Source organism: Legionella sp. 39-23 (genome assembly GCF_001897665.1).
Lineage (GTDB): Bacteria > Pseudomonadota > Gammaproteobacteria > Legionellales > Legionellaceae > Legionella > Legionella steelei.
On the sequence record NZ_MKTO01000025.1, the window covers coordinates 1 to 57,671 of the forward strand.

Below are 57,671 nucleotides of genomic sequence, written 5' to 3' on the forward strand. Positions count from 1 at the left end.
TCAATGTCATGGTCTTATTTTGGGGGGAAAGGTCACACTCAATAATCGTATTAAATGAGTTCTATTTTCAGTAATGGCTTGTCCTCTTAATTGGTCTGGTTTATTCAGGAAAAAACCTTGAAAGTAATCAAATCCCAATTCGACACAATCATTAAATTGACTTCTATTCTCTATTTTTTCAGCAAGCAATTTACCATTGAAGTGTTGCAGTAGAGTAAGTTGCTTGCGGATTTGCTGTTTATTTTGATGTAATACATCTATTTTAATAATATCAGCAATTTGAATCAGTGGAATAATTTGTTCTGTATAGATGAAGTCATCCAAAGCGATCTTATATCCCTCTTTGCTCAAATCAATCAAGTTATGAATTAATTGATCATTGATAGGCATATCCTCAATTACTTCAACAATGATTCTATTTTTGGGGAGTAATTTAGGAATTTGATTGATCAAATGATTGTAAGTAAAATTAATAAATGCTAGTTTGTCACCAATCACGTCATTCAGGTCTAAATTTGCAAATAATTGTGTGATCACTGACGAAGTAGCATGATCCCCTGCTTTCAAATCCTTGTTATCCACATGAGCAGCTTTGGAGCTTCCATCTCTATAAAGTAATTCATAAGCTCTAACTAGCCGTTCCCTGTCATAGATACTCTGACGCGCTAGAAGTATTTTCATTAATGCATCTACCAATTTAATCTTATTATTGGTGAACATAAATAAATAATAGATTATTATTTGAACTAAGTTTCAAATAATATTTCATTTTTTTATGAACCTATCTGAAAGCCTCTACTTGATGGTTCATTTAACTTATTACTCACCGTTCGCTTAAATTTATTTAAAGTTCAGACAATATCGATTTTACGCCCAAGCGCTCTGTACACTTCAAAACAAACCAATCATACCTAGAGGGTCAAGCCTTGCTTTGTGCTTAACGCAGAAATTATCAAACAAACACAAGTCTGATAAGTAGCGGCATATAACAGCTGATACTTTCAGATATTGAATCTTACAATGCGAAATTTGGCTTAATAGTTACTACCTCTAGTTTTAGTAACGGCGCCAGGGAAACTGTGAATAATAGAGGATACCCAATAGAAGAAGTAAATAAACAAAATTTATATAAATGGATACAGGATATTCGAAGTCCCGGAAGAGGGATCATTAGATGCTGAATAGATTTTTTAATTTCTAAAATTACAAATTCAGCAAAGCTCAAAACCATGTGTTTTTATGACACTTACATTTGGTAGCCTTTAAAAGGAAAAAAATCGGGGGTTTGGCGAACGTTGCTGCTAATGAGGATAAATAAATTGGTTTTCAAGCGTTGAACTATTTCAGTTTTCTCCTTAAAGTCTACTTTTCAAGTAGTCAGACTTAATATTTATTTTTTACCAGCAGTCTTCCCTTCGTCTTCTAAATTCGATTTGAATTAACTATAGAATAGAGAATTGATACTGCAAAAAGACTTGGATAGATGCACTTTATTCATCATTACTCAAATAGTATTGATGTACTAATTAGGACTATCAGTAAACAATGTTCCATTTTTATCTTCTTTTTTATAAATTAATTTGTGTGAGGGAAGTTCTTCATAGACAGGGATTGGTTTCTCATTTACCTCTTTAATTTGAGATAATAAATTAATCGCTGGAGTAAAACCCTGATCCGCTGATTTTTTTATCCAATACAGCGCCTTATTTTTGTTTTTAATTGTGCCTTCTCCCCGTAGATACATTATTCCCACATTATATTGTGCCTTTTCTTCACCATTCTCTGCTGCTTTAATAAGCCAAAAAAGAGCTTTTTTCTTATCGTTATCAAGGCCATATCCCTCATAATAAGCCATTCCCAAATTATATTGGGATTTACGATTTCCTCTTTCTGCGGATTGGGTAAGCAATCTTATTCCCTCATCGATATTTTGTTGTTCCCCATTTTCACCAAGCAATTTCGAAAGGCCTTTATCCCCCTCATCATTTAGTGATGAATTTATAAAAGTCCCATTAAATATGTTTTTATTAGGTGCATTTGATGTTTTGATTTTATTATTTTGTGAATAGTATCTAGCCAGCACCTCCCTTTCTTCAGGTGTCTGTGATTTATAAATATATCCAAATCCCAGCCCCTGATGAATAATGTAATAATTAAAATCATAATAAATAAAGAGTATAGTTCCGATAATTACAACAATAGACAGTCTATTAAGAAACACGCTATAAAAATTGTATTTTTTATTCGAAGATGGAAGGCCGATAATCTCATTTGATTTTTTAGTATTATCCTTTGGTAAAGAGTCTTTTAGATATTCAGGTAATATATACTCAATAATTGCTTTTTTATGATGTTCTTGGAGTTTTGGGAGTTTTTTGCTCGTACTATTTAATACTTCGAAAATTTCTGCTGAATATATAAAAAGATCCGAACCTAAGCCCAAACGAATTATAACTTTGTCCTTATTCAGGAAGGCAAACTGAATGTGCTCTATATTTAAATGATTTTTATATAAATATACATAAATAGTATGTGCTTTAATTTCCTTATTTTTTGGATATATTTTATAGAGCAGCTTTATTTTGAAGTTGTATGTTTGAAAATAGTCCGGATGCTTATTATATGCAATTCCACAATTGGGACATTGCCATTCTGGTACTGTTTCCCTTCTTTTCCTAATATAATGACATTCTGGACATTTCATGATTATGCATTTTATTCTATATAAATTTATTATTGGTCCAATTTAATTTAATTGCAAAATCATTATCTTCACACTAATAAATTTTATTAAGCCCTTATAAGTTTTACTTATTCACACCAAGAATTAATCGCCTGCCTCAGGATTTATTTGGAAATTGGATTATTATATTAAATAATGGACGGATCAAATCGAAACTAGGAAAATCTAAAACTCAAGCAAGCGTAGGCTGGGCTGAAAAGCCCAGCGACCAAGCTTGGGTATTACCTAGAAATCGATTATTAACTCAAAAACGGAATATTAATTCTAATATCAATCAATTCATCAGAGCAGTTGCTGGGCTTTTCAGCCCAGCCTACGCTTGCTTACCTCCCTATAATATCCTGACCTGATACCAACCAACTCACAAGTAATCTTGCATTGATAATTTTAGTAGAGAAAATGCAAATAGACTTGAAAGTAGTGTAAGGCTATTTTGAAATTGGGTTTAACTAGGAAGCTCACCAAGTTGATTAATAAAGTATATTCATAAAATGTATTTTTTTATGTAAATTAATGTCTCCTTTGCTTATTGAGAACGTTATGAAAAATATTATTTTACCTTAATAACTCCTCCAGCCTTCTGTGCAAGTTCCCGGAGTAATAATAGGTGCAAAAATGGAAAAAAAATACATCAAAAAAATTCAAGAACTACAGAAAAAAATGATTTTAGTATTAAGATGGCATATTTGAGTAACAATGCTTATGAGCTAGAAATAAAGTAGTCCTATCACGCTATAAACTCTTACATCCCACTCACTCATGGCTTATATCTTCAGTATTCTCTTCCAAAACTTTAACCATATGCAGCAGGCAATGCGAAAATAAGTATTCATTAAACATGGGGTTAAGCAACAAAGCCCTAGCGAGGCAATCATTTAGGATTTGCCTAGCTGATGTGATGAACTTGGTCGAGGATCTGAACTTTCAGCTTGAGGCTCCTGCTGAAACATTCTATAGCGTGAATGGACATGAGGTAAAACACAAGCTCTTATTTGGCCTCTGATGCTTTCTATATCAATAGGAACTAAGGCTGGTGCTGCGCGTAATGTCGCTGCAAAATCAGGGCATAGATCTTTGGGTATTCCTTGTTGATCTGGTTTTACAACCTGTCCATCTGTTAAAGACTTCTCTCTGATAACGCTGTTTTTGAATAAACCATCATCTATTATATAAAAAGATTCTGATGAAGGGTAGGTCATTTTAAGTTGTCTTACAAAAGAGGGGCATTGTAACAAGTAATCCATAAAAAGAGGGTGATAGTTTTGTTGATTTGAAATGGCGTTTAATAAGTTGAGTTCATTCTTTGATGCTGGGTCTTGAGCTTGGGTTAGTGTTTCTCGAGCTTTATCAATGAGTTCTCCTACAACAAAAGAATTTAGCAATACTTTGTTACCAGATAGGAATGCCCGTACATCTACTAGAGAGAGCTCTTTTTGTTGAAGTTTTTGAATGGCATAAGCCACCGCCATGATTTGCGTTGCTCTGGTGATATCACTTTCGTCTGTAGGATCAAGGTCTAGATCTTGAAACGCATTTAATATGAATAGGCTTTGAGCTATTTGATCTTGATTTGTTTTAAAAAAATTGGGATTTAAATATAAGAAATATCCTAAAGCATGAGATGCAGTGCTTTGGAGTGTGGGATGGGGATAACACTGTGTAAGAATTTGAAATACTTCCCAGTTTCCTTCATCGGTCAAGGGTTGTCTTAATCCTTTGAGCCCTTCGTGAAGTTGGTAGTCTGCTGAAAATTCTATGACGTTTTGCAAGGGACGAGGAGGAAGTCCTTTTGAGTCTGACTCCATCAAATCATGACACACCCAATTTTCTAGTGTATCTAGCCACGCCTTATTTCGAACTGCAAACTCCCATCCAATGGGCATTGAATTAAATTCATCTTGTCCGAAAAGATTTATCGTTGTCAGGTAATAATTATTTGCTAGAGCTTGGTACACAGTTTGTTCATTCCCTTCGGGGATGCTTAGGGAAAGCATGTTAAGCGATTCTTTGGCATCTTGGATAATGTGACATACCACTCCAAATTCTTCTAGGCTGAGTTTTAATGGATAATCCATTTGAAGAGACAGCCACTCAAAGTCTTCTAATCCGCGAAACATGTTTAATAGTTCTAAGCGAGAGCTTTGGCACCCAGCCAAGCAAAACACATTGGATGACGCCACTGCTTGATGCTGAACCAATGCTGCCTGTAAGGCATTTAATTCGTTTTGAGTTAAAGGCTTTGTCAGTTTAAACTGGATGATATTAGAATTCACTCGGTTGGCTTGTAAGTCTTGAACTGCCTGGGCGAAATTCTGATTGCTTATAATAAATGCTGTTTGAAATTAAGGCATTATGGCTCCCATTAATACTTATTTTCATTATAGGCATATTCAAAACGAATTGCTGGCGAGTAAAGCCAGCTGGCGTAAATTTCATGCAGCAGTCAATCAAAATCATTATTTTGAAGCCTGCACAGTAACTGACCGTTTTTGTCATGATGACAGCCAGGTTAAGCCATTACTGAAACAGGCTAATGAACCCATCGACCAGTTCACAGACGATGGGGCTTATGATGAAACCCCTGTTTACGAGGCAGTTCTAGCACATTCTCCTGATGCTGATGTCGTGATACCGCCTAGAACCAACGCTGTGGTCAATGAGAAAGCAGAAAAAGCGTTAAAGGATGATTTCCAATTAGAAAATTTTCTGGCTGCAATTCCTAAAGCATTCAAAAGCTGTATGCAAAGCTCTGCTGGGTTGATACATTCAGACATGCGATGTTGAATGATCCAGAAAATATTAATTTTCTTGGAACCTTATTACCTATAAAGAAATCAGATATAAAACCTGATGCAGAAGCCATGGCGTCAAGAGTGCAATTTTTGATAGAGCAAGGACTTTTTAAGAAATAAATTAGTATAGGAAGTAATTCTTCCAAGTGCAAAAATGATTTTGTAATATTTATTACACAATTTAGTGTTGTTGCGTTAACGAGTTGAATCCGCCAATCCGCTAATACCACTAAGTATGATTATCGTGACTTTACGGCAAAAAAGCATTGAGTCATTATTTTCGCCCCAACCTATTGATTTTATTAGGACTGCTAGCTAACCTTGCTGCCCTTAAAACGAGGATTAAAAATCCCTATCCGAGGACGTAACACCTGGTTGTTTTATAAAACCGAATACGGAGCTATGGTAGGCGGCGTACTCACGAGTATTATTTATACCTGTGAGTTAGCAGGCATCAACCCCTTTGAATACCTAATTGCACTCCAGGTTTACAAAGACCAAATTGTTAAAGAGCCTCAAGCCTGGCTTCCCTGGAATTACGAAAACACGTTGGCTTCATTAGAATCATCACTGGCCGCATAAGGCCATAGAGCGCCAATCATCTGGAAGGCTTGCTTTTATGGGATGGCCTTGGGCAAGCAGTATCAATAACTCACTGGAGCGTAATTGAATTGAAGGACTCAACCCGCTAGGCCACCAAGCTAATTTGCCTCGACTGAACCGTTTATGGCAGAGCCAAAAACCACTCGCATCATACACGAATAGTTTTACTGAGGTTCGCATGCGATTGGTAAAGACAAATACGGTACCACTGAACGGGTCATCAAGCAGCTTTTGTCGGCATAAGGCTTTTAAGCCATCGATGCCTTTTCTAAAATCAATGGGCTCTACTGCCAATAACAACCAATGTTGTGGGGTAATCTGCAGCATCGTTAACCCAGAAAATCCAGCATGGGTTTTGATACCCTACTCATCGGTACTGCATTGATTTTCAGTATACTGCCACAGGGACGATGAATCTCAACACTACAAGGTGCATCGCTATTCGATAGAAACTCTGAATCAATCCTCGTAGGTTTCCCTTTTACCTCACAAACTGCAGGCTAGTATTCTGGATAGGTACTAATTTTTTCCTGCTTTGGATTGGACTAATCCCTAAATGACTGCCGATTTTCGAAGGAGTATAATCACCCAATAGTCCCTTGACCTGCTCCCATACTCATCAGGAATTTGACCGCGCTTTGTTCGTGTGGCTCGCCAGTGTCTAAAGGCTTGTTTGACAGTGTCTAGTTTATTGGTGCCATTTATCATTAAGTCGCCTCCTAAAATCATTGAGGCTATAGGCTAAACGACCGCTCTGTCTTTAGTCACGCACGCTTGCCGAAAGCTCAGTGATGTTGAATAATTAATATTAAATATAGGATGGCTTCTTTCAAATATTAGGTCAGTTAATAAATTACTACCACTTCTGTATACTGTTTGAGGAAAAAGAACTCACTTATTGCTCGTCGCTAAATAGTTTTCCTGTTTTACACAGATTATGGCCTCGCACTCCGGAACTTGCGCCCTGACGTAAAAATTGTATGGTAACGAGACCACATTGCTGTGATCCCGTTTCCAAACAACCATAGATTCATCCTTGGATTTCTTTTATTTTCGCCTCGATCCCTTCGCGTGAGCAATGCCATCAGCAGGATTTAATGGCCATTGATGTTTAGGATAACGTATTCGTAACTCTTTACGGATTTCTGAATAACCATTTTTCCAAAAGCTTTCTAGATCGCTTGTTACCTGCACTGGACGAAAATTTGGACCTAATAAATGCAGAACAACTGACACACTCTGAAATAATATTTTCGGCGTTTCTTCCCATCCAAACACTTCTTGGATGCGTACTCTAAGAAAGGGATGTTCAACCGTTGAATAATGAATGGGTATCATGCTACCACTTGGAACTTTTAACCTATTTGGGAGTTCGGTTTGTAAAATACTACGCAATGTTTCAGATATATTTAGTTCAAAAAAATACACTAAATTTTTTTGCAGTACTAAGGTCATTTTACTTTCACCGAAACATGCTTGTCTAAATACAGTTAAGCAAAATGATTTTTTTAATGCATCTCCGTCGAAAAGATTTTCCAATTCATCTTGTATATGAGGGGGTATTAATGCCTTATGGAATCGTAAAAATATAATCTTTTGATACCACTCATGTAAATTTTCATTTTTCTTCAGTGTGCTCGCCCAATTGTCAGTTAATATATCAGGCAATTTTTCTGCAACGTGTACCGAGGTTGCCAGCGAAAAATTCGGTTCTTCTATAGGTAAATCCCAAAGTGTTTTAAATTCCCGCTGATAAAATTGCGATTTTTCTGCTTCAAAAATGATGTCTCTTTTCTTTATTATGTTGTCGGAAAAGTGTTTCAACAAAAATTCTTTATTTATCCCACTCGCCTGATTAATCAAAGTTTCAGCCTCCCCGCTTTCTTCAAAACCATTCAATGCAATAAAAAATTCACTCCTTTTCACAAGCGTTCGATCTGATAATTTTACACCACGACCACCGACCATTAATGCACGATCAGAGTTCTTGCGACGTCGACACAAACGATCACCAAAAGATAACATAAGGAGCAACTGTCTAGCTTCATCTTCTTCACGATAAACAGGGGGCTCTGCTTTTTTTAATTTTTTAGCAAGATCTAGAATCTGCTGATAACTTTGTGCGACAGTTTGTAAAATTGTAAAATGACCTTCATGTGAAGAACCATCTTTTAGAAATTTATTCAAAATTTTTAATCGCGGTGCAATATCACATTCAAAATGATCTGCTTGAAAATTATTCGTCATTTCTTTCCGTAGAATATCGCGCTCTTGTAATAACGCTGCAATTTTTGCAGCCAGATCGATGCAATTATTTTCTATACCTGCAATTAATAGTCTCCCCAAACGCAGAGGTAATGGGAAATCCAAAAGCTGGCGACCTATTGATGTTAATTCGTTGTTATTTTTGATAGCACCTGCCGCTTGTAAGCTAAAGGTCGCACGTTCAATGCTGACACGAGGAGGTCTTTCAAACCACGAAAAATTCTGAAAATTCGAGATATGTTGATTAGCTAAAAAAAGTAAACTATCGCTTAAATCTGAACGTAGAATTTCTGGAATATTTGATTTCACAAATAAACTTTCATCATGTTGATTCCACATCCTGTAACAAACACCTGGAAATTGTCGGGCGGCTCTACCAGCACGCTGAATGGCACTCGCTAAGCTAATTCGCGAAATTTCCAGGCGTGAAAATCCAGTACGTAAATCTTGTTTCATTATTTTTACTAAACCTGAATCTATGACGGTATCAACACCGTCTAAAGTAACAGAAGACTCAGCAATATTAGTTGCAAGAATAATTCTTTGCGCTGAAGATTTTTGCAATGCGATACGCTGTGCTTCTAGAGGAAGACTGCCATGCAGCGTGATCACCTCTATTTTTTTGCTTTCTTTCCAATCAAGTAAGTTTCCTTTAGCGCGTTCAATTTCACGTGCACCCGGTAAAAATACTAAAATATCTTTATCAGTCTGTCGCTGTGCTTCTTTGATGACTTGAGATAAATGCTCATAAAATTGATATTGAGGTGTTAGTAATTGGGTTGATTTTTGATAACGTACCGTTAACTCAAATAATTTTCCAGGCACGGAAATGACAGGACAATTACCCAAATATTCAGCAACTTTTTCTGCTTCGAGTGTCGCTGACATGACCACAATTTTAATATGATGCCCTAACTCTTGTAATTCACGTATTAATCCTAGTGTTAAATCAACGTATAAAGATCTTTCATGAAACTCGTCTAGAATCACAATGTCTACATCGTCTAACTCAGGATGATGAATCATATGTCGGGCCAGCAAAGCTTCCGTCATGTAAATTAATCTGGTTTTATGCGATGTTTTATTGACAAAACGGACTTGATAACCAACCTCCTCACCGACTAGCCAATTATTTTCTTCTGCAACCCGATGAGCAGCAGCAATCGACGCCATTCGTCGAGGTTCTAGCACTAATATTTTCCCGGCTACAACAGAAAGCAATTCCGGAGGCAATCGAGTTGTCTTGCCAGCACCAGGTGCGGCTGTTATTACTAAATTAGTATGAGATGTTACCTTCTGTAAAATATCATCTATAAAATCATCTATTGGTAAATGAGTTGAGCCTGCTTTTAAAATGATTGTACCCTCAGTTGAAATTTCCAAATAACCATTTGAACTTGAAATTTAATGAAAATGAACATTTCTATAAATTGACCTCTGGCCTGGATTCTAGTAAAAAGGGAACTGATTGAAATTTAATCAATAGCACTTTAAGAACCGTAGATTTCTCTTATTCTTAATATTCTAGGAACGTTCAATTATCGAGTGCCAAGTTTCTCTTGAAATTATAACTATTAGTCTTTAGATACTTTTGTTAGACCCCCTCTTTATCCGTTATTGGAGTGACAAAAGAAACAAAAGTCCTTTCTTCTCTTCATCACATCAATGAACTGGTCTTGATTTTGAAGTTCGAGTTCCCATATATACAAAATGGTCATTCCTTATCTTTATCTATAATAATACTTGTTGGAGGTTTATACCTGGCTCTATAATTATCAGCAGAAATAGATACTCCTCTTAATTTCAAATATTTCTAAAACGTCGCTTTGCTTAAATCAAGATAACGCAACATGAGCAGAGTGTATATATGTTCGCGGCTTAGCATGATTTTATACCTATTTATGGTTAATAATATAGTTATCTACTGAATAATAAGTGGCGACTACTAAGTCAGGTTGGCTTATATGCAAGCTTTCACTAAAGTAACAGATGCAACCTCATGAAAATTTGAGCGAACGATGTTATTAAAAGTCATATATACTTGTACGTAAGATATGGATGGCTCGTGCTCAAAATATGAAAACAGGAAAACTCATTGTTTTAAATATTTTTACACTTAGTTTAATGGTTCTGAGTTCTATGGCATTTAGTGACAGCAATCTTATTTCTGTTGACAATAAAAGAAAAATATTCATGCATTGTGAAGGCACAGGCTCACCAGCTGTGATATTCATTGCGGGATATCCTGATCGAGGCGATGCCTCCTGGGAAACACCCTTGTTTGCTAATAAGAAGACTGTATTCTCTGAAGTCAATAAATTTACAACAGCCTGCGATTATGATCGTCCAGGCACAATTAAAATCATCGATGATACCCTTTTAAAAAGTCGTAGTGATCCGGTACAACAACCAGTTACAGCGGCAAATCAGATGGATGATTTACATCATTTAATTGAAGCAAAAAAAATTCATAAACCTTTTATCCTTGTGGCACACTCCGCAGGTGGATTGGCTGCAAGACTTTATGCGCTGAAATACCCTAATGATGTCGCAGGACTAATTCTTATTGATGTCACCAATGAAAAACTACTTAACACCTGGTCAGAAAAAGAAACTCAAGCGTTCTATTTCGGTGGAAAAAAAAGCTCGAAGGCACTAAGTGCTCATTATAAAAATGTAGAAAAGATTAACTTTGCTGAAAGTTTTAAACAATTAAAGGATTATGCAGATCATAAATTGCATATACCTGCCATAATTCTCACGGCGGGCAAAATTCCCAATGCCAGTCAAATGGTAAAAGATGGTTTTTGGCCAAGTTATGTCACCCAAGATATGGCCAAATCAATCATGCTTGGTATCCACCGGGCAAATGATCTGATGGCAGATACTTTTGTACCAAAAGCCCGACGGATAGATGTCAAAAATAGCGGCCATTATATACAAAAAGAGCAACCCGAATTAATTGTTCAACTCATCCATACGCTGGTTGAACAACTTAGATAATGCCCTATAACTCCTACTTCATTCTCATTGGATAAGCTCAATTGTTTCTAGTTGAAGTTAGGGATCGGATATTCCGGTGCTAAATCATGTGCTACTTCTTTCCATAAAGCCACACTCAAATTATCGGCCTCCTTTGATGTAGGTTTTAATGTATTAAATGCAATAAACACGATTTGTTTTTCGGGCAACACAGCAAAAACACCACTATAACCACCAAAACGAGGATTTTGGATTAACCAATGATTGGCTACAGCAAATCCCATCGCAAAATAAAGTTCACTTGTATTTTTCCCCTTCCCTACAGTCTCTGGCGCTCTTAATTCCAAGCTTGATTCGGAAGTTAACAAACTGCCATTCATCCAAGCATTCGCCCAGGTACCGAGATCCTCTATCGTTGAGGTCATAGATCCCGAACTTGCAGTCCAGGACGGATCCCAAAAAGTTGCATCTTCATAAACACCTCTATCTTGACTAAATGAATGGAGCACCGGTGAAGGTATGGTGGCAGTTCGCTCGAATTGTGTATTTTTCATGTTCAATTTATTAAGTATTAAGGAGTGAAATAATTGATTCAGCTGTCGTGTAGTCACTTGAGCTAAAATACTACCCAAAATCACATAGTCAGTATGAGAATAATGCTGGCTGGTTCCTGGTTTAAATAAAGGATCAGTCAAAAAAGCATAATGAATTAACTCTTTATCGGACCACTGCTTAAATGGCTTATCCAATACTTGTTTGATAAAGTCTTGGTGATACACATAATCAGGAAAACCACTTGTACCATTAGCAAGCATTTTTAGATTTACTTGATCTGCATTAGGTAAATTGGGATACCAACGCGCTACCTTATCATCAAGACTTAATTCTTTTTTCTCTACCAATCGCATCAGCGTCGTTGTTAATAAAGTTTCTGTCACGCCACCTATACGAAAATGCATGTCTTTTGTTGCCGGAACTGCCGTCATTGAATCACCAATGGCCTGAATACTCATTGGTTTTCCGTTGATCCATAGACCATAAACTAAAGCTTTTACAGGTTTATCCTTCATAAATAGCTGAATTTTATTATCGAGAGACGATTGCTGAGGATCCGAAGCATAAAGTACAGTTTGGAATACTAAAAAGGCAGTAATGAATAAGCACATTTTTTTCATCATTTCTTTTTTTCCTTTCATAATAAGGCTCGTTTATTATGGAGTTAAATGCACATTTAAGTCTATTCCTGTTAAAAAACTCTAAAAGCCACATTTCTCAATTTTTCAATTCACTTCTATAATTGAAAGAAATGGATAGAACAAGGAGGTCTTTTATGAAGTTTTTTCAAGGATTACCTCTATTCTTTTTGCTAATTTCTCAAAATATTTATGCTGAGACTGCTTTATCTCCACCCAGTGGACAATCTCCACAATGTGGACAAGCTTATGAGATCGCTGGGCAGATTAAAACCATAAATAATGTTTTTAATAGCTTAGCAAGTTCGTGTCATGATGCAGGGGGCATGAAGTTGGTGCATAAAATATTAATATCAGAAAAATCAAATGAGCCCACGGGTGTCTTTTTTACATGTACAGGGGACAATTTAAGTTTTATTGTCTTTTCTTGTCTTTTTTCAACAAGTGTAGACAATAGTCTGTTTATCCCGAGTGGAGAGTCATAGGAAAAAACTAGGGGCCACTAGGTTGCATCCCAATCATAGTATTTAGGATGCTCGATCGACACTCTATACATATCATGATAAAATTATAGACAATTACTCATTACGCTTAAAAGACTCTGATTACGTGTTCTACTCTATGTCATCATTAACGATAACCAGTATTTATATTTATTGTGTGTTTTTTTTGGTAAGTGCTGTACTGGAATCAATGTCATTTAATCTGCTCGATCCATCGAAAAAAGAAATCGTATATGGCCGCAAAAAACTACCTTTTATGACTGATTTAAACAGTGTGATTAAAGTATTTTTCTTCTCTTTTGTGGTCCTTATCATTACACCATGGCAGATGCGTTATAAAACGTATTTATACCAAAATACTCAAGAACTGCGTTTTATTTACCATGTTTTTATGGTCTTTTTTGTTGTCGCATTTATACCTATCATTAAATACTTACAAAGTGACGTTAGAAACGCTTGCCTACCAAAATGGTACCTCAAAAATATATTAGTTGGCGATTACATCCATCTATGGGGTATCTTAATCGCCTGTTATGCGTCAATTCCAAATTTTTAACCCGATAAATTTTAAACACTATTATTTCTCACCGATAACTGTACCTCGTGCACCTTTTCAGCGACCTGCAGTTCAGGGAAAAAATTAAGACCGCTTTGATGACTAGGTGCCACAAGATCAGTGTCTAAAGTTATTGAGGGCTTCCGTGGCCTAATTTTTAGGAATCCTAAACCGCCATTTCTCTGCAATGGCTTTTCATAATTAAAGTGTAATTCCAGATGTTCCTCTGCTGTCAGTTCAAATTTGTAGGTTACAAGCATGCGAAATAAAGCCATTATTTCTGTCATTGCAATTCGTAAACCGGGACATCGCCTTGATCCAGTCTTAAATGTTAATAATCCGCCCTCTTTCTCCATTGTCCCCGGTGAATTAAATACGGGAGATGCCGCAAAAAAATGGGTATTATAAAACTCATTTTGATGGTTCTTAGGCCCCCAGCGCTCAGGAAAAATTTCATTCGCAGTAATTGTCTTTTTACCAAATATTTCTTGCCCCTCAGTGGAAAGATCAATATCTGGAACATGTTTTATGTGAGTATGCATTCCTTGCATAGGAATAAATATAAGCGAACCAGCAGGTAAAGTAAGTGTCGTTCCCTCAAGCTCGAGATTGATTGTTTCATGGATAATTTCTGGCACAATAGGTGCAGGTGGTGATAATCTCAACGCTTCTAATAAAACAGCTTCAGCATATGATAAATCACCTTTTGCTACTCGAGAATCCCACGGAGAATGCAATTCAAAGTGTTCGTTTGCTGAAATTTTTTGCTGAATTTCCTGTTTCATCATGCTATAGATGCGTTTATCCTGAAGAGCAATTCTTAACGCTGTAATTAAAGCGGTTGCTGTCGCATCAAAACCCAATAATGGAATGAATAAGCTTTCATTAACAACGTCCCTCACCAAAGCAGACAATGGCGTAGTATCAGAGTACTCAACCGAATAATCGATCAGTAACTTACATTGCGCAGCAGTTAATTGAGTCGTTGCGTTTATCCCCAGTTCATTCAACTGACTTTTTACGCTTGTATTATTTAACACACGGACTACAAGCAGGTAATTAAGCCAGCTCTGCTCTGCTGTTAATTGTTTTGTAATTTCTTCTGAAGAAAAGATAATCTGCCAACCAAGATTAAACACTCTACTTCTTAAAAAAAGGAGGCTTTTTTCCTCCTCCTTGCCAATGGGTTCTAGGCTAAACAAACAGCTCATTAATTCCTTCGTTAGATTTGCCTGATAAAATGCGTCAAAAGGTTTAACAACTGCTTTTCCAAAATATGTGATTAATAATACTCTGCGAGAGAGTTTATCCATTACCTCACTCAAAGGCCATCCATGTTCACCCTGCTCAAATTCATATTCTTTAAAAAAATCGGCAACCATCTCGGCTACGTGAGGCCTGTTTGTTTCATTGCGTAACAGTATGGCGTTGCGAACTTTAGAATGTGCTTCTGAACCCAAAATGGAGGACATTAAATTCTCAGAACCTAATATCACTTCTAATCGATGAAAAAATTGTCGTTGTCCAAACTTCCTTTCATTTTTTTTTGCATAAAGTTGCTGTATCAGTGCTTTATTTGATAATACAAATACTGGTGATAAATTGGGTACCTTAAAATAACCGACCCCAGAACCACCCTCGAGTGAGCGAGTTCCCAAGTCAGCTATAAATGTCATAAAACGCGTTTGTAATTGCTCTTGTGCCGAAGGAGTTGTTTTTAAAAGAGCCATGTCCTTAATTAAGGAAAGATAGCTCAATTCGGAGGGATAAGTTATTTTTGCAATTTCAGCTTGTTTTTGTAACTGATAAATGCGTACGATTATACTGATGCCTATCATTATAAGAATATAAATAAGCATATATCCCCCCCACAGATTTGATTCATATTGTTACATCGACTGGATTGTATACAAAGAAGATCCCTGGGTGCTTACTCACCCAGGATACTGACTAGAAAAAATAGTACAACACAAACATCAAATCACAAGAGGAACAATTTTATATGGAACCAATTCACAATATTTTTTCCAATCATGTCCATACTTAGCAGAACAACGTTTATCATCACGAAATGCTCTATCAAATAATAAAACAGTTAAAAAGCAAAGATAGAAGTATGGGGCAAAATGCGTAAACAACGCAGGGACAGACCAAAAAAATGTACCAGCAAGCTCTGGAATATAATGGAAATGTCTGGCGATCCCCCACCACCCTGAAGCAAGTAATATTGTTTGTTTTTTATCACCTTCAGTAGTTTCATAACGTGCCAATACAGTAACCGGTTTTTTGCCCCAAACCTTACACTCACCTTGCGTAGCTCGAGCAATAAGTCGTTGCTTGTCAGCGAGATAATTAATAATAATGCTTGCCAAACCTAAACCTAAAATCAAAGTTGCCCACATAAACGATAAATGAATAGGATGAAGCACAAGATACATACTTGGTGAAGTATACACACAAGGAACCCATACCATGCATCCCCAACAAATATAAAAACCAGCACGATCATGCATGATATCTAAGGATCGTAAATAACCTTTTTCCCACATATAAAATTTACTGAGATAAACAAATTGCAATATAACGGAAATTAACATTGAGTTAGATAAGTCACCTAACTCTGCTTGTTTTGCGCAATAAGAAATTAGAAATAAGCCCCAACTCATCATACCAAAACGACAGGTAATGAATTTTTTAATACTCCATCCCCACACTTGAGGATAAAGCTCTGTTCCCCAATAATAATCAAACAGCATGTTATTGGTTATACCTGAATCAGTTGATGAAGGGTAAAAACGGCCTTTGATGTATAAAAACACACAAAAAATAAGGCTAAACAAATTGAGGGCCCCAAATAGCGCACCTAAGTTGTCATAAAGAATAGAAGCCGAGAATAAGTTAAAACCAAAAGATGCAATACAAAAGCTGGCCATAGTGACAATAAATGCAAAAACACCATTGTCTTTATAAACTGGCACGTTTCCTTTCGGGGTAATGGGTCCGTTAAATGTTTTTCCTGGGAGAATACGCATTAAAGCCAGCTCAAAAGCTGTAAAAATTAAAATAATTTTCCAAGCTACTGCAGAGCCCCAAAAATAAGGCCCCCATATGGTCATCACAGTCTGAAAAAAGCCGTTTTGAAGCATCAAATCCCAAAGAGCAGACAAAGACCCTTGTAGCTGCGTGTTGGTATACCACATCAACATAACAAAAATAGGACATGAAAGAATGAGAAACAAGGGGCCTAAGATATTCCTGATACTGAAATTCATAATGTTTCCTTACATTTAAAAAAAACTAAAGTGGATCATAATACAGGATTTTTTAGCATTTAGTATCTTTAATTCATTGGTTCTACGAAAAATAAAAGCACGAAAAAGTGGTCTATATTTGCACAATAAAAATAGAAGCTTAGCTATTTGCTTTACGCAATACTTTAATATTTAATTTATATATACAGTCGAAAAGGTGACTATCATGTCCAAGTACCGCATCGAACGAATGACACGCGAAGAAGTTTCAGTCGCTGTAGAATGGGCACGGAAAGAAGGTTGGAACCCTGGATTAAATGATGCAGAGTGTTTTTATCAAACAGATCCTCAAGGTTTCTTCGCAGGAAAACTCGATGATCAAATTATTGCCATTGGTTCTGCAGTACTTTACGACGAACACTTTGCTTTTTGTGGTTTTTATATAGTAGATAATAAATATCGTGCTCAAGGTTATGGTCTGGAATTAACTCGCGCACGCCTCGCTTATGTTGGAGACAGAAATGCCGGTATTGATGGCGTGCTCAATATGGTTGATAATTACGCAAAAATTGGTTATCAATTTGCCCATAATAACGCTCGATATGCATTAGAGCACACACAAGTTACGCCTAAACACGATCCACATATAGTTGAGCTAAAAAACGTCTCATTCGATCAGATAACCCAATATGATCGACACTATTTTCCAGCCCCAAGAGCAAAATTTCTTACCGCGTGGATTACTCAAAACTCAGCATTAGCACTTGGCTATATTAAAGAAAATCAATTAAAAGGTTATGGTGTCATTCGCAAATGTTTTGAGGGCTATAAAATTGGCCCCTTATTCGCGGAGAACTCATTTATTGCCGAAAAATTATTTGCACAATTGGTTGAGTATGCGCGTGGTGAGACGGTCTATCTGGATATCCCAGAAAGTAATTCATTAGCAGTTGACTTGGTCAATAAACATGGGATGACCAAAGTATTCGCTACAGCAAGAATGTATTTAAAAGGGGCACCCAAACTGCCTATCGATGGCATTTATGGAATTACTACATTTGAATTAGGATAAACCATGCGCGATTTAGTAGGCTATGGACCAGAAGAAAATAAATGCTCTTGGCCTAATAAAGCAAAGCTTGCCATCAACTTTGTAATTAACTATGAAGAGGGAGCTGAATTATGTCCTCTCAATGGAGATGCATACGCTGAAACAAGTGGTGCAGATTTTCCTTTTGTTCCCAAAGCCAAAGGACAACGAAATCTAAGTATGGAATCTTTTTATGAGTACGGTAGTCGCGTAGGGATATGGCGTCTTCTGCGTCTATTTGATCATTATAAAATTCCACTTACGTTTTTTGTTGCAGGGCAAGCATTGATACTTAATCCATTATTTGCTGAATATCTGGCCCAACAAGACCATGAGGTGGCGGGACATGGATGGCGCTGGATAAATTACACAAATATTTCTAGAAAAGTTGAAAAGAAACATATTCTTTTGTGTATTGAAACCTTAGAAAAACTCACCGGCCATAAGCCTAATGGTTGGTACACTGGTCGACGAAGTGAGCATACTCGTGAATTACTGTTAGAACATGGGGGCTTTCTTTATGATTCAGACAGTTATGCCGATGAGCTGCCTTATTATATTGCTGAGCACCTTGTAATCCCCTACTCTCTTGATTGCAATGATTTCAGATTCAGTACAACCCCTGGGTTTTCATGTGCCAAAGAATTTTATGACCGATTAATCAATACGTTTCATTATATGTATCAAGAAAAACGTCTTGCCATCATGACTATAGGCTTACATCCGCGTCTGAGTGGAAAACCCGACCGATGTCTTATTTTAAAACAGTTTTTAGATCATTTAACCCAGTATCAGGATATCTGGATAACAAGGCGCATCGACATAGCTCAATTTTGGCGACAAACATTTCCTCATAAATAACTCAGTGATGCAGCATGTAGCTGAAATATGCTCCTGGTTGCAAGCAGTCAGGCTACAATTTTCATTTTAGATAAAATTGAAAACAGATAACCCTTGTATCAGCACAAAACTTTGTTGTGCCACTTCCAAATTGTACAACTCCTGTTTAAATTCAGAAGCTGCGACTATAGGATCGACCTCTTGTAGCCTCTTTAAAGTAATTTTACTTTGTTCAATTATATCGGAGTTTGCTGTATCCGCATGTTGTAACTGATTTAGCCGAGACCCCAAATTGGCGCGAGCATTCAAGACGGTAGTTAATGCCGTATCTATTTGTGCCAATATTTGATTATTCACAGTGGTTGCAGCTGCTTTTTGTGTCGAAGTAGAATAAGGTTGATTCAAATTATTAATCATATCTTGTATTGTTGCAAAAACAGATTCGTTTTGGGCAGGCTCAATCAAAAAAGTATCTCCAGCTGCTGGCATACCTGAGACAGTCATTTCCATGCCGTTAAAACTAACCGTCATTCCCTCCTGATATAAAGGTGCATCATCGGGTAATCCACTTGGGGGAATAACATTTCCACTTGCTGCCCCCTGAACCATAACAACCAGATTGCCCTGCGAATTCAATGCGAAACTCATCGTGTAATTATCTGGCACATAAGCTGAAGGAGTAGATACAGAACCTGCGTTTACAGATGCAGTCCCTGTATTAGGGGTTCCTGTTTGTTTAATAGAAAAACTACCGTTCCCATTAGGTAAGCGCATAAAAAGGTCATCTCCAGGATCATTGATAGCCATTTGTAAACTACTACCAACAAGCTGAAAACGCTGTGTACTATCGCCATTATAAACATAGGCCCCGGAGGCATTTATTGAAAAGGGGGCGGTAGATGTCTGCGCACCACTGAACATATAATCACCATTGATATCTTTGGTGTTTGCATAATCAGTCAGTTCATTCAAAATAATACTCGCCTCAATGGCTAATGCCTTACGATCTTCCTCAGATAATGTCGGATTACCTGCCTGCACCTGGATGTCTCGTAAGCGTTGCAAACTCGTTGTGCAATCGTTTAAGACAGACTCCTCCATACTAAGAGTACTATCAACACTTTCACGATTTTTTTGGAGAAGCTCTGTAAAGCTAATGCGTTGATTCATGAGTTCAATTTGAGCAAAAGCGATGGGATCATCTGATGAATAACGCACTCTTAAAAAATTTTCATCGAGCTGTTGCTGCAGTTTTGCCACCTGTGCTTGCTTGAGCAATAAGCTATCTATACTATTCTGATAAATCTGATTTGTTGAAATACGCATTCATCACCTCATTATTTCAAAAAGTAAGTCCATCATTTGATTGGCGATTGCCATGAGCTTTGCTGCAGCCTCATAAGCCTGTTTAAATTGTAATATGTTTTCTGCTTCCTCATCCAGATTTACGCCACTGACACTTTCCTGATAATCAACCGATTGCTTATATAAAACCTGAAACGCATCAAAGCGGTTTTTAGCCTCATTGGTTTGGCTTCCTGTATCAGAAAGCAGATCAGAATAAACATCAAAAAGTGTTTCAGTGCCGTTAGAAAAAATATTTTGTTGTTGCATTCCCGCAAGAAGTAATCCATTACGATTATCACCAAAACCACCTTGGTTGTACTGTGCAGTAAACTGATCTCCTGCATTCGGTGCCCCGGATAAAGTAATGGAATATGATGGATTAGTCGCATCTGGAATCGGAATCACATTATCCGTGTTAGGAACAAAGGGGAGTGGCCCAGTTGTAATACCATCGGTAACGTTGATTAGATTAAATTGCGTTGGGGAAATAAAATCAATGGTATATTGTTTGGTTACTTCCGTGATATTTAAAATAGGCCCTAAATCAATTTTTCCCTGGCCCGTATTATTCAAAGATGCAGTGGTTTGCACTGGTGAAGCGAGTGCTAATTGACGTGGATCATTTATGAGTAAAGCAAATTTCTCTGCAGCTCCACGTGTAGGCATGATTGTAAAAGAATCATTATCTGCTAAATTAGCGATGTTATCTACGGTGATGGTCATGCCATCAACTACAATCTGTCCCGCTGGTGGAGCTGGTGGATTACTAGTCCAATTTAAGGTCACCGCAGATCCATCAGAATCACGAATGAGCGTTGCCTGACTCGCTCCTGCATTAGTAACAACTAATTGATAATCACTTATTTTAGTTTGTGAGATATCAGAAATATTTACTGATAGTACTCCAGACCCTGAGTTTGTCGATGCTGCAATTGAGCGATCAAGTTGCATAGCCAAGGTATTGTAATCAGTAAAAATATCCTGTCCTAACTGGTTATTTAAGTCCATGCCCAAACGATTTTGCGCATTGAACTTCTGTGCTAAACCAATTGCCATTTGTCCGATGAGTTGACTGGCTTTAGATAAAATATTTCGCTCATAATCCAAGAGACCGCCCAATGTCCCACTGACTAGTTGATTTGTAATCTCCGTTTTTCCCGCACCTGTATCCAATAAAACATGAGTTCCCTGTGCCGTTATTTGATCATAACTAACTGATAAAGCTCTTTGAGTCGTTCCGATCACCAACATTTGGCCACTACCAATACCCACATTCACCATCCCGTTATCCTGCTCCACCACAGTTAAATCAGAATACTGAGACAGTTGTTTGAGTAACTCATCCCGTTGATCCAGCAAATCAGGGGAGTTAGGTGAGTTCATTATTTGTCCATTTACAGACGCAAGATTAGAAGTTAACTGATTAATTGTATTCGCTATTTCTTTAATCTGCGATGTTGAGCTTTCTTGATATTGATCAAGGTTTTGTTGCAAAAATAAGAATTGGCTCGCTAATAATTGGGTTTGACTCATAGCAACATTTCGTGAGGCTACACTATCTGGCGCGTTATTTAATTGTCCTAATGAATCAAAAAAAGATTGCAAGGATACAGAAAGACTACTGCCATCCTGAGAAAGCAATTTATTAATTTCTAAGGCTTGCTGATAAAAAGCATCATATTGGGATTTAACGCTTAATGTGCTTCTCACTTGAGCATTAGCAAATTGATCTACGTTACGGTACACGTTGTTAACAGCTACTCCTGTACCAATAAAAGAACCCGCATAACTTCTAGATGGAGTTGGGGCAAACTGAATGCTTTGTCTTGAATAACCTCGTGTTTTGACATTTGCAATATTATTCCCAGTAACACTTAATGCGTTTTGAAAAGCATTCATCCCTGAATAAGCAATACTTAGTATTGACATAGTTATTTGCTCCCTGTATCCAATGTACTACTAGACTTCTCATTTTTTAATTACATTTGTGACTTAATTCAGTCCTGTACCTTAAACTTGCTCTGATAACTCACAACGTTGTATTGCCTGATTTAATTCCTCACCACGATAAATTGATAAAATTTTTGTACCGTAATTAGGATCGGTGGCATATCCGGCCTTATGCAGTTCATTAACATAAAGTTCGGGGTTGCTCGTACTGGCTAAAGCAGTTTGATAGCGCTCATTCTCTTTGATTAAAGAAATATAATCATTAAAACTTTGCTCAACGGATGGATATTTTCTAAACGAGGCATTCATTTTAATCGGAGTATCTGCAATATATTCAGTTGTTTTTACATTCACTGAATCAAACTCTTTGCTGTCACCTGATTTAATGTTGAACAAATTATTACTGCTGGTGCCATCAATATCCTTAGTAACAAATTTTCCCCACCCTGTTTCTAATGCCGCTTGAGCCATTAAAATTTTAGGGTCTAGGCCTATAGCTGATGCTGCTTGTTTGGCTTGAGGCCAAATTGATTTCACAAATTCGTCAATTGTAGTTGTGGGTTTATCCTGTTTCTCTTCTTTCACAGGCATAGTGGATATTGCGTTAGAATTAACTGGCTTATCCGTTGTGCTTTTTTCTGGTTGTTCTATAGTAGGCAGATTATGCTCCATCTGTTTTGCAAGCATGTCGGCTAAACCAACACTTTTAGAGTTTGCAATAGTACTGGCATATTGAGCATCAAGCATATCTTGAAAGGTTTCCCTATCTTTACCTCGAAAAGGACTAGACTCCTCTAGAAAATGCTGCCCCATGCGCATACTTTTCAACATGGATTGTAAGAATATTCCTTCAAATTGTTTCGCTGCCTCAGGCAGAGCCTCTTTTGCATTATTTTGTGCTTGAACCTTGAGTTCATTTAATGCATTAAAGTCGCTGGTTGCAATTCCATGTACAGTCATATTAATCCTCTATTTTAATTGGATCATATTGTTTTACTATTCAATGCTCACCTATATCACGATTAACGTAGCATTTAAAGCACCTGCTTGTTGTAGTGCCTCAAGTATCGCGATCACATCAGAAGGCGTTGCTCCTACAGCATTAATACCTCTAACAATATCTTTTAATGTCACACCTCGTGGTAAGACAAACGCATGATTATTTTTTTGATCAATATTAACTTGTGATTGCTGGGTGGAAACTGTACGTCCACGTGCAAAGGCATTAGGTTGGCTTATCACTGGTGTTTCGGTCACACTCACTACCAAATTGCCATGTGAGACTGCGGCCGATTTGACAATGACATTAGAAGAAATAACCACTGTTCCTGTGCGTGCATTAATAATAATTCGTGCGATCGCTTCAGCAGGTTTAAATTCAATATTTTCCAACACAGAAACATAATCCACACGTTGGGACATTTTTTTGGGGGCAGTGACAACCACTGATGCAGCATCCAAGGCTCTGGCAGTTCCAGGTCCCATCATTTCATTAATGGCATCGCTCATGCGTTTTGCTGTTGTAAAGTCTGGTGCATGTAAATTATAAGTTAATTCTTTTGTAAAATAAAAAGGATTAGGGATATCAACCTCAATAGTTGCACCATTAGGAATTCGTGCGCCACTAGGTACGTTTACAGTAACACTTGAGCCATCGCTTCCGGCTGCACTGATACCCGATACAATCACGTTTCCTTGGGATATAGCATATACTCGTCCATCGGCTCCCTTCAATGGAGTCATTAATAAGGTACCACCTAATAAGCTTTTTGAATCACCAATAGAAGAAACATTCACATCCATAGATTGTCCCTTTTTCATAAAAGAAGACAAGCTCGCAGTCACCATGACAGCTGCCATATTTTTTGAATTAAGTTTAGTTCCCGGTTGTATGTTAACGCCCAATTGAGTAAGCAGGTTTGCAAAAGTATCTTCAGTATATCGAGTACCGTTTTTATCTCCGGTACCATTTAAACCTACCACCAAACCATAACCGACTAATTGGTTGGTGCGCACCCCAGCCAAAGTGGCGATATCTTTAATTCGTTCGGCATAAACGTGATTTGATAGCAAGTTTATCGTCAGTATCCATGTAATTATCAGCAATCGCCGCATTACAATTTCCTTGTTAATTAAATACATCGTTCTAAATCGTAGCCTGGGTTTCGCTGCGCACCCAGACTACAATCCAGCTAGGCAGTTACAAATCAGGTTAAGTCGGGAATAAAGGACCCCACATAATTCGTGCCAGCCAGCCTTGAGCATTTGTATTGTTGACTTGTCCGGTGCCACCATAGGCAATACGGGCATTAGCTAGACGGTCGGATGTGATGGAATTATCAGCTCTTACATCCTGAGGACGAATAATGCCTGATAACCGTACATACTCCTCACCCTGATCGATTTTAACCCATTTTTCGCCCTGTACGACCATGTTCCCATTTGCCAACACCTGCGATACGGTCACTGAAATACTTCCCGCCAATTTATTATTCTGTACTGCTTGTGCAGATCCATTGAATTGTCGCTGATTGTTCAAGTCAAAATCCATACTGTAACCGCTGCCAAAGGAAATGGGTCTTCCTAAAAAGAGCTTGTTCTTGACTACGTTTGTGTCTGTTTTCATCTGTTGTAGTGTTGCATTTTTTGATGCGTTAGTACTTTCAACTAAAAATACTGTAACTATATCTCCTGGATGTCGTGCTCTTGGCGTTTCAAAAAGAGGTAAAGCGGTTTCGGCGCTATAAATAGCGCCAGATTCTTTCCTTAACTCCTTTGGATCAGGCGTTGTAGGATATGTAGGTGCAAACTCAGGGTCCTTCCCACGCTGAGGCGGATTTAAAAGTTCGCACCCACTCAAAAAAATGGCAACCGAGCCTGCAACAAGCAAATTAAATAATTTCATCAATGAAATCTTCTTAATTAAACGGTTTGATTTAGATATTGCAGCATGTTATCCACAGTCTGGATACTTTTTGCAGTAATCTCATAGCTTCTTTGAGCTTGAATCATATTGACTAACTCTTCAACCACATTCACATTCGATGCTTCTAGAGAACCTTGTAACAAAGTTCCGACACCAGAATTTCCTGGATTATTTAATGTTGCAGCACCACTTGAAGCAGTTTCTATAAAAAGGTTTTGCCCTATAGGTTGAAGTCCCGTTGGGTTAGTAAAATTCGCTAATTGAATGGTTCCAAGTACGGTTGGAGTATTACTTCCAACAACTGTAGCACTCACTACCCCTTCACTACTAATCGTTACCCCTAAAGTTTGAGTAGGAATATTTATTGCAGGCTGTAATGGATAGCCATTCATATCAACGATCTGCCCTGTACTATCCGTTGTAAAAGTACCATCACGAGTATACGCTTGAGTGCCGTCAGGCATCAAAATCGTAAAAAAACCTTGACCTTGTATCATTATGTCATAAGGATTACGCGTATTTTGCGTACTTCCCTGTTCAAATATTTTTTCAGTAGCCGCTAAATGGACACCTGAACCTGCATTGATTCCTGTTGGAATTAAAGAGTTCTCTGATGATTGAGCACCAGCCTGACTTGTATTTTGATAGAGTAAATCCTGGAATATTGCCCTATCTTTTTTAAAGCCAGTTGTGTTGACGTTTGCTAAGTTATTAGCAATTGTAGAAATATTTTTTTCTTGGGCTTCCAAGCCTGACTTGCTTACCCATAATGCTGGTTCCATGGAGATCCCTCCGCAATTATTCTTATATGTATGCTAGAATGGGGTTATTCGTGCAATATTTGTGCCAATTTTTGAAAATTATCTTCGACAGTCGACATCAGTTTCATGTGTGCATCGTATTCACGTCCAGACGTGATCATTTCCACCATCTGATCAATTGCATTAACATTCGACCCTTCAATAGCGCCACTTCGCACCTGAACACTGGCATCTGCAGCAGTGGGCGTGCCACCATTTTTTAATTGGTATAAGCCCTCTGAACTTTTAACAATATTATTTTTATCCAACGTCACTAACTTAATTCTATCTAATACAGCCGCGGTTTTGGGATCACCGCCGAGAGGAACAATCGTAATCGTCCCATCAGCACCAATGTTTATTTCCTGAGCAGGTGGAATTGCAATTGGACCACCATTCCCCAAAACAGGATGCCCAGAAGCAGTTGTTAACATACCATTGACATCCAAGCGTAAATTTCCAGCCTTTGTATACCCTTCTTTACCTTGACCATTAGTCACGGCAAACCAGCCATTACCCTCAATTGCGATATCTAAATTGCGCCCGGTTGTCATAATATCACCAGGACTCAAATCGAGTGCATTCTGATTTTGTATTGCAAAGGCTGCTTTAGTCTCTGATCCCCCTACATTTGCATACAAAGTTTGTGCTTGATACATATCGGATTTAAAACCAGGAGTATTCACATTCGCCAAATTATTGGCGATTATTTCCTGGCGTTTAAAACCGATTCGTCCACCACCTGCAGCATTATATAAGATAGGATCCATGAGTTACCTCCTAACGCATATTAATAATTGTTTGTGTGATTGCGTCCCCAGCACGAATTGACTGTGCATTCGCTTGGAAATCGCGTTGTGCACTAATCAAATCAACTAATTCACTGGTTAAATCCACATTTGACTGCTCCAACATGCCTGATTTAATAGCGCCTAATCCGCCTGTTGTACCAACACCGATTAACGGCTGACCTGAGGCTGAGGTTTGAGCCCAGCAAACATTTCCTACGTTTTGTAGGCCTGAAGGATCAGCAAAATTTGCTAATTGAATTTGCCCCATAGCCATAGATTGACCATTGGTATATATACCTAGAATAAGACCGCTATCATCAATGTTTAAGCTAGCCAAACTTCCAGTTGTATAACCATTTGATGAGGTAGATTGAACAGCAAATGGGCTCCCAAACTGAGTACTGTCTGTTAAGTCAATATTCAGACTTAAAGGATCAGCACCATTGTTTAAGTTCAGTGATAATGGAATCAAATTATTCGTTAGTGGCGAAGCGCCAGGACCAGCTACGCTCACAAACGTACCATCAGTATTAAAGTTCATCTCAAACAGATTCGAGCTGTTATCAGAACCCGCATTTGGTGGAACATTTTGATTATCGATTTGGAATGCCACATACCATTGATTATCTGTACCTGCAGGTGTTGAAGCATTAGGTTGTCCCGATGTTGCAGCAGGATTCGCTTTAATAAAATACATGCTCAACACATGAGAATTGCCTAAGCTATCATAAATAGTCAAAGAGGTTGGATTATTATAGGAGCTACTAAGTGGTGCAGATCCGCCAGTCCAGTCAACTGCAGGAGGTGTGCTTTGCGAATTTAAATTAACTCCAGTTGTCACCGTGGTACTTGCTTGTGGGCTAATATTCGCGGTATTTATCTGTAAGTTTCCTGAAGTACCAGTAATATTTCCTTTACCGTCGGAAAGCAAACCAGTAAGGTATTGTCCATTAGAATTGGTAATATAATTTTGGTTATTCAATGTAAACTCACCAGCTCGTGTATAGACTGCACCACCACCTGGATTGTTTAAAATAAAAAATCCTGAACCATTCACTGCCAGATCGAGACTGTTTGTACTATTGGCTAAATTTCCTGATGCGAAAGATTGCTGCACCGAAGTTAACATCACCCCGCCACCAATAGATGTACTACCCGCACCGAAGCTACCATAACCACCAAAGGCGTAGATATCACCAAACTCTGCACGAGAACCTTTAAAGCCAACTGTAGAAGAGTTAGCAATATTATTACCTATAACGTCCAAATTACTCGTTGATGCTTGAAGTCCACTTAACGCTGCGTCAAAAATCATATTAGCCTCCTGCTCTTAAACTGATATTTGTCTTACCTGATCCAAGGATATTGGTCCAACTCCCGCTACATTTAATTTTAAGCCCTCGCCATTTTGACCAAGACTTACACTATCAACGTTTGCAGAGGTCATTGTTTTTAAAGACACCTCTTTTCCTCCATAAACTGCATGAACCTCAACTTTATATTTACCTTCTTTCACTCGATTATTATCTCCCCCAGTGCCATCCCAACCGAATTGAAAAAATCCAGGGGCAGGTTGACCTAAAGGAATTGTTTTTATAAGTTCCCCAGAATCTGAATAAATAGACGCATTCAAATTGCTGAGGCCTGGTGGAATATCCACGGCAGCCTTTGTATCTCCCTCTGTGCCTAATTGCAGAGAGTTACTATTCACCAAAACCTTACGACCAACCAAGGCCGAAGCTTGCAAAGCCTGATTTGATTGTAAAGAAGTTGCCATCTGCTGCAATGACTCTTGCATTTTAGTAACACCATCATTGGTACTAAACTGAGCCAACTGAGATAAAAACTCACCATTCACCTGGGGTTGCATAGGATCCTGGTTTTGAATTTGGGCCACCATTAAGCGTAGAAAATCCTGTTGCCCCAAACTTTTCTTTGCAGGTGAATCGATTGGATTTTGCGGCAGATTAGCTGTGTTAGCTCCATTAACCGGATTCGTTGTCATTCCCTTCTCTCCCTTTATTCACCCAGCTGTAAGGTGCGTTGCATGAGTTGTTTTGTTGTACCAAGCAATTCAACATCCATTTGATATGATCTTGATGCAGAAATTACGTTTGCCATTTCTTCAACATAATTTACATTCGGTGTATAAACAAATCCTTGTTTATCCGCTAAGGGATTATCAGGTGCATAACGCTTTATAGGATCTGAAGTAGTCTCATAAGTACCTTGAAGCTGAACACCTCCTGATAGTTGCTCACCCATCCATTGATTCGCGTGTTCCTGAACTGCTTTAAAAACAGGATACTTTGCTTTATATACCTCATTAGCATTACCTGACTCTACATTAGCATTACTCATATTCTCAGCGCTATTCGTTAAACGCGCTGTTTCAGCAGTTAATGCTGAACCTGCAATATTAAAAATGGCGCTTAATGACATGATTATTCTCCTTTCATCGCAAGCATCATGGTCTTGATTTTATTATCAAGAAAACTCAGACTAGCCTGGTAGTTTAGTGAGTTATGTGCAAATTCTGTGGTTTCTAAATCTTTATCCACGGTGTTTCCATCTAAAGCCATTTGCGACGTCACTCGATATTTCAAATTCGCTGAAAAATCAGCATTTGTATTAATATGATTAGGAGAGGTAACCTCCATCTTTTGCGCACCACCAGCCATGCTGGCTGCTAAAAATTCATTAAAATCGATATCTTGGGCTTTATAATTGGGGGTGTTGGCATTGGCCAAATTATTTGCTAACTGCGACGCTCTGTGATCACGCGCAACGAGTGCTTTAGCATGTATTCCGAAATATGTATCAAGATCTAACGCCATATTTGCCCCTTTCATAATAAGTACAACTAGAAAAGCAAACATTGTGCCAATTTCAAATAAATGAGAAAATAAGTAGCTTACAAACAGGGGAACTTGAGCCATGACACAGAACAAAACCCTTCCTAAAAATGCGGTACAACAAGTAAAAACCTATCTGGTACAACTGCAAAATACAATTTGCTCCAGACTTGAAAATTTAGATGGCCACGCTCAATTTATCGAAGATATTTGGGAGCGCCCTGCTGGTGGTGGCGGAATTACACGCGTTTTGACACAAGGCTCTGTTTTTGCAAAAGCAGGTGTCAATTTTTCTCATGTATCTGGAGCCCTGCTTCCTGCTTCGGCCAGCGCACACCGCCCTGAATTAGCAGGTAGAAATTTTACTGCACTTGGTGTTTCCTTAGTCATTCACCCAGAGAATCCCTATGTACCGACCTCGCATGCAAATGTCCGGTTTTTCCTTGCAGAAAAAGAAGGGGCTGACCCAGTTTGGTGGTTTGGCGGTGGATTTGATCTAACACCTTATTATGGATTTGAAGAAGATTGTACGCATTGGCATCAAACTGCACTACACGCCTGTCAACCTTTTGGCCTTGAGATTTACCCTAAATTCAAACGATGGTGTGATGATTACTTTTTTATTAAACATCGAAATGAAGCTCGTGGAATTGGTGGCTTATTTTTTGACGATTATAATGAAATAAGTTTTGATCATAGTTTTGCTTTGATGCAAAGCATAGGCAATCACTTTATAGAGGCTTATGCACCAATAGTGTCCCGTCGTAAATCCCATCCCTTTGGAGAAAGAGAAAAAGCCTTTCAAAATTACCGCAGAGGACGCTATGTAGAATTCAATCTCGTCTATGATCGTGGCACCTTATTCGGCTTACAATCAAACGGCAGAACTGAATCTATTTTAATGTCCCTCCCCCCTGAAGTCACCTGGGCATACAATTGGCAGCCTGACGCACAGAGCGCGGAGGCGAAACTTTATACTGATTTTCTGCCAGCACGTGATTGGGTTGATATCGATATTGTCTAACATTGTAGCCTGGGTGCAGCGCAGCGGCACCCAGGGTCGATAATACCTCATTTTCCGGGTTCCGCTGCGCTGCACCCAGGCTATAATAGACTAACGACTCATTATTTTTCTGGTAAGGCCACTTTCTTTAAGTAAATTCGAGCAAGTATTGCTGCAATCGCATTTAATATACTTAAAATTAAAAATATTTGTGGAATTGCCGCACTAAAGTGTAATAAGCCAATAACCATAAACGTACCTACAACCATAAATAAGGCATTATAAATATTATTGGCTGCAATAACTTGTGCTCTAGAATGAGGTGGGCTCATAATCTGTAAATAAGTATATAAAGGAACAAGAAATAGGCCAGAGCTAAACGCCAACATAAATAAATCAAAAGCAATGCGCCAATGGTTAAAACGAGTGAAAAAAGTAATTAAAGAAAATAAGGTATCTTGTTCTGTTACCTCTGGCGTAGCCCAATACAAATCCATTGAAAAGCAAGTAAAAGCAAACATGGCCCAAGGAACCATTGGAAGATTAATCCGTCCTTGAAAAATAAAATTCACAGTCACAGAACCGAATGCAATACCAATTGAAAACAATGCCAGAAATAGTGCAAAAACCGTATTGTTGGCGCCTAAAACATAATTCGTATAGTCAGGCAGCTTGGTCAGAATTACTGTCCCCAACAACCAAAACCAAGATAAAATTAAAATAGATAATAAAATACCGAAATGATCTGTAACCAGTTTTAACATTTTATAAGTAACACGCCAAATCTGAAGGTCAATCTTAATATCTTTAGATGCAGAAGGAGCCCTTGGTATAAACAGGCTTGAAGTAAATCCAACAAGGGCAATAATCACAGTTAAAAATACTGCTATATAAGGCCTGTGATTGTTTGCACCAATGGACAAGCTGCCCATAGTGGTTCCTAATAAAATAGCAATAAATGTACTTGCATCAATTAAACCCGTAGCACCTAACAAATCTTTCTTTTGTAAATGATCGGGTAGAATGGCATATTTTATTGGTCCAAAAAATGTTGAGTGAACCCCTAGACCAGTCAATGTCATCATCATTAGAAAAATGTTGCCTAGATACAGAGAAAAGCTACCAATAATCATTAAAAATACTTCTAATACCTTAATCACGCGCGTCATTAACGCTTTATCGTATTTATCCGCCAGTTGCCCGGCAGTAGCTGAAAGAAGAAAAAAAGGTGTTATGAATAAAGCACCTGCTATTGCTTGATAAAACTCAGATTGGGCTTGGTCATGTGTTAAGTGGTAGCTAATTAAAGTGAGCATCGCTAATTTGAATGCATTATCGTTAAAAGCGCCAAAAAATTGGGTAAGAAAAAAAGGCAAAAAAATTCGTTTTTTCAAAAGGTAAAAAACACCAGCGCCCATCAGCATCAACTCCATAGGTTAAGCAATAACCGTTCATTATATCCACCAAAAGGTGAATACTACACTGAACGGTTATTTAATTCTGCATCTATGGTATCAATAAACAACTTGCAAGCTCGAACGGCTTGTTTTTAATGCCGAGGGAGGTAGATGATTATGTTTTAATATTAAGTCTTCAAGATTATCATGAGTCTCAGCTTCACGTACAAGCTGGGACAGGCCCGTTGCTGAGATATTATTATCTGATAAATCAACATATTTTAAATTATTATTTGATTTCAATGATTGTGCAATAAGCTCAGCTCCTGCATCACCAATTTTGTTACTTCTGACATTCAAATGTGTCAAAGATGGTGATTCGGTAATCATCACGGCGATTTCTTCAGCGCATCGTTCATTCAAGTTGTTATATGAAATATCCAAAATATTTAATGAAGAATGTTGTGACACAAAGTGACGTAATGTTTTCATTCCTTCCAAACCAAAATCATTACAACTTAATACCAACTCATTCAATTCCATATTTGTATCTAGAGCATCTAATAAACGTTGTATACCAATATCTCGTAACCAATTTAAAGATAGATCCAAAACAGCCAGTTTTTTATTGTTTAGAAACGAGAAAAAATCAGGAGAAATTTTGTCTCCAATCCAATTATCAATCAACTTAATTGTATTGAGCTCATCACTGGACAAAGAGTCAAACAAATAGCTAATGCAATCTGTATCAATATGATTGGCATAAAAAGAAATCTCATTCACTTTTGATGATAATTTTAAGATATCATGCAATGCAATATAATCTTTATCATTCAAGTGAGAGTGATCCACACTAATCTTTTTGATTGATTTGCATTGTTTTGAGCCTTTTGACTGTAGGTACTTCTGAAGGTGAGGAATCGCCAAATGGTGTTGTAATTGAAAAAGCTCTATCGCCTCTAACGTTCCATGATCATGTTTCAGTCTAATCGTCATATTACATCCTTTGTAAATTGAATCGTTATTTAAGTGTAGATGATATTTTCCTTTTGGATGTAATAACTTGGAGAAAGAATTTCTCTTTTTCTTTCAAAGTGAAAGGTGTCTTATCCCATGCTAGGAAAAAGAAATTTCTTTAATTTAGTGAAAAAAGCCTTCTCCCGTTTAGGGAGAAGGTGCCCACCAAAGCGGATGAGGATATTTATCAAATTTGCGCAACCAAGCGAGTCAGTACATTTCCTGGTCCCACTTCGATGAACACTGTTTCCCCTTTATTTTTCAAATAACGGATTGTTTCAGTCCAGCGAACAGGATGAGTAATTTGCTTCACTAAATTATCTTTAATTAAAGTGTCACTATAAAGTTCGGCTGTAACATTAGCGATTACTTTTGATTGAAGTGGTGAAAACTGAAATGGAGTAATAAATTTTGCGAACTCATCAGCTGCTGATTGCATATAACGTGAATGAAAAGCCCCACTGACTTTTAAAGGCACACACATCAACGCTTCACTGGCAAGTAGCTCATTAGCCTTAGCAATATCTGTAGCAAGTCCTGAAAGAACAATTTGTTTCGGTGAGTTAAAATTGGCAAAATCTACGGAATCTAAGCCATTGGCTTTCAATAAAAATTTAATTCGCTCTTCAGTCAAATTAATTACGGCGAGCATTCCACCACCACTGGCTTGTGCCATCAACTCACCACGCTTTTGCACCAGTTTTAACCCCGTAACAAAATCGAAAACCCCTGCAGCAAATAAAGCAGCGTATTCTCCGAGACTATGTCCTATAAGGTATTGTGGTGTGGGTTCTTCCGCAGCTCTGGCTAGAAAAGAAAGGGCTTCAATAACATATAATGCAGGTTGAGTGTACTCTGTATTGCTCAATTGCTGTTTTGAATCGTCTAAGCATAATTCTTTAATGGAATATCCTAGAACCTCATCAGCTTGTTTTATTTGATCTGGAAAATGTGAAAATAACTCAATTCCCATTCCTTTTGCCTGAGAGCCTTGCCCAGGAAACATATAGATAGTCATAGATCTCCTTTTCTAACATGAATATTCCAAACACCACTCATGATAAATAGAACCCAATATAAAGTCATTAAATAAATTGACTTAATAAATAATGCTTTTAAATCATGGAAATGATTCATCTCGATTGTTTGTTTATTCTAAATAAATAATGTTTCGCCAAAGAATTGACAGGATCAATTTTAGGATGAAGAAAATCCCCCTGTATATCTCGAATCATACCAATTTTTTCCATAACACGTTGGGAACGTAAATTATCAGGTACTGTAAATGCAACTATTTCTTTTAATTTTAAAGTGTCAAAAGCGTAATTCAAAACCGCTTGTGCTCCCTCAGTTGCATATCCCCTGCCCCAAAAAGAAAATGCCAAACGCCAACCGATTTCCACACAAGGTGTGAAATGTGCCTCCCAAACAGGACGGTTTAAACCAATAAAACCCATGAATTGCTGTGAGTTTTTTTCTTCTACAGCCCATAAAGTATAATTTTCCGCAGCAAGTTGAGTATTCATTCGTTCTATAAATGATGTAACCATATCCATAGTCCATAGATTAGGGATAAACTCCATTACCTGAGAGTCTTGATTCATAGAAAAAAATGGAGCGATATCCTCATCGCTCCATGCTCTTAACAAGAGCCTCTTGGTCTCTATAGTTTTCATGGCAAATAAATTGTACCTTGTAAATAAAGATGGCTCGTTCCATAAAGAAAAACACGTCCTTCTTTTACTTCACACTGCAATTGCCCCTGACGTTTACCACCTTGCATCGCTTTGATATGTGATTTATTCAATTGTCCACACCAATAAGGTGCAATAACGCAATGTGCAGAGCCAGTCACAGGATCTTCAGGGACATTACATCCGGGATAAAAACATCGCGAATAAACATCCGTATTTTTACCTGGGGCAGTTAAGATTAAACCTCGATAATCCAAGCAAGCTACCGCATCCAAATCTGGTTCAGCTTCTTGCACATCGCGTTCATTCTCATAAACAAACATTAAATCAAATTGACTTTTAAAGACTTTGTGAGGTTTTTTTAAATTTAATTGTTGCAGCTCCGCTGAAAATTCAATTGGATGATAAGGTAACTCTGGAAAGTCCATCATTAATCCACTTCCATGCCTGCGTACAATAAGCATACCGCTTTTGGAATTAAATTTTATTTCGTCATCCTTAAACCCTAAGTGTTCAAAAATAACATATGCACTAGCAAGCGTTGCATGACCACATAATGCAACCTCTTCATTCGGTGTGAACCATCTTATATAAAATCCATTACCTTCAGGAACAAAAAAGGCAGTTTCAGATAAATTGTTTTCTAAAGCAATTTGTTGCATTTCTTTTTCAGTGAGCCAGTTATCTAAAGGACAAACTGCTGCTGGATTACCTTCAAAAAGAGCCGAAGCAAATGCATCCACTTGATACATAGGTACACTTTTCATATACACACCTCTTAAAGCAATGATTAAATCACACGAAAGGTATATATGAAGACATTTTTAGAGAATTCAAGAGTTTTTATTCAGTTCTTTTGGGATGAATTTTTAGACGAAAAAACCTACTGATTAGCACCACATCCTTATGATTATAAATTCAGGCTTAGCAATAACACTGTGCCAGAAAAATAATTCTCAGATTGCAGCTATAACCAAAATTTCGATTGCATGAGAAGCAAACCCGGGTTGCAGATAAATCTTTAGCCCAGGTTAAACTTAACACGCAGCGATAGCTGAGAATGTTTGACTCGTTACTTTACTTATTCAGTAATAATTGTAACGTCTTGTGCTTTTAGTCCTTTTGGTCCTTTATCAAGCACAAAAGAAACTGGATCATTTTCATGAAGGGTTTTAAATCCAACACCTTGGATATCTTTATAATGAACAAAAATATCATCACCATTTTCATTAATGATAAATCCAAATCCTTTTTTCTCATTGAACCATTTCACATGGCCCGTTTCTCTTTGCGACATTAGCTATCCCCTTTGTCTTAAGCTTTTACTATCCAACTATTACAGATGTTTATTTTCAGTGTAAAAAATATTCATGATTAAAACACTGAGTTATAATAAACATTTACTTATGTAAGAAATAATTCCTACATATAGATTAGCATAGCAGTTTTTTATTGATTGTTAAGGATTTTTTGAAAAAAAAATCATGATATTTACACTTTTTTTTCTACTGGAAATACACAATGAATCAGATGAAATCAGCTTTTATAAAATTAGCACTTGATTGCCAAGTATTAAAATTTGGTGAGTTTACTTTAAAGTCTGGCCGAATCAGCCCTTATTTTTTTAATGCAGGGTTATTTTATCAAGGCAGCGCGTTACAACAATTGGGGCATTTTTATGCAAAAACCTTAATGAATGAGCAAGCTCAGTTTGAACATTTATTTGGTCCAGCCTATAAAGGTTTACCGCTTGCCACTGCTACAGCTGTGGCTTTAGCCGAATTAGGTCAAGAAACTACGGTTACGTTTAATCGTAAAGAAGTAAAAGATCATGGTGAAGGAGGTCAATTAATTGGTGCCCCATTAACTGGGAAAACCATCATTGTTGATGATGTCATCACTGCAGGAACTGCTTTTAGAGAATCACAGACTTTAATTAAAGAAAATGGCGGGCAATTAACTGGAGTTATTATTGCACTTGATCGCTGCGAACGTGGATTATCTAAAGAATCAACATTGACTGAAATTAAAGCTCAAGGTATTGCCGTTTACTCAATTATTACCTTATTCGATTTAATTGACTATTTAAAAAGTACCAATCAAAACGAGCAAGTCAAACAGCTTGAAGCATATCAAGCTGTTTATGGGTGCTAATATATAAAATTTAATAACTCCTCCAACAATATTTCCCTTCCTAGCCTGGGTATAGCATAGCGAAACCCGGGTTCAAAAATCACTCATGTTAAGAAACCCCGGGTTCCACTGCGCTCAGGCTACAACCATATTTTTTTCAACACTATAAATGTTGCTCTCATCCTTTTATTGACAGTATTTAAAACAAACAGTATTATTGAGTTAATGTTCTATCACGCTAATACATTAACATGAAAACACATACGACAATAAAACATTCTGCACTCCCTGATTTAATGCATGCCATTAGCATGCTTGAAAACAAAGAAGAGGCATTACAATTTTTTACTGATCTATGCACTCCGGCAGAGTTGGAGGCCATGGCAGATCGTTGGCAAGTTGTTCCTTTATTGCGACAAGGCATCCCCTATCGCACCATTCATGAACAAACGGGGGTCAGTGTAACCACAATAACCCGTGTGGCACGCTGTTTGAGTTTTGGTACAGGCGGTTATGAATTAATCGCGAAACGATTGGAGTTACCGTGAAAGATCGCTTACGTTTAGCCTTACAGAAAAAGGGGCGTCTATCTGAAGAATCATTAAGTCTTTTACAACGATGCGGTTTAAAATTTCGCATTAAACCAAATAGCCTACTCACTCATGTTGATAACTTCCCTATTGATCTACTTTTTGTACGTGATGATGACATACCTACTTTGGTATTCGATGGTTTATGTGATGGTGGAATTGTTGGTGAAAACGTCTTATTAGAAGCATCTCTTGCCAATCCAAGAAAATCATACAAAATTTCAGCAGCATTAGGTACTTGTACTTGTCGCCTATCCATAGCAGTTCCTGAATCCACCGATTATCGTGGCCCAGGCAGCCTAGATGGAAAACGCATTGCAACCAGTTATCCTAATTTACTGAATCAATATTTGCGTGATAAAAAAATATGTGCAGAAAGTCTTGTATTATCAGGTTCAATTGAAGTTGCCCCACGAATGGGCATGGCCGATGCCATTTGTGATCTGGTTTCAAGTGGTCAAACCTTGGAAGACAATAAGCTCTATGAAGTCGATACCGTACTCTCAAGCCAAGCAGTATTGATCCAAAGTGATCAAAAAGCCCCCGCTATATTTCAAGATTTATTTGACATGCTTTCTCGAAGAATTCAATCGGTACAACAAGCACAAGAAAGAAAATACATTGTTTTTCATGCCCCTAAATCAGCCTTAGAAGCAATTGCTGAAAAGCTACCTGGTGCTGAGTCACCAACCATTCTGCCTTTACCAGGAAATATAAATAAAGTGGCGGTGCATGTTGTATCCAGTGAACGTGTATTTTGGAACACTTTAGAAACCATTCAAACCCTTGGAGCCAGTTCTATATTGGTTTTACCTATAGAAAAGATGTTGGAGTAATATGATGTTATCGATTAAAAATTGGCAATCCCTATCTCAATCTGAAAAAAAACAATGCCTTACTCGCCCTTTGCAAACATCATCAAAAAGTAAAGTGCAAGAGATTATTAAACAGGTGCGAGCATTTGGAGATCATGCATTATTTGCCCTAACAGAGCAGTTTGATGGTGCTCGTTTGGAAAGCCTGCAAATTCCCCAACGAAAAATTGAGAATGCCAGTATTAGTAAAAAATCACTTACGGCCATCACTGAGGCCATCAAAACGATCACGCTCTATCACCAGGCTCTTTTACCTGAAAATAAAAACATTTGTACTACTAAAGGCGTCAATATTCTCACTACTTATAGACCAATTCAACGAGTGGGGTTGTATATACCAGGTGGTAACAAAACCCCGTTAGTTTCTTCATTATTAATGCAAGCTGTACCTGCACTCGTGGCAGGATGTCCTATAAAAATATTATGTACACCACCTGATGCATTAGGTTCAATCAATGAGCATCTGCTTGTAGCAGCACGATTATGTGGCATAGACACCATTTATTCGCTTGGAGGTGCACAAGCAATCGCTGCTATGGCTTATGGCACAGAAACAGTTGCAAAGGTAGATAAAATTTTTGGCCCAGGCAACAGTTATGTTACAGAAGCCAAAACATTAGTTGCCTCAGATCCATGCGGTGCGGCTATAGATATGCCTGCAGGCCCTTCCGAGGTCATGATCATTGCAGATAATCAAGCGAATCCTGCATTTGTAGCTGCTGATTTGCTCGCGCAAGCAGAACACGGCACCGATTCTCAAGTCATTTTGATTTGTGACACGCTTCAATTTGCAGAGCAAGTAAATCAACAACTACACATTCAATTTAATACATTAGCAAGAACACAAATAATCAAACAATCATTGGCAAACAGTATGATTATTGTATGTACTGAAAAAACTGTGCAATTAAACATAGTTAATTCCTATGCTCCGGAACATTTAATTATCAATCGAGAAAATGCTGAATCATGGGTCGACGAAATCAATTCCGTTGGAACCATATTTCTTGGAGCTTGGGCCGCCGAAACGCTGGGGGATTATGTAACCGGATCGAATCATGTACTGCCAACCCATGGTTTTGCCAGAAATCATAATGGACTCAGTACACTCGATTTTTTAACCTGTTTTAATGTGCAATCGATTAACAAAGAAGGCATTAGAACCATAGGGGCTTCCGCAATGACTCTGGCACAGATAGAAGGATTGGATGCTCATGCACAAGCGGTGCAAATTAGACTAGACGCACTGGAGGTTTAAATGTCAGCACTTAACTTAATACGCTCTGAATTATTAAAAAACGAATCCTATGTGCTAGGTAGTTCATCAATCAAACACAGATTACACGCCAATGAACTTCCTTGGTCTGCATTATGCACAGATATTGACTTAAATTTTTATCCAGAAAAAAGTCTAACGGACCAGTTGCAAGAACAATTGGCGAATCGCTATCAAGTTGAGGCCAATCAAATGGTACTCACGCGAGGCTCTGATGATGGTATTGACTTAATCACCCGTTTATTTTTAAGTGCAGGTCAAGACGCATGTATGCAATTTCCACCGACCTTTTCCATGTATTCTTTTTATGCATCATTACAAGATGCCCAGCTGATTGAGTGTCCTTTAGACCCTAATCGTCAGTTTCAAATCTCAGTAGAAGACATTCGAAGTAAGTGGCAAAAAAATTGTAAGCTTATTTTTCTGTGCAATCCGAATAATCCAACTGCCAACTTAATCGATCTGAACTTTATCGCTCAACTGTGCCATGAATATAAAAATCGTTCCATCATCGTTGTTGATGAAGCCTATATCGAGTTTACTCAGGCACAAAGTACAAGTCGTTTCATTTCTGAGTTCGATAATTTAATTGTTTTACGTACTCTGTCAAAAGCCTATGGTCTTGCTAACCTGCGCTTGGGAATTATCTTGGCTCAAAAACAGATAATCCAAGCTTTTAATAAAATTATGCCTCCCTTCCCTCTTTCCAGTGTCGTGATTGATTTAGCCCTACGTGCACTGAAGCAATCCGAGTGGTTTCTACACGCAATGAAGAGGATTAAAGAGTCTCGAGAAAAATTAATGGTCGAATTGCAACTCAGCTCGGTAATTGAGAAAGTCTATCCAACAGAAACAAACTTTATTCTTGTTAAAACAAAATATGCGACGAGATTACTCTCTTTGCTTACCAAGCAAGGCATGCTACTCAAAAGTTTTCCGCCTAATTCATTGTTGCATGATCATATACGAATCACTGTAGGTGATGATTCACAAAATCAGCTTTTGCTGGATGCGCTCTCTTCTTTTCAAAATAATGATTTAGGATATTAAAATGCAAAAAATATTATTTATTGACCGTGATGGCACCTTAATTGAAGAACCTTTTGATTTTCAAGTAGACTCGTTGGATAAAATTAAACTTACTACAGCAGTTATTCCTGCATTACTGCAATTACAAAATGAAGGGTTTCGTTTTGTTATGGTAAGCAACCAAAATGGTGTGGGTACCCCTGCTTTTCCTGAAGATGATTTTATGATTTGTCATGAGTTTACTCTGGATCTTTTTTCTTCACAGGGGATATTCTTTGATGAAATTTTTATTTGCCCACACATGCCTGAAGACAACTGTTCCTGTAGAAAACCTAAAACAGGATTGGTTGATCAGTTCCTAAAAGAAAGAACAATTGATAAGTCATATTCCTGGGTTATTGGTGACAGGGACACAGACCGGCAATTGGCTGACAATCTGGGCATCCAATTCTTACCCGTATCTAAAGAGCATGGATGGAATCAAATTACCCAAACTATTCTTAATCACAAACGTACTGCGGTGATACACAGAAAGACCAAAGAAACTGAAATTAAGTTAAGCCTGACATTGGATACAGATCAAAGCAGCGCAATCGATACCCCATTGCCATTTTTTAATCATATGCTCGAGCAAGTCGCCAAACATGGTGGTTTTAACCTCGAACTATATGCCAGAGGCGATGTCGAAGTTGATGATCACCATTTAATAGAAGATACAGCCATTGCTTTAGGTGAGGGTCTAAAAAAAGCACTTGGTGATAAATGGGGCATTAACCGTTATGGCTTTACTTTACCTATGGATGAAGCTTTAGCGTCTATAGCTATCGATATTAGTGGCAGAAGTTTTTGTGATTTTCAAGGTCAATTTACTCGAGAATTTGTTGGCGGTATGGCAACTGAGATGGTCCCTCATTTCTTTAACTCATTAGCGACTGCCCTTGCTGCAACGATTCATGTTGAAGTGAAAGGCCAAAATCACCACCACATGATTGAGGCATGTTTCAAATCATTGGGAAGAGCACTAGGTCAAGCTTGCATGAAAACAAATAAGGTCCTGCCATCAACCAAGGGGATATTATGATTGCTGTTATTGATGTCAGTGGAACCAACCTAACCTCTTTGGGTAATGCCTTAACGAGATTAGGGTTGAACTATCAGTTAACACACGACGCAAAAGAAATAAGTAAAGCAAGCCATGTGATACTCCCCGGAGTGGGTACTGCAGCTTATGGCATGAATGCTTTGCGCCAATATGATTTGGTCGATGTGATAACCTCGCTGGAACAACCACTGCTTGGTATTTGTCTTGGCATGCAATTATTGTTCGAAAGCAGTGAAGAATATGATGTTCGTTGCCTAGGAATGCTTCCAGGAAAAATACAACGGTTGCACCAGCAAGATGGTTATACAGTTCCTCACATGGGTTGGAACCAATTGCAATGGCGCACTGAGACATTTTTAAAACAAGGATTAGCTGAACAAGACTATGTTTATTTTGTTCATAGTTACGCCCTTGGGGAGAGTCAGTATGCTTTGGCTTATTGTGAATACAGTGAACCATTCACGGCCATTATTCAAAAAAATAATATTTGGGGTATGCAATTTCATCCGGAAAAATCGGCGGAAGTTGGAATGACCTTACTAAAAAATTTTTGTAACAATTAGACTATGGAGGCTGTATGATCCTTATCCCTGCAATCGACATTCAAGCAGGTCGTTGTGTGCGTTTACGCCAAGGACAATTTGACCAAGTCACTCAGTTCGATACACTACCCATAGAACGCGCTGCCTACTTCGCGCAATTAGGAGCGAAGCGTTTACATATCGTTGATTTGGACGGTGCACAAACAGGAACAATGCAACAATTACCTTTAATCTGTGCCATGCAAAACACAGGAATTCCTGTACAAGCTGGCGGTGGAGTTCGCTCTTTAGAACAAGCAATGCTATGTTTTTCATCCGGAATATCGAATCTGGTTATAGGCAGTATTGCCATTAGCAATCCCGAACTCACTGCACAGATTATTAACGTAATCAATCCGCAACACATTATTTTGGCTTTAGATGTGCGCATGCAAGAGAGAACCCCCATCCCCGCCATTCATGGCTGGCAAACAACAACTGATAGGAGTTTATGGGATGTTGTTTCTTATTACCAACAATTAGGAATTAAGCAAATACTCTGTACTGACATTGCTTGCGATGGAATGATGCAAGGACCCAATTTTGAACTTTATAAAGAGGCGATAGAACGCTTTCCACAAATTGCATGGCAAGCTTCAGGAGGCATCCGCAATACAGATGATATAAATCAATTGAATACATTAGGTGTAAGTGCGGCTATTTTGGGATTAACCCTATACCAAGGACACTTAGACCTAAAATCAATGTTACTGCAGATGTAACAGTTGTAGCCTGGGTGTAGCGAAGCGAAGCCCGAGGATATTTTGCCATCTTCCCAGGTGCAGCGAAGGGATCACGGATTATTAATGTGAGTACAAAATTATGTTGACCAAACGAATTATTCCATGTCTTGATGTACGCGATAATCAAGTAGTCAAGGGAGTCAAATTTCGCAATCATCGCGTTGTGGGAAATATTCTTGAGCTTGCGGCCGAATATTCTGCAGCAGGTGCCGATGAGCTTGTCTTTTATGACATTACTGCGAGCTCGGAGCAACGCTCAGTTTGCTCTGATTGGGTAAATCAGGTAGCAGGAACAATTAATATTCCTTTTACTGTAGCAGGTGGAATTCGCTCACTTAATCAGGCAAAATCGATATTAAATTCTGGAGCTGATAAAATATCCATAAATAGCCCAGCATTAGAAAATCCTGAATTAATCAATGAGTTAAGTCGGAATTTTGGAAGCCAATGTGTTGTAATAGGCATTGATAGTCAATGGATAGATGATGATTATTATGTCTACCAATACACTGGAGATGAGAAAAAAACACTTAATTCCAATCGCAAAACAAAAGAATGGATAAAGGAAGTACAAGACCGAGGAGCCGGAGAAATTGTATTAAATTGTATGCAAGCAGATGGTATACGCAAAGGATATGATTTAAATCAATTAAAACTGATGCGGTCTTTATGCCAGGTTCCATTAATTGCATCAGGAGGTGCCGGAGTACTGGATGACTTTACTAAAGTATTCATTGAGTCTCGTGTAGATGGAGCTTTAGCTGCCAGTATTTTTCATGACAAAATTTTAACAATAAACGATATAAAATTAGCACTAAAAAAACAAAAAATTGAGGTACGATTATGATTCATATGGAAATTAATTCTTTAGATTGGAAAAAAATGAATGGCTTATTACCAGCCATTGTCCAAAATGCAGAAAATGGCAGTGTATTAATGTTAGGTTATATGAACCAAGAGGCATTGATAGCGACACTCACCACTGGCCAATTAAATCTGTACAGCCGAAGCCGAAAACGTCTATGGCGTAAAGGAGAAAGTTCAGGTAATAGCATGTCCGTACAACATATTAGTGTTGATTGTGACAGTGATAGCCTTTTAATTCAGGTTTTACCTAAAGGACCAGCCTGTCATTTAGGTTATACGAGTTGCTTTCAACCAGAGCATAATACGAATTTAGGATTTATACATGAGCTCATTGAGCTGATCAATGAGCGAGCAGACTCAAAAAATGAACACAGTTATACAGTACAATTATTTGAATCTGGACTCTCTCGCTGCGCACAAAAAGTAGGTGAAGAAGCAGTAGAAACCGTAATTGCTGCAGTGAGTAATAACCGTGAAGAATTGGTTAATGAATGTGCCGACTTAATTTTCCACTTATTTGTTTTATTGAAAGCATGTGAATTAAGTTTTTACGATGTGTTGCAGTGTTTGCGCGACCGCGATCGAAGCACCCATACCTAGCCTTTGTAGCCTGGTTGCTTGCAACCGGGCTTGTATCTACACATGCTGGATGAGCTGGTTACAGCAATTTTAGATCTAAAAGAAGAAGGGCCATTTTAAGCGCGATACTTTTGAAAAACGGGAAATAGGTGGTTTAAAAATTCCTATACCGTAATCGTGCCACATCATAAATGGCAATTGGCGAATGAATTCCCTTAACTTTTACCCGAAGATGTCCATTAATCTCTATATCCTTTGCAACTTCCATGTAGGTGGATTCAGAGATCAATATCTGTCCTCCAAGACTTAGATCTTGAATTCGAGAGGATAAATTGACAGATGCTCCTATCGCACTATACTGCATTCGTTTCTTAGAACCTACATTTCCAACCACAGCAATTCCCGTATTAACTCCTATCCCCATCTCTATATGCGGTAAATTAATCTTACTATTGGATTGATTCAGTTTCTTTAACATCCGTTGCATTTCTAAAGCACAGGCTACTGCACGGAGTGAGTCATCCCCTGAAGAATAGGGCGCACCAAAAATAGCCATAATTGCATCACCAATAAATGCATCAACAATTCCTTGATATTTTTCTATAATAGGAACCATTTTACCGAAATATGTATTTAAAAGAGAAACAAGAGTTTCACCAGGAATGGATTCAGATAAAGGAGTAAAATTTCTTAAGTCGCAAAACATAATTGTTATTTTATTTTCATACCCGCCTAATTTTTGGTTAGGGGATTCAAGAAGTGTATTGACTACTTTATCAGACATATAAAAACTAAATACCTTACGAATTAACTTATTACGTACTTCAAGTTGGCTTTTTATTTTTTGCAATAAAAGATTCATCTTACGCAGGGTTAATTGATCCTTGGCTATATTGACTAAATTTAATAGAAGCTCCAACTGTTTTGAGTCGAGTTCGTTTGGAGAGGTATCAGCCAGGCAAAAAGTGCCGACATTATAGCCTTGGGGATCAGTCAAAGGAACGCCTGCATAAAACCGAATAAAAGGATCCTGTTGTACGAAAGGATTATTGGCAAAACGTTCATCAAGAAGCAAATCGTGAATAATTAATGGCTCATGTTTTTGTATTGTTACATTACAAAAAGAAAGACGTCGTGGTATTTGTTTTAATTTTAATCCTTGTCGCGCTTTAAACCATTGTCTTTCTTCATTAAGAAATGAGATAAAACAAATTGGGATATGAAATAAATCAATTGCAAGACGAACCAATCGTTCATAACTTTCTTCAGGGACTGTGTCCATAATCTTTAATGAGACTAGTGCATCAATTCTTTTCTGTTCTAACTCTTGAGAGGTTTTTATTTTTTTCGATTTTAATCCCATAATAATCTCGATCCTGAACCCTAAATAATTATAAGACAAATAACCCGCTTATCCTTTATATACTCATTATAGATTAAATATTAACCACAATTTTTTATATCAATCTTAATTAATGGTATTATCTGTCCGGTTCAATTCCCTACAAAATTACGGTGGGTTCCCAGCAAAACATGAGCATTTATTCTGTCGGGCCAAGGCCCGACCTACTAGCTTATTCTAATGTTAACTGAGCAAACGTAGATACCTAGAGCATTAAGGGGCCTACACAACTGCCAGCAAAACTGCAGTCAGATAATTTCCTTCAGGAAAAGAAGTTAACGTAGGATGACAACTTGCTGGGCCATAAACACCGAGAATGCGAGCTTGCTTCCCTACCGCTCCAGCTTGTGCACTGACCAAAGAGCAAAACTCCTGAGATGACAATGCTGAGGAGCAATTACACGTCATTAACAAGGAACCTGCCTTCATATACTTAAATACTTCGCGATGCAGAAATCGATAATAGTTTTTAGCCCGTTCAACATGTTGTTTTGATGGAACCAATTTAGGAGGATCCAGAATGACTAAATCATAATCTCCTGCTTTTGTTAAATACTCACGGGCATCTGCTTCGATAAACTCAATCTGGTTCACATCATTTAATGCAGCATTTTTCTTTGCTTGCGCGATTGCTTGGGCAGAGCTATCGATAGCAGTTACTTTTGCAGCTCCTGCTCGCGCAGCATGCAAGGCAAAGCCACCACTATAACAATATAGATCTAATACGTTTTTTCCTTTGGATAATTGAGCAATACGCTGATGATTCTCTCGTTGATCAAGAAACAGTCCTGTTTTTTGTGCTTGAGCAAATTCAACTTCATAAATAACCCCAGCTTCAAAAACTTTAGTATCGTACTGCTTCTCTTGTGTAGTGATTTGCTTCCATCCATCCTGACTCAATGGTTTACTTTGGGGCATCCAAACAACTTGATCTGTCGGAAATAAATTTTGCAAAGCATGCATAATTACTTCTCGATTAAGCTCCACCCAATAAGCAGAACTAGCAACAACACAAATCTGATTAAATCGATCAATCGTTAATCCAGACAGACCATCTGCCTCACTATTAAACAAGCGATAAGCCGTGGTTTCTTCATTAGGTAAATTCAAACATTCCCTAACCTGTTTTGCCTGCTTTAAACGATGTGCAATCAAGAAATGTAAATTGCTTATATCTATGGATTCATTTGCGAGCGCCAATACTCTAACTCTATAAAGAGAATGCTCATTATAAGCTCCAACGCCAATCAGCTCTTCATCCGCATTGTAAATATCAACCAAATGTCCTGTTACTAATTTCCCATGGGTTTTTGCAATAGCTTTGGGGAATATCCACGGATGACCACGTAATACAGTGTTTTGTTTCGCCTTAAGCAAAATAACCTTAGCATTCATTTTTCTATTTCCCCAAGAACAAAAATCGGCTAATCTACACAAAGAACGATAGACCTGCAAGAGTTCATAATTTTATAAAGCCCCAAAAGCAGTTCCCGCTCAACTTGACTGAAAAAATAAGAATTAGGGACAGTGATGCCACAAACTATAAAAAAATGTTTTATCTCCCTTTTTATAACCAATGATCTTACAATTAACACATTTTGGTAAACGATATGGAAAATACACAAAAGTTCTCTTATGGACTCACTTTAGGAGCTTTAGGAGTTGTGTTTGGTGATATAGGTACCAGTCCATTGTATGCCTTAAAAGTCACTCTGGATAATCTTCCTATTTCCCAAACTACCATAATGGGAGTGCTCTCACTGATCTTCTGGTGTTTGATTATTATTATTTCATTCAAATACTTAATCATGATTTTTCGGGCAGATAATGATGGAGAAGGAGGAATTCTTGCCCTTTTGGCGCTAATGAAGCTTAAAAGTACTCGCTTTGTCCCATTATTTTATATTGTTTCAATTTTTGGAGCAGGCTTACTCTTAGGCGATGGCATGCTTACGCCTGCCATATCAGTAATCAGTGCCGTCGAAGGCCTTAGCACACTTTCTGATTCATTTACACCCTACATTCTCCCCATTGCAGGAGTGATTCTAGTCTTTCTTTTTATGCTGCAGGCAAGAGGAACAGGAAGCATAGGCAATCTATTTGGCCCATTTATACTCATCTGGTTTATAACCATTGCTGTACTCGGAATCATACAAATAGCTAAAGCACCAATAGTGCTAACAGCAATCAATCCATACTATGCGTTTGCATTGATCCAAGAAACCGGATTTAAAGGATATTTATTATTGGGAGGCATTTTTCTTGTTGTTACAGGTGGAGAGGCACTTTATGCCGATATAGGACACTTTGGAAAAAATCCTATTCGCGCCAGTTGGTTTGCGGTTGTTCTTCCCTGCTTGGTGCTCAATTATTTTGGCCAAGGCGCCAACTTACTTTTACACCCACAAGCGATTGGCAATCCATTTTATATGATTGCCCCACAATGGTTTTATATTCCATTAATTATTCTTGCCACTATTGCAACGGTAATCGCGTCACAAGCAGTTATTTCAGCTACATTTTCTTTAACAAAGCAAGCTGTTTTATTAGGTCTATGTCCTCGTATACCCATAGTACAAACATCCAAAGAGTTCTCTGGACAAATTTATGTACCGCAAATTAACTTTATTTTGTTTATTGGGACAATCACTTTCTGTGTTGCTTTTAAAACATCAGATAATTTGGCACATGCCTATGGAATTGCTGTAAATGCATACATGCTCCTGATTGATGCAATGGTTGCCTACGCTGCTTTATCGATTTGGAAGTGGTCGAAATTTAAAGTCACGATGATATTCGGATTATTCCTTACTATAGACTTTGCGTTTTTGGGCTCAAATTTACATAAATTTTTGACTGGTGGTTGGGTCCCAGTCACCTTCGCTTTACTGATTGCAATGATAATGTATACCTGGAAATTTGGTTTGGAATACTTGCGCGATCATTACTACATGAATAAAGATGACATTTCTAAAATTATCAGACAATTAGAGTACAAAAGCTTGAATCAGCTGACTGATTTGACAGCAATTTTTATTACCGATGTTTATGATAAAAGTGGCGGAAGCTTTCTCCACTTCCTCAAGTTAAGTCGCGCAGTTCCAGAGCGCGTCATTATCGTTAATTATGTTGTAGACAACATCCCGTATGTTCATTACAGTCAACGTTATGAAATCACCTGCCTGCATGAAAAGATATTTAACCTCACTTTACATTATGGCTTCATGGAAACTATTTCGATACCCAGAGCTCTGGAGCGAGCCTCAAACAAAAATCTGTTCCCCTTCAAGTTAAATGTTGATCGCGCTACATATATGGTGGAAATTCCCAATATTACCGCATCAAAATCAAAAAAATCATTAACATTCTATTGGCAAGAAAAGTTATTTGCATTTTTAATACGTAATTATTCTGCCAATTTAAATATCGACTTTTATAAATTGCCATACAATAGAACCATGGCAATTGGTACTTATTATATTATGTAATCTCAGGAGTTTTTTATGTGGTTTAACAATGCATTAATTTATCAATATGAACTGGATGAGGCTTGTGATTTAACAGCTTCTTTAGCTGAAAATAGCCTAAAACCTTGTCCTCCACATGCTCGTTTTATTTATGGCTGGCTTCCCGCTTTTGCAGATGAAATGGTACAAGAAGTTGCCGGAAGCTCATTGATTTGTATGGGCAAAGAAGAGCGTTTACTGCCACGCGGTGTGATCAACAAAATGTTGGCTGAAAAAGTGCAAATGCTTGAAACGCAACAAGGTCGCCCTGTAAAGCGCGCAGAGAAAGCACAAATGGCTGAAGACATCGAATTTGAATTGTTACCTAAGTCATTTTGTATTCAGAAAAAAATGTTTGCCATTCTTGATAGCGTCGGTAAAAGAATCATAGTTAATGCGTCCAGTAATAATCAAGCAACGCAGCTCACCTCTCTTTTACGTAAATCAGTAGCAGGAATCTCAATAGAACCAATTACCCATACAGAAAATCTGGCAGTGCGTTTTGCAGAATGGATACACTCTCCTGGCACGCTACCCAGCCAATTTCAATTAGCGTCTGATTGCATACTTGTTTCTCTTGATGATGAAAAGAAACGAGTACATTGCAAGGGATATGAACTACCAGCAGAAGAAATTTTAACATTATTATCGCAAGGTATGGGGACTGCTGAAATTTCTTTAATCTGGAAAGAAAGAATCCAATTAACATTAACCCATGATTTTAGCTTTAAAAAACTCAAAAGCCTCGACTTTCTGCTCGATGATTTTAGTGAAATTAAGCAACTTGATGAAGAATATCAACAACGCGATGCAGCACTTACTCTATTATCAGGTGAGCTTCGTGAGTTAACAAATGATCTTTTAGCCGCACTCACAGCAAAAGAAAAAGAACCTGAATTAGAAGAGATGGTATAACTCGTGTAGCCTGGCTGTTTGCAGCCAGGCCTGTTCATGGATATTGCTCCAGGCTGCAGCAATCAGCCACTAACACTACCATCTGACTTGATAAAGTGCTGGATTATCTGGAAGAATTTCTCCCGTATCGATTTGTTCTGCCATAGTTGGAATAGGAAGAGGATCCCTTTTTTCCTCTCCTCTCTTGCATATATGCTGTATTAATTGAATTCTCTCTAGATAAAAAGAACGTTCCAATTCTTTATAAAAATCAGATAAAAACTTTTTTGCTTCTTGAGAAAGCTCATTTACATTAAATTGTTTACTTAGAGTTTCACCAAGCACACTAATGAGATTTTTATAATTAATCCAATCATTATTGATACAATTATAAATCATTGGACTATTTGGATTAGTTTCGTCAATAAACTTGATTAACTTTGAATAATGCGCCTCTCTAACTTTGCCCCATTCCTTATATGTTTTTTTAAATTTTTCTAAGAATTCCGCTGTTGTCATGATACATCCACCCAAACATCATAAAATCATAAATTAAATTGTTTCTTTAGCATTCATTACTTTTGTTTGTGACTTGTAGACTGGGTGAATCGAAGTGAAACCCGAGATTTTCTGCACAAATACCCCGGGCTACGGCTAGCGCCTTCACGCAGGCTACAGCCTCACCATTTAAAAATGAGACAACTTCTTAGACAATTCTATCCATTTTATTTGTACGATAAGTTGCTCTATAAACAGTAAACGCTTCATCTGCGGCCTTTTTGAAGCCTAGCGCCATATTCGCTTCATACATAACCACTAAAGCCAGTCTCGCACTTGGCGCTTGGGGATAGTTTTTAACGACATAGCTCGCCCTGTTGATTGCTGCAACATACATCTTGCGTTTAAAATAGAATGTGGCAACATTCAATTCATGCTGTGCAAACATATTGCGTAAGTAGATCATGCGCTGCAATGCATTTGCCTTATATTTACTATCAGGGAATTTTTGAATCAAAATACCAAAGTCAGAGTAAGCTTGAGTTTGTGTTCCTGGATCTCTCCATGACTCATCCAACGGCAGGAACTTTGCAAAAACGCCACGGCTTTGTTGGAAATTAGCCATACCACGCATGTAATAGGCGTAATCTACATTTTTAGCACGTGGATAAAGATGAATGAATCGCTCAGCAGTAGCCGCCGCTGAGGGATAGTCTTCATTTTTATAATAAGCATAAATTAATTGCATTTGCGAGTGTTCTGTATAATCACTAAAGGGATACATTGTTTCTATCGCCTCTAGATGCTTTATTGCTGTTGCATATTCTTTTTTACGTAAGTCCTTCTGGGCTGCTGTATTGAGTTGCTCTGCAGTCATTCCTTTATAAGGGTTATGATCTTCATCGTCTTTCCCCCACCATGTCTTGCATGCAGATAAAGATACAATAAGACCTATTAGGAACAACATTTGAATTCGTTTCATAAACTACACCTAACCTATTTATAAATATATATCTGTTGCATCCACAACAGCACAAAATTTGGGAACATTATACCTAGGACTATATAATTTGCGAACATTCTTACGCTTTTTTTAAAGAATGAAAAAAATATAAACAGCATTAGAAAAAAGTACGCTCTTGTCGCTGAGAATAGTAAAAAAGTATTTGCAAAACCTAGGTCATTGGGATAGTATTCTCGCCTGGAGAGATGGCAGAGCGGTCGAATGCGGCGGTCTTGAAAACCGTTGAAGGGCAACCTTCCCAGGGTTCGAATCCCTGTCTCTCCGCCAAATTTCTTTCAGTAATCAATCAATATCTTCTCATCAGATACTGCAACAAAAAATTAACTTTTGAAGACAACATTCATAGTCTTCAGCTCCGACAAAAGACCCAATGTGCACATATGTATAGAGAGGATGGTTCATATGCTATTGAAATTATTTAGGCCGTTGGTATAGTAACTTTATCTTACGTTAATGGGGAACTGCATGTTAAGGAATACACTGAAACGTTTTGGCAGTATCACAAAACTTCTACATTGGTTGATTTTTATTTTAATTGCCGCTCAATTTTATTTCGTCTGGTCTCTTAGTGAGAACTCTCCGCTGATACCACTCTATATGATGCTGCATAAATCAGTGGGTGTAACTGTTTTAGTGTTCGGAATTTTATTCTATATTTGGCATATTATTAGTATTAACCCCCTGCCCCCAGAAAATCAACCGCGATGGCAATACTTTATTTCTAAATTGGTCCATCATGTTCTTTTTATTCTTATAATATTGATGCCACTTGTTGGCTACCTATTAACTTGCTCCGATGGTAAACCGATTAACTTTTTTGGCTGGTTCACTATACCTTGCCTTATTCCGACGAGTGAACAGCTTGGTAATATGATGTTCTCAGCCCATGAAACAATTGCCTTTATCATTCTGATTCTTGTTGGCATCCATTTCCTTGCAGCACTGTATCATCATGTCATTCGCAAAGATGAGGTATTAAAGCGTATGCTTCCGTTTACTTCGAATAAATAAACTCAACATAATAAAAAGAAAAAATCACTACATTGGACATGTAACCGAGTAAAGAACAATCTTTACTCGGTTAAAACATTATTATTTAAATTGATAAGGAGCCGAAGGAGTATATGCATCAACGTGGCTTGAAGGATCTTGATATGGTTGATACGTAGGTGCTTCATATGTAGGAGATTGCTGCCTACCATCCTGATACATCTGAGGTTGATATCGCTGATATACAGGGGTTAGATTCGTTGGATCTCGAGATTCTTGCGCTTGATATGTAGGAGCATGATACGCAGGAGGCTGCTCATAATATGACGGAGTTTGTTGAACTAGAACTGGAACATAAGTTCTTGGAGGAATTTTACAATCAAAGTGTAAACCACCAACATCCACAACACTCACTTCTCCTCTACGAAGTTGTCTTAATTCGGTGAGTAATTTCTGAACGCCCTTATCACGATTAAAAAAGGAAGGTATCGCTTTTTCATTACCTAATAATTTTGCCATTTCAGCACGATATGCGATCATAGCGCATTTTACTGCCATAGGATCCATATTTTTTTTATCACGTAAAAAAGCTTCATCACTAGCCGTTAATCTAAATCGATCTGGGTCAGCTGGATCCATAGACTCTTTATTCGCAGATTTATTGGTAGAATCATAAAGAAGGCTCATTGCAAAAGCGCCAACACCGGCACCAATAACTCCAAGCAGTACCACACCTATAGCCACTACACCAACTGGATTACATCCTGCTGCTATTGCAAGTGCAATTAATGGTGCAGCGCCAAAATTCATTGTTAAAAAAGCTGAGCCAGCACCAAAGCCAATAGAAGTAGCAAACATTAATGCGCCTTTCAGCCAACCTTCACCATACCAAAAGCGTTCCATACTGTCTGCAAATTCATTTATCATATAAGCCATAGCAAGGAAAGCTAAAACTACAGCAACTAAGGCTAAAGCTAAAATGAGCAGGAAAGCAATCAATTTAGTTAAATCGTCATTTGTGCCGTGCCCATGGCTATTTGAAGGCAAACAACTATCTCTATGGTAACCATGCCCATGATGATTATGTAGCATAGAATCTAAGAGTATGCAGTTTAAAAGTGTTGAATCAGTATTATTGTAATAATTATGCTCATGAATCTCAACATAAACAGCTGGTTTAAATTGAGGTATAGGAGGATTAAACGCTGGTTGTTGAGGAGGATGCTGTTGATATATTGGTAGTGCTCGAAAAATTGTATCAAACGCCTGGTATGCTTTAGCTTTCTCCGCAAGATCTAAATGGTAAAACGGGCTATTGGGTTGGTAAAACATAGCAGATTGTAGTTCTGCAAGCATTTGGCTGTGCATCTCATAAATGCCTGCCCCTTCTAGACTTTTATAATGCTTTAGTAAGTTTCCGTATAATATCTTTAATTTATAATCAGTAAATTTCGTAGTTAAACCAGACATAGAGATCTCCTATAAATTGGGTTATATAGGCAAACTCTGCTATCTGGATCCTAGGACATTAATTTTCAAATGAAAAATCAAAAACCATGAAGCTCAAGCCAACACGTTTGTCTATAAAACCTAGTGCTTAACAATTTGTGCTCGATTAATTAAACTTTTTACATACAAGTCATAATCCATCATGCCGTAGCTTGCTTCGATTTGCTGAATTAAGCTATCTTGTTGCTCCCTGTCTAACGTACTTAATTTTCCATCATGTATCTGTTTTAATCTGACCACCACATAATCACCATTTGCCATGACCAGACCATCTCGGCTTTCTGGTCTTAATAAATTGAATGCCATGTCATTAATATCATTATCAACTTTATCATTGTCACGGGTAGATTTAACTACAGATTTCCACGATAAGTTATTACTACTAATTAGTTCTTGTTGTTTCTTATCCTCAACTGGGTTTAATAAATTCATGCCAATTTTTTTCGCTTTAGCTTCAGCCATTTTTTTAACTAAAATTTTGCTGATTTGCTCTTGAACAGCTTCTAAAGGCTGTTCTTTCTCCGCCCAATGTTGATCAACACGTATGACCACAACTGAATCATTATCAATTTGGATCGGTTCACTATTGTTTCCTAGATCAAGTACATCATGACTAAATGCCGTATTCAGTACTTGTTTGTTTTTTGTAATGCTATCTGTGCCACCTGCACGTGAAAAAGGCTGTGCTTTTTCAATTTTTAGATTTAATGCATCAGCAACAGGTTGAAGCGAATCTGGTGACTGATAACTTAAATCAGATAACTGTTCTAAAGCCTGTGTATATTTAGTTTGAGCACCTTCAGCAACCAATTGTTCCTTAATAGATGCTTCTACTTCGGAAAAAGATTTTGTTGAAACAGGCTTATAAGCAATAAGCTTAAAAATTTCATATCCATGTTTCGTTTTTTCAGGGGAAGAAATCTGCCCCGGTTTTGTTAAATTAGATAAAATCTGATTGTAGTTATTTTGTCCACCCGCTGTAATCCAAGGAAGAACCCCCTTGTCAGCAATAGAAAGCTTATCATCTGATATTGTTGAAACAAAATGTTCGAATTGTTCTGGATTTTTTTGTAATAACTGATATACATCATTTGCTTTTTTCTGAACTTTTTTCAAATCAGCTTGGCTGGCATTTTCAGGAGCAGCAAATAAAATATGAGCAACCTGCCAACTTGCTGGAATCAAATAGTTACTTTGATTTTCTTCATAATAACGTTTTGCATCTTCATCAGATATTTTAATTTTGTCCTTAATATCATGCATAGACAAACTAACATAATCTATGCTGACTTGTTCTGGACTCATAAATTCTTTTTTATGCTTCTTATAATAATCAGCAACCTCTTCTGAAGAAACATGGGCATCTTTTTCAAAAGCGGAAGCCGCAATTGTTAAATAATCATAGTCTCTGTTTTGCATGTACAAACTTACAAAACGGTCGATTTCATCGGGCAAAGCAAAGGAGCTCCCCATAAAAGCAAACCGTTGCTGGTTTAATAACATGCCTTGTTCTACTTCATTTTGAAAGCTTGATTGCGTGAATAAAGCAGCATTAAGTGCTTGTTGATATTTCTGGGCTGAAAAATGACCGTCTTCTTGAAACTGAGGAATGCTCAAAATCGCTGCATTTGCTTGATTTGGGCTGACGTCGAAGCCATTTTTACGTGCAGATTGCACTAAAACCTCATTAGTAACCATTTGGTCTAACACTTGGTTTTGCAATTTTTTTTCATCAGCAGCAGTCATTTGCTCAACATCTTGCATAGAACGAGCACGTCTATAATTGGTTTCAAATGCCTGTAATGTTACAGGTTGACCATTGACGGTTACCTTAGCGTTTGTCGTTTGACGCGATTGTAGATAATAATCCACACCAAAAAGTGTAAACGTAATACCGATTAAGATAACTACTAACCAAGCTACAACACCCTGTATACGTTCATTTAACTTTTGTAACATGTCGCGAGATCCATATTATTTAATTAAGGCTCTATTCAATTTAGCGAGGGCATTATAACCCTGACTGCAAAAAATCAAAACAAAAACTATAAAACACTTACTCAACAAAAAATTTCTTTCTAAAATCAGTTAGATAATTAAAAGTTGAAATGAATACATTACTTCTTTTTCACACCTTCACTTGAACTAAAAAAAAGATTAGGGGATAAATTTTTGAAGTAAAAATTTCTTTCCAGATAAAAAAAACGCGCCTTTCGGCGCGTTAATCTGGCGGAGTGGACGGGGCTCGAACCCGCGACCCCCGGCGTGACAGGCCGGTATTCTGACCAACTGAACTACCACTCCATTACTTGGTGGGTGCTGTAGGGATCGAACCTACGACCCTCGCCTTGTAAGGGCGATGCTCTCCCAGCTGAGCTAAGCACCCTGAAAACTTATGCTTCTTGCACCGCTTCTTTCAGGTTTTTACCCGCTTTAAACTTGGCTACTCGTGACGCTTTAATCTGAATAATTTTACCAGTTTGTGGGTTTCTACCAGTACGTGCTGAACGATTGCCTGTTGAAAAAGATCCGAAACCAGGTATTACTACTTGATCGCCGCTTTTTAAGGCATCAGTAATAGTACTAGTAAAAGTTTCGAGAACTCTGCTGGCGTCAGCTTTAGTTAAACCCGAACCACTTGCTATAGCATCAACTAATTCGCTCTTATTCATTGCTTCCCCTATACAGTTAATCTTCCATACTTCAAGTTAATTTAATTAAACTCATCAAATCAACCGGTCAAGTAGTTACTTCCTTGCAGCGCCCGCTAGTGGCGGGCTACGAAACGAAATATACCTCTAATTAATGGGTATGTAAATCATTATTTTTAATTTTTTTTGATCGTTTACCCACTAAAGCTTCAGATTGTACATTTGTTGGCTTATCTAGCCAAGGACTGCGTTGTAAAGCCAGTTCTAAGACCTGTTCTATGGTCTTAACTGGATGAATTGTTAGCTTACGCAAAACATTATCTGGAATCTCTTCCAGGTCTTTTACATTTTCCTCGGGAATAATGACATGCTTAATTCCGCCGCGATGAGCCGCCAATAATTTCTCTTTAAGGCCACCAATTGGTAATACCTGCCCTCTCAACGTAATTTCTCCCGTCATCGCTACATCTGCTTTAACAGGGATATGCGTCACTACAGAAACCAAAACAGTACACATACCAATACCCGCACTTGGACCATCTTTGGGTGTAGCCCCTTCTGGAACGTGGACATGGAAATCATTCTTATCATAAAAATCATCAGCCAAGCCAAACTTTGCAGCTCGACTACGTACTACAGTCATCGCTGCATGGATAGATTCCTGCATGACCTCACCCAATTGACCTGTATGTGTGACCTTGCCTTTGCCGGGCATCATTGATGCTTCTATTGTTAGCAACTCTCCCCCCACACTGGTCCACGCCAAACCTGTAACTTGACCAACCTGGTCAAACTCTTCAGCCAAGCCATATCGAAATTTTTTC

The 57,671-nt window shown here is 37.9% G+C and carries 54 protein-coding genes, 3 tRNA genes and 1 pseudogene (1 of these 58 running past the window's edge); 23 read left to right on the top strand and 35 right to left on the bottom strand.

The window, feature by feature from the left end; genetic code table 11:
• Nucleotides 1-6: 6 nt before the first annotated feature.
• Nucleotides 7-681, bottom strand: coding sequence for an EAL and HDOD domain-containing protein (locus BGO44_RS09875; protein WP_273199505.1), 675 nt, complete (start codon nt 679-681; stop codon nt 7-9).
• Nucleotides 682-1,007: 326 nt separating this feature from the next.
• Here BGO44_RS09875 and BGO44_RS18580 point away from each other — a divergent pair, with 326 nt between their 5' ends.
• Nucleotides 1,008-1,181 (top strand): restriction endonuclease, encoded by a 174-nt coding sequence (locus BGO44_RS18580; protein ID WP_353743538.1) that lies wholly within the window; start codon nt 1,008-1,010, stop codon nt 1,179-1,181.
• A 341-nt stretch (nt 1,182-1,522) separates the two neighbouring features.
• On the opposite strand, the gene BGO44_RS09880 is transcribed toward BGO44_RS18580, so the two are convergent.
• Both BGO44_RS09880 and BGO44_RS09885 read right to left on the bottom strand, forming a co-directional pair.
• On the bottom strand, nt 1,523-2,704 hold the full coding sequence (locus tag BGO44_RS09880) for a sel1 repeat family protein (RefSeq protein ID WP_273199507.1): 1,182 nt from the start codon (nt 2,702-2,704) through the stop codon (nt 1,523-1,525).
• A gap of 914 nt (nt 2,705-3,618) precedes the next feature.
• Nucleotides 3,619-5,016 carry a hypothetical protein gene (locus BGO44_RS09885; protein ID WP_273199509.1) on the bottom strand — a complete coding sequence of 466 codons (1,398 nt, stop codon included), beginning with the start codon at nt 5,014-5,016 and terminating at the stop codon, nt 3,619-3,621.
• A gap of 130 nt (nt 5,017-5,146) precedes the next feature.
• On the opposite strand from BGO44_RS09885, the pseudogene BGO44_RS09890 reads away from it, so the two are divergent.
• Both BGO44_RS09890 and BGO44_RS09895 read left to right on the top strand, forming a co-directional pair.
• A pseudogene (locus BGO44_RS09890) lies at nt 5,147-5,527 on the top strand (transposase); the annotation flags it as partial.
• Between the two features lie 383 nt (nt 5,528-5,910).
• A complete protein-coding gene (locus BGO44_RS09895) occupies nt 5,911-6,117 on the top strand; it encodes a hypothetical protein (protein WP_273199511.1) in 207 nt (68 codons plus the stop codon).
• Here BGO44_RS09895 and tnpB read toward each other — a convergent pair.
• Nucleotides 6,103-6,465, bottom strand: coding sequence for an IS66 family insertion sequence element accessory protein TnpB (gene tnpB / locus BGO44_RS09900; protein WP_273199513.1), 363 nt, complete (start codon nt 6,463-6,465; stop codon nt 6,103-6,105). The two genes, BGO44_RS09895 and tnpB, sit on opposite strands and share 15 nt — an antisense overlap.
• A gap of 720 nt (nt 6,466-7,185) precedes the next feature.
• Nucleotides 7,186-9,786: an ATP-dependent helicase HrpB gene (hrpB, locus tag BGO44_RS09905; RefSeq protein ID WP_273199514.1), complete on the bottom strand. Its 2,601-nt coding sequence runs from the start codon at nt 9,784-9,786 to the stop codon at nt 7,186-7,188.
• A gap of 675 nt (nt 9,787-10,461) precedes the next feature.
• Here hrpB and BGO44_RS09910 point away from each other — a divergent pair.
• Nucleotides 10,462-11,406 carry an alpha/beta fold hydrolase gene (locus BGO44_RS09910; RefSeq protein WP_273199516.1) on the top strand — a complete coding sequence of 315 codons (945 nt, stop codon included), beginning with the start codon at nt 10,462-10,464 and terminating at the stop codon, nt 11,404-11,406.
• A 47-nt stretch (nt 11,407-11,453) separates the two neighbouring features.
• Here BGO44_RS09910 and BGO44_RS09915 read toward each other — a convergent pair whose 3' ends face one another.
• Nucleotides 11,454-12,563 carry a serine hydrolase domain-containing protein gene (locus BGO44_RS09915; protein ID WP_273199518.1) on the bottom strand — a complete coding sequence of 370 codons (1,110 nt, stop codon included), beginning with the start codon at nt 12,561-12,563 and terminating at the stop codon, nt 11,454-11,456.
• Between the two features lie 152 nt (nt 12,564-12,715).
• Between BGO44_RS09915 and BGO44_RS09920 the strand changes: the two genes are divergently transcribed.
• Together BGO44_RS09920 and BGO44_RS09925 are read left to right on the top strand one after the other, a co-directional pair.
• Nucleotides 12,716-13,063: a hypothetical protein gene (locus BGO44_RS09920; RefSeq protein ID WP_273199520.1), complete on the top strand. Its 348-nt coding sequence runs from the start codon at nt 12,716-12,718 to the stop codon at nt 13,061-13,063.
• A 208-nt stretch (nt 13,064-13,271) separates the two neighbouring features.
• Complete coding sequence (locus tag BGO44_RS09925; protein WP_273199523.1) at nt 13,272-13,637, top strand: hypothetical protein; 366 nt, start codon at nt 13,272-13,274, stop codon at nt 13,635-13,637.
• Nucleotides 13,638-13,648: 11 nt separating this feature from the next.
• On the opposite strand, the gene BGO44_RS09930 is transcribed toward BGO44_RS09925, so the two are convergent.
• Together BGO44_RS09930 and BGO44_RS09935 are read right to left on the bottom strand one after the other, a co-directional pair.
• Nucleotides 13,649-15,496, bottom strand: a complete 1,848-nt coding sequence (locus BGO44_RS09930) for a cytochrome P450 (protein ID WP_273199524.1) — start codon at nt 15,494-15,496, stop codon at nt 13,649-13,651.
• A 117-nt stretch (nt 15,497-15,613) separates the two neighbouring features.
• Entirely contained in the window at nt 15,614-16,909 is a 1,296-nt protein-coding gene (locus tag BGO44_RS09935) for a phosphatidylethanolamine N-methyltransferase family domain-containing protein (protein WP_058510092.1), read from the bottom strand.
• 205 nt (nt 16,910-17,114) lie between these two features.
• On the opposite strand from BGO44_RS09935, the gene BGO44_RS09940 reads away from it, so the two are divergent.
• Entirely contained in the window at nt 17,115-17,960 is an 846-nt protein-coding gene (locus BGO44_RS09940) for a GNAT family N-acetyltransferase (RefSeq protein WP_273199527.1), read from the top strand.
• 3 nt (nt 17,961-17,963) lie between these two features.
• Entirely contained in the window at nt 17,964-18,839 is an 876-nt protein-coding gene (locus BGO44_RS09945; RefSeq protein ID WP_273199529.1) for a polysaccharide deacetylase family protein, read from the top strand.
• Nucleotides 18,840-18,905: 66 nt separating this feature from the next.
• On the opposite strand, the gene flgL is transcribed toward BGO44_RS09945, so the two are convergent.
• From flgL to flgB, 11 genes are all read right to left on the bottom strand, one after another.
• Nucleotides 18,906-20,144 carry a flagellar hook-associated protein FlgL gene (gene flgL / locus BGO44_RS09950; protein ID WP_273199531.1) on the bottom strand — a complete coding sequence of 413 codons (1,239 nt, stop codon included), beginning with the start codon at nt 20,142-20,144 and terminating at the stop codon, nt 18,906-18,908.
• A gap of 3 nt (nt 20,145-20,147) precedes the next feature.
• Nucleotides 20,148-22,094, bottom strand: coding sequence for a flagellar hook-associated protein FlgK (gene flgK / locus BGO44_RS09955; RefSeq protein WP_058510088.1), 1,947 nt, complete (start codon nt 22,092-22,094; stop codon nt 20,148-20,150).
• Between the two features lie 81 nt (nt 22,095-22,175).
• Nucleotides 22,176-23,075 carry a flagellar assembly peptidoglycan hydrolase FlgJ gene (flgJ, locus tag BGO44_RS09960; protein WP_273199533.1) on the bottom strand — a complete coding sequence of 300 codons (900 nt, stop codon included), beginning with the start codon at nt 23,073-23,075 and terminating at the stop codon, nt 22,176-22,178.
• Between the two features lie 51 nt (nt 23,076-23,126).
• Nucleotides 23,127-24,230 carry a flagellar basal body P-ring protein FlgI gene (locus tag BGO44_RS09965; protein ID WP_273199535.1) on the bottom strand — a complete coding sequence of 368 codons (1,104 nt, stop codon included), beginning with the start codon at nt 24,228-24,230 and terminating at the stop codon, nt 23,127-23,129.
• Between the two features lie 97 nt (nt 24,231-24,327).
• Nucleotides 24,328-25,020, bottom strand: coding sequence for a flagellar basal body L-ring protein FlgH (locus BGO44_RS09970; protein ID WP_273199538.1), 693 nt, complete (start codon nt 25,018-25,020; stop codon nt 24,328-24,330).
• A 17-nt stretch (nt 25,021-25,037) separates the two neighbouring features.
• Nucleotides 25,038-25,823, bottom strand: a complete 786-nt coding sequence (gene flgG / locus BGO44_RS09975) for a flagellar basal-body rod protein FlgG (RefSeq protein ID WP_058510084.1) — start codon at nt 25,821-25,823, stop codon at nt 25,038-25,040.
• 44 nt (nt 25,824-25,867) lie between these two features.
• Nucleotides 25,868-26,611, bottom strand: coding sequence for a flagellar basal-body rod protein FlgF (flgF, locus tag BGO44_RS09980; protein WP_058510083.1), 744 nt, complete (start codon nt 26,609-26,611; stop codon nt 25,868-25,870).
• 10 nt (nt 26,612-26,621) lie between these two features.
• Nucleotides 26,622-27,947 carry a flagellar hook protein FlgE gene (gene flgE / locus BGO44_RS09985; RefSeq protein ID WP_273199541.1) on the bottom strand — a complete coding sequence of 442 codons (1,326 nt, stop codon included), beginning with the start codon at nt 27,945-27,947 and terminating at the stop codon, nt 26,622-26,624.
• 15 nt (nt 27,948-27,962) lie between these two features.
• On the bottom strand, nt 27,963-28,637 hold the full coding sequence (locus tag BGO44_RS09990; RefSeq protein ID WP_273199544.1) for a flagellar hook assembly protein FlgD: 675 nt from the start codon (nt 28,635-28,637) through the stop codon (nt 27,963-27,965).
• A 14-nt stretch (nt 28,638-28,651) separates the two neighbouring features.
• On the bottom strand, nt 28,652-29,074 hold the full coding sequence (flgC, locus tag BGO44_RS09995; RefSeq protein ID WP_058510080.1) for a flagellar basal body rod protein FlgC: 423 nt from the start codon (nt 29,072-29,074) through the stop codon (nt 28,652-28,654).
• 2 nt (nt 29,075-29,076) lie between these two features.
• Nucleotides 29,077-29,469, bottom strand: coding sequence for a flagellar basal body rod protein FlgB (gene flgB / locus BGO44_RS10000; RefSeq protein WP_058511658.1), 393 nt, complete (start codon nt 29,467-29,469; stop codon nt 29,077-29,079).
• A 100-nt stretch (nt 29,470-29,569) separates the two neighbouring features.
• On the opposite strand from flgB, the gene hemF reads away from it, so the two are divergent.
• Complete coding sequence (gene hemF, locus BGO44_RS10005) at nt 29,570-30,511, top strand: oxygen-dependent coproporphyrinogen oxidase (protein WP_273199549.1); 942 nt, start codon at nt 29,570-29,572, stop codon at nt 30,509-30,511.
• A gap of 101 nt (nt 30,512-30,612) precedes the next feature.
• On the opposite strand, the gene BGO44_RS10010 is transcribed toward hemF, so the two are convergent.
• From BGO44_RS10010 to BGO44_RS10035, 6 genes are all read right to left on the bottom strand, one after another.
• Nucleotides 30,613-31,908, bottom strand: coding sequence for an MFS transporter (locus BGO44_RS10010; protein WP_273199552.1), 1,296 nt, complete (start codon nt 31,906-31,908; stop codon nt 30,613-30,615).
• Nucleotides 31,909-32,004: 96 nt separating this feature from the next.
• Entirely contained in the window at nt 32,005-32,883 is an 879-nt protein-coding gene (locus tag BGO44_RS10015; protein ID WP_273199554.1) for a leucine-rich repeat domain-containing protein, read from the bottom strand.
• 208 nt (nt 32,884-33,091) lie between these two features.
• The gene (gene fabD, locus BGO44_RS10020; protein ID WP_058510076.1) at nt 33,092-33,922 is read right to left on the bottom strand and encodes an ACP S-malonyltransferase; all 831 of its coding nucleotides are present in this window, start codon (nt 33,920-33,922) and stop codon (nt 33,092-33,094) included.
• Between the two features lie 115 nt (nt 33,923-34,037).
• Nucleotides 34,038-34,580 (bottom strand): GNAT family N-acetyltransferase, encoded by a 543-nt coding sequence (locus BGO44_RS10025; RefSeq protein ID WP_286823132.1) that lies wholly within the window; start codon nt 34,578-34,580, stop codon nt 34,038-34,040.
• Nucleotides 34,577-35,365 (bottom strand): PhzF family phenazine biosynthesis protein, encoded by a 789-nt coding sequence (locus BGO44_RS10030; RefSeq protein WP_273199558.1) that lies wholly within the window; start codon nt 35,363-35,365, stop codon nt 34,577-34,579. Before BGO44_RS10030 ends, BGO44_RS10025 begins: the two co-directional genes overlap by 4 nt.
• A 314-nt stretch (nt 35,366-35,679) precedes the next feature.
• Nucleotides 35,680-35,895, bottom strand: a complete 216-nt coding sequence (locus tag BGO44_RS10035) for a cold-shock protein (RefSeq protein ID WP_003631957.1) — start codon at nt 35,893-35,895, stop codon at nt 35,680-35,682.
• Nucleotides 35,896-36,119: 224 nt separating this feature from the next.
• Here BGO44_RS10035 and pyrE point away from each other — a divergent pair, with 224 nt between their 5' ends.
• From pyrE to hisIE, 10 genes are all read left to right on the top strand, one after another.
• Nucleotides 36,120-36,752: an orotate phosphoribosyltransferase gene (gene pyrE, locus BGO44_RS10040; protein ID WP_058510074.1), complete on the top strand. Its 633-nt coding sequence runs from the start codon at nt 36,120-36,122 to the stop codon at nt 36,750-36,752.
• A gap of 230 nt (nt 36,753-36,982) precedes the next feature.
• Nucleotides 36,983-37,279 carry a YerC/YecD family TrpR-related protein gene (locus BGO44_RS10045; RefSeq protein WP_058510073.1) on the top strand — a complete coding sequence of 99 codons (297 nt, stop codon included), beginning with the start codon at nt 36,983-36,985 and terminating at the stop codon, nt 37,277-37,279.
• Complete coding sequence (hisG, locus tag BGO44_RS10050; RefSeq protein WP_058510072.1) at nt 37,276-38,157, top strand: ATP phosphoribosyltransferase; 882 nt, start codon at nt 37,276-37,278, stop codon at nt 38,155-38,157. Before BGO44_RS10045 ends, hisG begins: the two co-directional genes overlap by 4 nt.
• A 4-nt stretch (nt 38,158-38,161) precedes the next feature.
• Complete coding sequence (gene hisD, locus BGO44_RS10055) at nt 38,162-39,454, top strand: histidinol dehydrogenase (RefSeq protein WP_058511656.1); 1,293 nt, start codon at nt 38,162-38,164, stop codon at nt 39,452-39,454.
• A complete protein-coding gene (hisC, locus tag BGO44_RS10060) occupies nt 39,455-40,522 on the top strand; it encodes a histidinol-phosphate transaminase (RefSeq protein WP_273199581.1) in 1,068 nt (355 codons plus the stop codon).
• Between the two features lies 1 nt (nt 40,523).
• Entirely contained in the window at nt 40,524-41,582 is a 1,059-nt protein-coding gene (gene hisB, locus BGO44_RS10065; protein ID WP_058510070.1) for a bifunctional histidinol-phosphatase/imidazoleglycerol-phosphate dehydratase HisB, read from the top strand.
• On the top strand, nt 41,579-42,166 hold the full coding sequence (gene hisH, locus BGO44_RS10070; RefSeq protein WP_273199586.1) for an imidazole glycerol phosphate synthase subunit HisH: 588 nt from the start codon (nt 41,579-41,581) through the stop codon (nt 42,164-42,166). The genes hisB and hisH overlap by 4 nt, the downstream gene beginning before the upstream one ends.
• Nucleotides 42,167-42,180: 14 nt before the next feature.
• Nucleotides 42,181-42,906 carry a 1-(5-phosphoribosyl)-5-[(5-phosphoribosylamino)methylideneamino]imidazole-4-carboxamide isomerase gene (locus BGO44_RS10075; RefSeq protein ID WP_058510068.1) on the top strand — a complete coding sequence of 242 codons (726 nt, stop codon included), beginning with the start codon at nt 42,181-42,183 and terminating at the stop codon, nt 42,904-42,906.
• A gap of 100 nt (nt 42,907-43,006) precedes the next feature.
• Nucleotides 43,007-43,774, top strand: coding sequence for an imidazole glycerol phosphate synthase subunit HisF (gene hisF, locus BGO44_RS10080; protein ID WP_273199588.1), 768 nt, complete (start codon nt 43,007-43,009; stop codon nt 43,772-43,774).
• Nucleotides 43,771-44,394 (top strand): bifunctional phosphoribosyl-AMP cyclohydrolase/phosphoribosyl-ATP diphosphatase HisIE, encoded by a 624-nt coding sequence (gene hisIE / locus BGO44_RS10085; protein ID WP_273199591.1) that lies wholly within the window; start codon nt 43,771-43,773, stop codon nt 44,392-44,394. Before hisF ends, hisIE begins: the two co-directional genes overlap by 4 nt.
• Nucleotides 44,395-44,527: 133 nt before the next feature.
• Here hisIE and BGO44_RS10090 read toward each other — a convergent pair whose 3' ends face one another.
• Nucleotides 44,528-45,736: an adenylate/guanylate cyclase domain-containing protein gene (locus tag BGO44_RS10090; protein ID WP_273199594.1), complete on the bottom strand. Its 1,209-nt coding sequence runs from the start codon at nt 45,734-45,736 to the stop codon at nt 44,528-44,530.
• Nucleotides 45,737-45,997: 261 nt separating this feature from the next.
• The gene (locus BGO44_RS10095; protein WP_058510064.1) at nt 45,998-47,170 is read right to left on the bottom strand and encodes a class I SAM-dependent rRNA methyltransferase; all 1,173 of its coding nucleotides are present in this window, start codon (nt 47,168-47,170) and stop codon (nt 45,998-46,000) included.
• A 215-nt stretch (nt 47,171-47,385) separates the two neighbouring features.
• Here BGO44_RS10095 and BGO44_RS10100 point away from each other — a divergent pair, with 215 nt between their 5' ends.
• Both BGO44_RS10100 and BGO44_RS10105 read left to right on the top strand, forming a co-directional pair.
• On the top strand, nt 47,386-49,263 hold the full coding sequence (locus BGO44_RS10100) for a potassium transporter Kup (protein ID WP_058510063.1): 1,878 nt from the start codon (nt 47,386-47,388) through the stop codon (nt 49,261-49,263).
• A gap of 15 nt (nt 49,264-49,278) precedes the next feature.
• Complete coding sequence (locus BGO44_RS10105; protein WP_058510062.1) at nt 49,279-50,196, top strand: recombination-associated protein RdgC; 918 nt, start codon at nt 49,279-49,281, stop codon at nt 50,194-50,196.
• Nucleotides 50,197-50,271: 75 nt separating this feature from the next.
• On the opposite strand, the gene BGO44_RS10110 is transcribed toward BGO44_RS10105, so the two are convergent.
• Both BGO44_RS10110 and BGO44_RS10115 read right to left on the bottom strand, forming a co-directional pair.
• A complete protein-coding gene (locus tag BGO44_RS10110; protein WP_273199598.1) occupies nt 50,272-50,694 on the bottom strand; it encodes a hypothetical protein in 423 nt (140 codons plus the stop codon).
• Between the two features lie 187 nt (nt 50,695-50,881).
• Nucleotides 50,882-51,655, bottom strand: coding sequence for an outer membrane protein assembly factor BamD (locus BGO44_RS10115; protein WP_273199600.1), 774 nt, complete (start codon nt 51,653-51,655; stop codon nt 50,882-50,884).
• A 221-nt stretch (nt 51,656-51,876) separates the two neighbouring features.
• Here BGO44_RS10115 and BGO44_RS10120 point away from each other — a divergent pair.
• Both BGO44_RS10120 and BGO44_RS10125 read left to right on the top strand, forming a co-directional pair.
• Nucleotides 51,877-51,964, top strand: a tRNA-Ser gene (locus BGO44_RS10120).
• A 198-nt stretch (nt 51,965-52,162) separates the two neighbouring features.
• Nucleotides 52,163-52,708 carry a cytochrome b gene (locus tag BGO44_RS10125; protein WP_273199603.1) on the top strand — a complete coding sequence of 182 codons (546 nt, stop codon included), beginning with the start codon at nt 52,163-52,165 and terminating at the stop codon, nt 52,706-52,708.
• 81 nt (nt 52,709-52,789) lie between these two features.
• Here the strand turns inward: BGO44_RS10125 and BGO44_RS10130 are convergent, their stop codons facing one another.
• From BGO44_RS10130 to lon, 6 genes are all read right to left on the bottom strand, one after another.
• Nucleotides 52,790-54,157, bottom strand: coding sequence for a hypothetical protein (locus BGO44_RS10130; RefSeq protein WP_273199604.1), 1,368 nt, complete (start codon nt 54,155-54,157; stop codon nt 52,790-52,792).
• Between the two features lie 120 nt (nt 54,158-54,277).
• Entirely contained in the window at nt 54,278-56,155 is a 1,878-nt protein-coding gene (locus BGO44_RS10135; protein ID WP_273199605.1) for a SurA N-terminal domain-containing protein, read from the bottom strand.
• A 268-nt stretch (nt 56,156-56,423) separates the two neighbouring features.
• Nucleotides 56,424-56,500: transfer RNA gene (locus BGO44_RS10140), tRNA-Asp, on the bottom strand.
• 6 nt (nt 56,501-56,506) lie between these two features.
• Nucleotides 56,507-56,582: transfer RNA gene (locus BGO44_RS10145), tRNA-Val, on the bottom strand.
• Between the two features lie 7 nt (nt 56,583-56,589).
• Nucleotides 56,590-56,868, bottom strand: a complete 279-nt coding sequence (locus tag BGO44_RS10150) for an HU family DNA-binding protein (RefSeq protein WP_058510057.1) — start codon at nt 56,866-56,868, stop codon at nt 56,590-56,592.
• Between the two features lie 130 nt (nt 56,869-56,998).
• A protein-coding gene (lon, locus tag BGO44_RS10155) for an endopeptidase La (RefSeq protein WP_058510056.1) crosses the window boundary here: on the bottom strand, nt 56,999-57,671 show its 3' portion. 1,769 nt of this gene lie beyond the right edge of the window; the window shows 673 of its 2,442 coding nt (coding positions 1,770-2,442); its start codon lies beyond the right edge, outside the window; it ends in the stop codon at nt 56,999-57,001.

Excerpts from the sequence above, each read along its gene's own strand:
- tnpB (WP_273199513.1), bottom strand. The coding sequence starts at position 6,465 with ATGCTGCAGATTACCCCACAACATTGGTTGTTATTGGCAGTAGAGCCC.
- flgC (WP_058510080.1), bottom strand. The coding sequence starts at position 29,074 with ATGTCATTAAGCGCCATTTTTAATATTGCAGGTTCAGCATTAACTGCT.
- flgB (WP_058511658.1), bottom strand. The coding sequence starts at position 29,469 with ATGGCGTTAGATCTTGATACATATTTCGGAATACATGCTAAAGCACTC.
- BGO44_RS09990 (WP_273199544.1), bottom strand. The coding sequence starts at position 28,637 with ATGACAACGAATCCGGTTAATGGAGCTAACACAGCTAATCTGCCGCAA.
- hisC (WP_273199581.1), top strand. The coding sequence starts at position 39,455 with ATGTCAGCACTTAACTTAATACGCTCTGAATTATTAAAAAACGAATCC.
- BGO44_RS09965 (WP_273199535.1), bottom strand. The coding sequence starts at position 24,230 with ATGCGGCGATTGCTGATAATTACATGGATACTGACGATAAACTTGCTA.
- BGO44_RS10115 (WP_273199600.1), bottom strand. The coding sequence starts at position 51,655 with ATGAAACGAATTCAAATGTTGTTCCTAATAGGTCTTATTGTATCTTTA.
- BGO44_RS10030 (WP_273199558.1), bottom strand. The coding sequence starts at position 35,365 with ATGAAAAGTGTACCTATGTATCAAGTGGATGCATTTGCTTCGGCTCTT.
- hisH (WP_273199586.1), top strand. The coding sequence starts at position 41,579 with ATGATTGCTGTTATTGATGTCAGTGGAACCAACCTAACCTCTTTGGGT.
- BGO44_RS10025 (WP_286823132.1), bottom strand. The coding sequence starts at position 34,580 with ATGAAAACTATAGAGACCAAGAGGCTCTTGTTAAGAGCATGGAGCGAT.
- BGO44_RS10130 (WP_273199604.1), bottom strand. The coding sequence starts at position 54,157 with ATGTCTGGTTTAACTACGAAATTTACTGATTATAAATTAAAGATATTA.
- flgK (WP_058510088.1), bottom strand. The coding sequence starts at position 22,094 with ATGTCAATACTAAGTATTGCTTATTCAGGGATGAATGCTTTTCAAAAC.
- flgL (WP_273199531.1), bottom strand. The coding sequence starts at position 20,144 with ATGCGTATTTCAACAAATCAGATTTATCAGAATAGTATAGATAGCTTA.
- BGO44_RS10075 (WP_058510068.1), top strand. The coding sequence starts at position 42,181 with ATGATCCTTATCCCTGCAATCGACATTCAAGCAGGTCGTTGTGTGCGT.
- BGO44_RS09875 (WP_273199505.1), bottom strand. The coding sequence starts at position 681 with ATGAAAATACTTCTAGCGCGTCAGAGTATCTATGACAGGGAACGGCTA.
- BGO44_RS09970 (WP_273199538.1), bottom strand. The coding sequence starts at position 25,020 with ATGAAATTATTTAATTTGCTTGTTGCAGGCTCGGTTGCCATTTTTTTG.
- BGO44_RS09940 (WP_273199527.1), top strand. The coding sequence starts at position 17,115 with ATGTCCAAGTACCGCATCGAACGAATGACACGCGAAGAAGTTTCAGTC.
- BGO44_RS10035 (WP_003631957.1), bottom strand. The coding sequence starts at position 35,895 with ATGTCGCAAAGAGAAACGGGCCATGTGAAATGGTTCAATGAGAAAAAA.
- pyrE (WP_058510074.1), top strand. The coding sequence starts at position 36,120 with ATGAATCAGATGAAATCAGCTTTTATAAAATTAGCACTTGATTGCCAA.
- BGO44_RS09880 (WP_273199507.1), bottom strand. The coding sequence starts at position 2,704 with ATGAAATGTCCAGAATGTCATTATATTAGGAAAAGAAGGGAAACAGTA.
- BGO44_RS09945 (WP_273199529.1), top strand. The coding sequence starts at position 17,964 with ATGCGCGATTTAGTAGGCTATGGACCAGAAGAAAATAAATGCTCTTGG.
- BGO44_RS09915 (WP_273199518.1), bottom strand. The coding sequence starts at position 12,563 with ATGATGAAAAAAATGTGCTTATTCATTACTGCCTTTTTAGTATTCCAA.
- BGO44_RS10125 (WP_273199603.1), top strand. The coding sequence starts at position 52,163 with ATGTTAAGGAATACACTGAAACGTTTTGGCAGTATCACAAAACTTCTA.
- fabD (WP_058510076.1), bottom strand. The coding sequence starts at position 33,922 with ATGACTATCTATATGTTTCCTGGGCAAGGCTCTCAGGCAAAAGGAATG.
- BGO44_RS10150 (WP_058510057.1), bottom strand. The coding sequence starts at position 56,868 with ATGAATAAGAGCGAATTAGTTGATGCTATAGCAAGTGGTTCGGGTTTA.
- flgJ (WP_273199533.1), bottom strand. The coding sequence starts at position 23,075 with ATGACTGTACATGGAATTGCAACCAGCGACTTTAATGCATTAAATGAA.
- BGO44_RS10100 (WP_058510063.1), top strand. The coding sequence starts at position 47,386 with ATGGAAAATACACAAAAGTTCTCTTATGGACTCACTTTAGGAGCTTTA.
- hisD (WP_058511656.1), top strand. The coding sequence starts at position 38,162 with ATGTTATCGATTAAAAATTGGCAATCCCTATCTCAATCTGAAAAAAAA.
- BGO44_RS10015 (WP_273199554.1), bottom strand. The coding sequence starts at position 32,883 with ATGACGATTAGACTGAAACATGATCATGGAACGTTAGAGGCGATAGAG.
- BGO44_RS10095 (WP_058510064.1), bottom strand. The coding sequence starts at position 47,170 with ATGAATGCTAAGGTTATTTTGCTTAAGGCGAAACAAAACACTGTATTA.
- flgE (WP_273199541.1), bottom strand. The coding sequence starts at position 27,947 with ATGATTTTTGACGCAGCGTTAAGTGGACTTCAAGCATCAACGAGTAAT.
- BGO44_RS09935 (WP_058510092.1), bottom strand. The coding sequence starts at position 16,909 with ATGAATTTCAGTATCAGGAATATCTTAGGCCCCTTGTTTCTCATTCTT.
- BGO44_RS10045 (WP_058510073.1), top strand. The coding sequence starts at position 36,983 with ATGAAAACACATACGACAATAAAACATTCTGCACTCCCTGATTTAATG.
- flgF (WP_058510083.1), bottom strand. The coding sequence starts at position 26,611 with ATGGATCCTATCTTATATAATGCTGCAGGTGGTGGACGAATCGGTTTT.
- hisIE (WP_273199591.1), top strand. The coding sequence starts at position 43,771 with ATGATTCATATGGAAATTAATTCTTTAGATTGGAAAAAAATGAATGGC.
- hisB (WP_058510070.1), top strand. The coding sequence starts at position 40,524 with ATGCAAAAAATATTATTTATTGACCGTGATGGCACCTTAATTGAAGAA.
- BGO44_RS09920 (WP_273199520.1), top strand. The coding sequence starts at position 12,716 with ATGAAGTTTTTTCAAGGATTACCTCTATTCTTTTTGCTAATTTCTCAA.
- BGO44_RS09925 (WP_273199523.1), top strand. The coding sequence starts at position 13,272 with ATGTCATTTAATCTGCTCGATCCATCGAAAAAAGAAATCGTATATGGC.
- BGO44_RS09910 (WP_273199516.1), top strand. The coding sequence starts at position 10,462 with ATGGCTCGTGCTCAAAATATGAAAACAGGAAAACTCATTGTTTTAAAT.
- BGO44_RS10090 (WP_273199594.1), bottom strand. The coding sequence starts at position 45,736 with ATGGGATTAAAATCGAAAAAAATAAAAACCTCTCAAGAGTTAGAACAG.
- BGO44_RS10110 (WP_273199598.1), bottom strand. The coding sequence starts at position 50,694 with ATGACAACAGCGGAATTCTTAGAAAAATTTAAAAAAACATATAAGGAA.
- hisF (WP_273199588.1), top strand. The coding sequence starts at position 43,007 with ATGTTGACCAAACGAATTATTCCATGTCTTGATGTACGCGATAATCAA.
- BGO44_RS10135 (WP_273199605.1), bottom strand. The coding sequence starts at position 56,155 with ATGTTACAAAAGTTAAATGAACGTATACAGGGTGTTGTAGCTTGGTTA.
- flgG (WP_058510084.1), bottom strand. The coding sequence starts at position 25,823 with ATGGAACCAGCATTATGGGTAAGCAAGTCAGGCTTGGAAGCCCAAGAA.
- BGO44_RS10105 (WP_058510062.1), top strand. The coding sequence starts at position 49,279 with ATGTGGTTTAACAATGCATTAATTTATCAATATGAACTGGATGAGGCT.
- BGO44_RS10010 (WP_273199552.1), bottom strand. The coding sequence starts at position 31,908 with ATGGGCGCTGGTGTTTTTTACCTTTTGAAAAAACGAATTTTTTTGCCT.
- hemF (WP_273199549.1), top strand. The coding sequence starts at position 29,570 with ATGACACAGAACAAAACCCTTCCTAAAAATGCGGTACAACAAGTAAAA.
- BGO44_RS09930 (WP_273199524.1), bottom strand. The coding sequence starts at position 15,496 with ATGCTTATTTATATTCTTATAATGATAGGCATCAGTATAATCGTACGC.